Annotated in this window: 49 protein-coding genes and 2 pseudogenes (1 of these 51 only partly in view); 36 read left to right on the top strand and 15 right to left on the bottom strand. The window is 69.6% G+C overall.

Features of this window, described 5'->3' with window-relative positions:
• From AC1DXK_RS10245 to AC1DXK_RS10145, 21 genes are all read left to right on the top strand, one after another.
• Positions 1–37, top strand: the 3' end of a protein-coding gene (locus AC1DXK_RS10245; RefSeq protein ID WP_043353985.1) for a NuoB/complex I 20 kDa subunit family protein. It extends 563 nt beyond the left edge of the window; only the last 37 of its 600 coding nucleotides appear in the window; its start codon lies off the left edge, out of view; it ends in the stop codon at positions 35–37.
• A 9-nt stretch (positions 38–46) separates the two neighbouring features.
• Positions 47–694, top strand: a complete 648-nt coding sequence (locus AC1DXK_RS10240; RefSeq protein ID WP_457106318.1) for an NADH-quinone oxidoreductase subunit C — start codon at positions 47–49, stop codon at positions 692–694.
• A 16-nt stretch (positions 695–710) separates the two neighbouring features.
• Positions 711–1,901 (top strand): NADH-quinone oxidoreductase subunit D, encoded by a 1,191-nt coding sequence (locus AC1DXK_RS10235; RefSeq protein ID WP_457106317.1) that lies wholly within the window; start codon positions 711–713, stop codon positions 1,899–1,901.
• Between the two features lie 10 nt (positions 1,902–1,911).
• Positions 1,912–3,285, top strand: a complete 1,374-nt coding sequence (nuoE, locus tag AC1DXK_RS10230; protein WP_457106316.1) for an NADH-quinone oxidoreductase subunit NuoE — start codon at positions 1,912–1,914, stop codon at positions 3,283–3,285.
• A gap of 9 nt (positions 3,286–3,294) precedes the next feature.
• Complete coding sequence (nuoF, locus tag AC1DXK_RS10225) at positions 3,295–4,596, top strand: NADH-quinone oxidoreductase subunit NuoF (protein ID WP_238284701.1); 1,302 nt, start codon at positions 3,295–3,297, stop codon at positions 4,594–4,596.
• Positions 4,597–4,788: 192 nt separating this feature from the next.
• A complete protein-coding gene (gene nuoG / locus AC1DXK_RS10220; RefSeq protein WP_457106315.1) occupies positions 4,789–6,870 on the top strand; it encodes an NADH-quinone oxidoreductase subunit NuoG in 2,082 nt (693 codons plus the stop codon).
• A gap of 9 nt (positions 6,871–6,879) precedes the next feature.
• A complete protein-coding gene (gene nuoH / locus AC1DXK_RS10215; RefSeq protein ID WP_457106314.1) occupies positions 6,880–7,902 on the top strand; it encodes an NADH-quinone oxidoreductase subunit NuoH in 1,023 nt (340 codons plus the stop codon).
• A gap of 28 nt (positions 7,903–7,930) precedes the next feature.
• Positions 7,931–8,419 carry an NADH-quinone oxidoreductase subunit NuoI gene (nuoI, locus tag AC1DXK_RS10210; RefSeq protein ID WP_043354217.1) on the top strand — a complete coding sequence of 163 codons (489 nt, stop codon included), beginning with the start codon at positions 7,931–7,933 and terminating at the stop codon, positions 8,417–8,419.
• 222 nt (positions 8,420–8,641) lie between these two features.
• On the top strand, positions 8,642–9,262 hold the full coding sequence (locus tag AC1DXK_RS10205) for an NADH-quinone oxidoreductase subunit J (RefSeq protein WP_457106313.1): 621 nt from the start codon (positions 8,642–8,644) through the stop codon (positions 9,260–9,262).
• A 34-nt stretch (positions 9,263–9,296) separates the two neighbouring features.
• A complete protein-coding gene (gene nuoK, locus AC1DXK_RS10200) occupies positions 9,297–9,602 on the top strand; it encodes an NADH-quinone oxidoreductase subunit NuoK (protein WP_010686008.1) in 306 nt (101 codons plus the stop codon).
• Positions 9,603–9,684: 82 nt separating this feature from the next.
• Positions 9,685–11,793 (top strand): NADH-quinone oxidoreductase subunit L, encoded by a 2,109-nt coding sequence (gene nuoL / locus AC1DXK_RS10195; protein ID WP_477297665.1) that lies wholly within the window; start codon positions 9,685–9,687, stop codon positions 11,791–11,793.
• A gap of 1 nt (position 11,794) precedes the next feature.
• A complete protein-coding gene (locus tag AC1DXK_RS10190) occupies positions 11,795–13,315 on the top strand; it encodes an NADH-quinone oxidoreductase subunit M (protein ID WP_457106311.1) in 1,521 nt (506 codons plus the stop codon).
• Between the two features lie 10 nt (positions 13,316–13,325).
• A complete protein-coding gene (gene nuoN, locus AC1DXK_RS10185; protein ID WP_457106310.1) occupies positions 13,326–14,771 on the top strand; it encodes an NADH-quinone oxidoreductase subunit NuoN in 1,446 nt (481 codons plus the stop codon).
• Between the two features lie 7 nt (positions 14,772–14,778).
• Complete coding sequence (locus tag AC1DXK_RS10180; protein WP_457106309.1) at positions 14,779–15,582, top strand: biotin--[acetyl-CoA-carboxylase] ligase; 804 nt, start codon at positions 14,779–14,781, stop codon at positions 15,580–15,582.
• 16 nt (positions 15,583–15,598) lie between these two features.
• The gene (locus AC1DXK_RS10175) at positions 15,599–17,272 is read left to right on the top strand and encodes a ribonuclease J (RefSeq protein WP_457106308.1); all 1,674 of its coding nucleotides are present in this window, start codon (positions 15,599–15,601) and stop codon (positions 17,270–17,272) included.
• Positions 17,273–17,468: 196 nt separating this feature from the next.
• Positions 17,469–17,873: a methylmalonyl-CoA epimerase gene (mce, locus tag AC1DXK_RS10170; RefSeq protein ID WP_457106307.1), complete on the top strand. Its 405-nt coding sequence runs from the start codon at positions 17,469–17,471 to the stop codon at positions 17,871–17,873.
• A 5-nt stretch (positions 17,874–17,878) separates the two neighbouring features.
• The gene (locus AC1DXK_RS10165; protein WP_457106306.1) at positions 17,879–18,205 is read left to right on the top strand and encodes a DUF1467 family protein; all 327 of its coding nucleotides are present in this window, start codon (positions 17,879–17,881) and stop codon (positions 18,203–18,205) included.
• Between the two features lie 517 nt (positions 18,206–18,722).
• Positions 18,723–20,048 (top strand): proline--tRNA ligase, encoded by a 1,326-nt coding sequence (proS, locus tag AC1DXK_RS10160; RefSeq protein WP_457106305.1) that lies wholly within the window; start codon positions 18,723–18,725, stop codon positions 20,046–20,048.
• Between the two features lie 9 nt (positions 20,049–20,057).
• Complete coding sequence (locus tag AC1DXK_RS10155; RefSeq protein WP_457106304.1) at positions 20,058–21,356, top strand: lipoprotein-releasing ABC transporter permease subunit; 1,299 nt, start codon at positions 20,058–20,060, stop codon at positions 21,354–21,356.
• A 14-nt stretch (positions 21,357–21,370) separates the two neighbouring features.
• Positions 21,371–22,084: an ABC transporter ATP-binding protein gene (locus tag AC1DXK_RS10150; protein WP_457106303.1), complete on the top strand. Its 714-nt coding sequence runs from the start codon at positions 21,371–21,373 to the stop codon at positions 22,082–22,084.
• Between the two features lie 360 nt (positions 22,085–22,444).
• Positions 22,445–22,705, top strand: a complete 261-nt coding sequence (locus AC1DXK_RS10145) for a hypothetical protein (RefSeq protein ID WP_457106302.1) — start codon at positions 22,445–22,447, stop codon at positions 22,703–22,705.
• A gap of 194 nt (positions 22,706–22,899) precedes the next feature.
• Here the strand turns inward: AC1DXK_RS10145 and AC1DXK_RS10140 are convergent, their stop codons facing one another.
• Entirely contained in the window at positions 22,900–24,207 is a 1,308-nt protein-coding gene (locus AC1DXK_RS10140; protein ID WP_457106301.1) for a glycosyltransferase, read from the bottom strand.
• A gap of 539 nt (positions 24,208–24,746) precedes the next feature.
• Here AC1DXK_RS10140 and dnaE point away from each other — a divergent pair.
• On the top strand, positions 24,747–28,265 hold the full coding sequence (gene dnaE / locus AC1DXK_RS10135) for a DNA polymerase III subunit alpha (RefSeq protein ID WP_457106300.1): 3,519 nt from the start codon (positions 24,747–24,749) through the stop codon (positions 28,263–28,265).
• Here dnaE and AC1DXK_RS10130 read toward each other — a convergent pair.
• Complete coding sequence (locus AC1DXK_RS10130) at positions 28,262–28,885, bottom strand: hypothetical protein (protein ID WP_457106299.1); 624 nt, start codon at positions 28,883–28,885, stop codon at positions 28,262–28,264. The genes dnaE and AC1DXK_RS10130 overlap by 4 nt on opposite strands.
• Before the next feature lie 175 nt (positions 28,886–29,060).
• On the opposite strand from AC1DXK_RS10130, the gene AC1DXK_RS10125 reads away from it, so the two are divergent.
• A complete protein-coding gene (locus AC1DXK_RS10125) occupies positions 29,061–29,204 on the top strand; it encodes a hypothetical protein (protein WP_164706385.1) in 144 nt (47 codons plus the stop codon).
• A gap of 3 nt (positions 29,205–29,207) precedes the next feature.
• On the opposite strand, the gene AC1DXK_RS10120 is transcribed toward AC1DXK_RS10125, so the two are convergent.
• Positions 29,208–29,903, bottom strand: coding sequence for a gamma-glutamylcyclotransferase (locus AC1DXK_RS10120; RefSeq protein WP_457106298.1), 696 nt, complete (start codon positions 29,901–29,903; stop codon positions 29,208–29,210).
• Between the two features lie 20 nt (positions 29,904–29,923).
• Positions 29,924–30,325: a hypothetical protein gene (locus AC1DXK_RS10115; protein ID WP_457106297.1), complete on the bottom strand. Its 402-nt coding sequence runs from the start codon at positions 30,323–30,325 to the stop codon at positions 29,924–29,926.
• 144 nt (positions 30,326–30,469) lie between these two features.
• Between AC1DXK_RS10115 and recO the strand changes: the two genes are divergently transcribed.
• Positions 30,470–31,189, top strand: a complete 720-nt coding sequence (recO, locus tag AC1DXK_RS10110) for a DNA repair protein RecO (protein WP_457106296.1) — start codon at positions 30,470–30,472, stop codon at positions 31,187–31,189.
• 188 nt (positions 31,190–31,377) lie between these two features.
• Complete coding sequence (parC, locus tag AC1DXK_RS10105) at positions 31,378–33,624, top strand: DNA topoisomerase IV subunit A (protein WP_457106295.1); 2,247 nt, start codon at positions 31,378–31,380, stop codon at positions 33,622–33,624.
• Between the two features lie 132 nt (positions 33,625–33,756).
• On the opposite strand, the gene AC1DXK_RS10100 is transcribed toward parC, so the two are convergent.
• From AC1DXK_RS10100 to gltX, 3 genes are all read right to left on the bottom strand, one after another.
• Positions 33,757–34,680, bottom strand: coding sequence for a DNA-3-methyladenine glycosylase family protein (locus AC1DXK_RS10100; protein ID WP_457106294.1), 924 nt, complete (start codon positions 34,678–34,680; stop codon positions 33,757–33,759).
• Positions 34,681–34,718: 38 nt separating this feature from the next.
• On the bottom strand, positions 34,719–36,008 hold the full coding sequence (gene gltA, locus AC1DXK_RS10095; protein ID WP_457106293.1) for a citrate synthase: 1,290 nt from the start codon (positions 36,006–36,008) through the stop codon (positions 34,719–34,721).
• Between the two features lie 230 nt (positions 36,009–36,238).
• Positions 36,239–37,666, bottom strand: coding sequence for a glutamate--tRNA ligase (gene gltX, locus AC1DXK_RS10090; RefSeq protein WP_457106292.1), 1,428 nt, complete (start codon positions 37,664–37,666; stop codon positions 36,239–36,241).
• A gap of 189 nt (positions 37,667–37,855) precedes the next feature.
• Here gltX and AC1DXK_RS10085 point away from each other — a divergent pair, with 189 nt between their 5' ends.
• Positions 37,856–40,138 (top strand): ComEC/Rec2 family competence protein, encoded by a 2,283-nt coding sequence (locus AC1DXK_RS10085; RefSeq protein ID WP_457106291.1) that lies wholly within the window; start codon positions 37,856–37,858, stop codon positions 40,136–40,138.
• Here AC1DXK_RS10085 and lexA read toward each other — a convergent pair.
• On the bottom strand, positions 40,132–40,857 hold the full coding sequence (gene lexA, locus AC1DXK_RS10080) for a transcriptional repressor LexA (RefSeq protein WP_457106290.1): 726 nt from the start codon (positions 40,855–40,857) through the stop codon (positions 40,132–40,134). The genes AC1DXK_RS10085 and lexA overlap by 7 nt on opposite strands.
• A gap of 275 nt (positions 40,858–41,132) precedes the next feature.
• Here lexA and AC1DXK_RS10075 point away from each other — a divergent pair, with 275 nt between their 5' ends.
• Positions 41,133–41,582: a hypothetical protein gene (locus AC1DXK_RS10075; RefSeq protein ID WP_457106289.1), complete on the top strand. Its 450-nt coding sequence runs from the start codon at positions 41,133–41,135 to the stop codon at positions 41,580–41,582.
• Between the two features lie 131 nt (positions 41,583–41,713).
• Here the strand turns inward: AC1DXK_RS10075 and AC1DXK_RS10070 are convergent.
• Positions 41,714–42,020: pseudogene (locus tag AC1DXK_RS10070) on the bottom strand (IS3 family transposase); the annotation flags it as partial.
• Between the two features lie 466 nt (positions 42,021–42,486).
• Between AC1DXK_RS10070 and AC1DXK_RS10065 the strand changes: the two are divergent.
• Both AC1DXK_RS10065 and AC1DXK_RS10060 read left to right on the top strand, forming a co-directional pair.
• The gene (locus tag AC1DXK_RS10065) at positions 42,487–42,972 is read left to right on the top strand and encodes an SRPBCC family protein (RefSeq protein WP_457106288.1); all 486 of its coding nucleotides are present in this window, start codon (positions 42,487–42,489) and stop codon (positions 42,970–42,972) included.
• 201 nt (positions 42,973–43,173) lie between these two features.
• Entirely contained in the window at positions 43,174–43,518 is a 345-nt protein-coding gene (locus AC1DXK_RS10060) for a hypothetical protein (RefSeq protein ID WP_457106287.1), read from the top strand.
• A gap of 147 nt (positions 43,519–43,665) precedes the next feature.
• Here AC1DXK_RS10060 and fdhE read toward each other — a convergent pair whose 3' ends face one another.
• From fdhE to AC1DXK_RS10035, 5 genes are all read right to left on the bottom strand, one after another.
• Positions 43,666–44,661: a formate dehydrogenase accessory protein FdhE gene (gene fdhE, locus AC1DXK_RS10055; RefSeq protein ID WP_477297658.1), complete on the bottom strand. Its 996-nt coding sequence runs from the start codon at positions 44,659–44,661 to the stop codon at positions 43,666–43,668.
• Positions 44,662–44,665: 4 nt separating this feature from the next.
• Positions 44,666–45,388: a formate dehydrogenase subunit gamma gene (locus AC1DXK_RS10050; RefSeq protein WP_457106285.1), complete on the bottom strand. Its 723-nt coding sequence runs from the start codon at positions 45,386–45,388 to the stop codon at positions 44,666–44,668.
• Between the two features lie 309 nt (positions 45,389–45,697).
• Entirely contained in the window at positions 45,698–46,633 is a 936-nt protein-coding gene (gene fdxH / locus AC1DXK_RS10045) for a formate dehydrogenase subunit beta (RefSeq protein ID WP_457106284.1), read from the bottom strand.
• A 14-nt stretch (positions 46,634–46,647) separates the two neighbouring features.
• On the bottom strand, positions 46,648–49,728 hold the full coding sequence (fdnG, locus tag AC1DXK_RS10040; RefSeq protein WP_477297656.1) for a formate dehydrogenase-N subunit alpha: 3,081 nt from the start codon (positions 49,726–49,728) through the stop codon (positions 46,648–46,650).
• A 156-nt stretch (positions 49,729–49,884) separates the two neighbouring features.
• Positions 49,885–50,235 carry a hypothetical protein gene (locus tag AC1DXK_RS10035; RefSeq protein ID WP_457106282.1) on the bottom strand — a complete coding sequence of 117 codons (351 nt, stop codon included), beginning with the start codon at positions 50,233–50,235 and terminating at the stop codon, positions 49,885–49,887.
• Positions 50,236–50,413: 178 nt separating this feature from the next.
• Here AC1DXK_RS10035 and AC1DXK_RS10030 point away from each other — a divergent pair, with 178 nt between their 5' ends.
• From AC1DXK_RS10030 to AC1DXK_RS10000, 7 genes are all read left to right on the top strand, one after another.
• The gene (locus AC1DXK_RS10030) at positions 50,414–50,599 is read left to right on the top strand and encodes a hypothetical protein (RefSeq protein ID WP_457106281.1); all 186 of its coding nucleotides are present in this window, start codon (positions 50,414–50,416) and stop codon (positions 50,597–50,599) included.
• 571 nt (positions 50,600–51,170) lie between these two features.
• Complete coding sequence (locus tag AC1DXK_RS10025) at positions 51,171–52,208, top strand: sulfate ABC transporter substrate-binding protein (RefSeq protein WP_457106280.1); 1,038 nt, start codon at positions 51,171–51,173, stop codon at positions 52,206–52,208.
• A gap of 12 nt (positions 52,209–52,220) precedes the next feature.
• The gene (gene cysT, locus AC1DXK_RS10020) at positions 52,221–53,075 is read left to right on the top strand and encodes a sulfate ABC transporter permease subunit CysT (protein ID WP_457106279.1); all 855 of its coding nucleotides are present in this window, start codon (positions 52,221–52,223) and stop codon (positions 53,073–53,075) included.
• Positions 53,068–53,949 carry a sulfate ABC transporter permease subunit CysW gene (gene cysW, locus AC1DXK_RS10015; protein WP_457106278.1) on the top strand — a complete coding sequence of 294 codons (882 nt, stop codon included), beginning with the start codon at positions 53,068–53,070 and terminating at the stop codon, positions 53,947–53,949. Before cysT ends, cysW begins: the two co-directional genes overlap by 8 nt.
• A 58-nt stretch (positions 53,950–54,007) precedes the next feature.
• Positions 54,008–54,991, top strand: coding sequence for a sulfate/molybdate ABC transporter ATP-binding protein (locus AC1DXK_RS10010; protein ID WP_457106336.1), 984 nt, complete (start codon positions 54,008–54,010; stop codon positions 54,989–54,991).
• A gap of 39 nt (positions 54,992–55,030) precedes the next feature.
• Entirely contained in the window at positions 55,031–56,080 is a 1,050-nt protein-coding gene (locus AC1DXK_RS10005) for a cysteine synthase A (protein ID WP_457106277.1), read from the top strand.
• Positions 56,081–56,201: 121 nt separating this feature from the next.
• Positions 56,202–56,357, top strand: a complete 156-nt coding sequence (locus tag AC1DXK_RS10000; RefSeq protein ID WP_091716874.1) for a DUF3309 domain-containing protein — start codon at positions 56,202–56,204, stop codon at positions 56,355–56,357.
• Between the two features lie 119 nt (positions 56,358–56,476).
• Here AC1DXK_RS10000 and AC1DXK_RS09995 read toward each other — a convergent pair.
• Positions 56,477–57,153, bottom strand: a pseudogene (locus AC1DXK_RS09995) (serine protease); the annotation flags it as partial.

The raw sequence follows: 57,153 nt of genomic DNA, 5'->3' as shown, positions 1-57,153 counted from the left end.
GAAGAAGATCCGCCGGACCGGCACGATCGAGCGCTGAGGAGCGGCCATGACGAACGGCATCTCGATCCTTCCGCACACCCAGCCGGAATACGGTGCGGGCGCATTGCCGGCGCTGGCCGAGCGGGTCGCCGGCGCCCTGGGACCGGCGGTGGTGTCGCACGCCATCGCGTACGGCGAGCTGACCCTGGTGGTGCAGGCCTCCGACATCGTCTACGCGCTCACCTACCTGCGCGACGATCCGGCCTGCGCGTTCCGCAACTTCATCGACCTATGCGGCGTCGATTACCCGCAGCGCGAAAAGCGCTTCGACGTGGTCTACCACCTGCTCTCCCTGCGCCATAACCTGCGCATCCGGGTGAAGGTGCAGACCGACGAGGTGACGCCGGTCCCCTCGGTGATCGAGGTCTTCCCGGCGGCCAACTGGTACGAGCGCGAGACCTACGACCTCTACGGGATCCTGTTCTCGGGCCATCCCGACCTGCGCCGCCTGCTCACCGATTACGGCTTCGAGGGGCACCCCCTGCGCAAGGACTTCCCGCTGACCGGCTTCGTCGAGGTCCGCTACGACCAGGACGAGGCGCGGGTGGTCTACGAGCCGGTGCAGCTGACGCAGGAATTCCGGAACTTCGACTTCTTGTCGCCGTGGGAAGGCACCGACTACGTGCTGCCCGGCGACGAGAAGACGTCGGCATGAGCCGCGGAGACCGTCCGTGACCGAACACAACATCCGCAACTTCGCGATCAACTTCGGCCCGCAGCACCCGGCGGCGCACGGCGTGCTCCGCCTCGTGCTGGAACTCGACGGCGAGGTGGTCGAGCGCGTCGACCCGCATATCGGGCTGCTGCACCGCGGCACCGAGAAGCTGATCGAGCACAAGACCTACCTGCAGGCGACGCCCTACTTCGACCGGCTCGACTACGTGTCGCCGATGAACCAGGAGCACGCCTTCTGCCTGGCGATCGAGAAGCTCGCCGGCATCGCGGTGCCGCGGCGCGCGCAGCTGATCCGCGTGCTGTTCTGCGAGATCGGCCGCCTGCTGTCTCACCTGCTCAACGTCACCACGCAGGCGATGGATGTCGGCGCCCTCACGCCCCCGCTCTGGGGCTTCGAGGAGCGCGAGAAGCTGATGATCTTCTACGAGCGGGCCTCGGGCGCGCGGCTCCACGCCAACTACTTCCGGCCGGGCGGCGTCCACCAGGACCTGCCGCCGAAGCTGATCGACGACATCGACGCGTTCTGCGACCCGTTCCTGCAGGTCGTCCAGGATCTCGACGACCTCGTGATGGCCAACCGCATCTTCAAGCAGCGCAACGTCGATATCGGCATCGTCTCGGTGGACGAGGCGATGGCATGGGGCTTCTCCGGCGTGATGGTCCGCGGCTCGGGCATCCCGTGGGATCTGCGCAAGGCGCAGCCCTACGAATGCTACGAGGAGATGGAATTCGACATCCCCGTGGGTAAGAACGGCGATACCTACGACCGGCAGGTGATCCGCATGGAGGAGATGCGGGAATCGGCCAAGATCATGAAGCAGTGCTGCGCCAAGCTGCGCGAACCCGCCGGCCAGGGGCCGATCGCCTCCGTCGACGGCAAGTTCGCGCCGCCGCCGCGCCACGAGATGAAGCGCTCGATGGAGGCGCTCATCCACCACTTCAAGCTCTACACCGAGGGCTTCCACGTGCCCGAGGGCGAGGTCTACGCCGCCGTGGAAGCGCCGAAGGGCGAGTTCGGCGTGTATCTGGTCTCGGACGGGACCAACAAGCCGTACCGCTGCAAGATCCGCGCGCCGGGCTTCGCGCATCTGCAGGCGATGGACTGGATGTGCCGCGGGCACCTTCTCGCCGACGTGTCCTGCGTGCTCGGCACGCTCGACATCGTGTTCGGCGAAGTGGATCGGTAAGACAGACGCGATGGCAAACCGCAGACTCGCCCCCGCCTCGGAGCAGCCCGAGAGCTTCGCGTTCTCGCCTGAGAACGCCGAGTGGGCGAAGACCCAGATCGCCAAGTATCCCGAGGGCCGTCAGGCTTCCGCGGTGATCCCGCTGCTGTGGAAGGCGCAGGAGCAGAACGGCGGCTGGCTGCCGCGCGCCGCCATCGAGGCGGTGGCGGCCGAACTCGGCATGCCCAACATCCGCGTGCTGGAGGTCGCCACCTTCTACACGATGTTCGCCCTGGAGCCGGTGGGTCGCTTCTGGATCCAGGTCTGCGGCACGGTGCCGTGCGATTCCTGCGGCGCGCACGGCCTGAAGGAGATGCTCCAGGCCCGGCTCGGACCGGCCGGCCACGTCTCGCCGGACGGCAACTTCTCCTGGCTCGAGGTCGAGTGCCTCGGCGCCTGCTGCAACGCCCCGATGGTGCAGATCAACCAGGATTACTACGAGGACCTGACGCCCGAGTCCTTGGGCACGCTGATGGACGACCTCGCCGCCGGCCGACCCGTGAAGATCGGATCGCAGACCGGACGCGTCTCGTCCGAGCCGCTGGGCGGCGCCGACACGCTGACGGATCCGACCCTGTTCGACGGCTCGCGGGTCGGCGCCTGGCGCAAGCGCTTCGAGGAGGCCGGCAAGGCCGAGGAGCCGGCTGCCGGTCCGGTCTCCAAGACCGGCGAGGCGGCCTCCGCCACGCAGCAGGCCGCCGAGACTCCCAAGCCGGCCCGGCCCGATGCCGGCCGTCCGGTGGAGCGGACCGTGAGCGACGCCCCGGCCCAGCGCGCGGCCAACGGCGAGGCACCGGTCAAGCCCGAGGATCAGGCCGACGCGGCCGAACGCGGCCGCTCGACCGCCAAGCACGGGGCCGCCCGCCCGGGGGACGCGGACGTGCTCGACTCGCCGGCCAAGCGCGTCGCCGAGGGCGAGCCCGCCGCCGGGGATCAGGGACATCAGGATGTCCCGGACCGTGACGCGGTCCCGCAGCAGCCCGAGGCGTCGGGCGCCAGCGAGGGGGAAGTCGCCGCCGAGGCCGAGGAGGCCCGCGTCGCCGGCGCGCTCGCGGCCCTTCCGAAGGATGCCACACCCGAGCAGAAGGCCGATGCGGTCGGCCGGCGCCCGCCGGGGCTCGACGCCGCCCGCGCCGCGACGCCGGACGACCTGACGCGGATCAAGGGCATCGGCCCGGGCAACCGCCAGCGGCTGAACGGGCTCGGCATCTACCATTTCGATCAGATCGCCGCCTGGACCCGCGACGAAATCGCCTGGGTCGGCACCTACCTCGCGTTCCCGGGTCGCATCGACCGGGAGGACTGGGTGGGGCAGGCCAAGGCCCTGTCGGCGCCGGCTCAGTGAGGACCTGACATGCTGTCGGATCAGGATCGCATCTTCACCAACCTTTACGGGCTGCAATCCCCGGGCCTGGACGCCGCCAAGAAGCGCGGCGCCTGGGACGGGACCAAGTTCCTGCTGGAGCAGGGCCGCGACTGGATCATCGAGGAGATGAAGGCCTCGGGCCTGCGCGGCCGCGGCGGCGCGGGCTTCCCGACCGGCCTCAAGTGGTCGTTCATGCCCAAGAAGTCGGACGGGCGCCCGCATTACCTCGTGGTCAACGCCGACGAGTCGGAGCCGGGCACCTGCAAGGACCGGGAGATCATGCGGCATGATCCGCATCTCCTGATCGAGGGCTGCATGCTGGCCTGCTTCGCGATGAACGCGCATGCCTGCTACGTCTACATCCGCGGCGAGTACGTGGCCGAGAAGCACGCGCTCCAGAAGGCGGTGGACGAGGCCTATGCGGCCCGCCTCGTCGGACAGTCGAACGTGCACGACTACCCGTTCGACATCTACGTCCACCACGGCGCCGGCGCGTATATCTGCGGCGAGGAGACGGCCCTCATCGAGAGCCTGGAGGGCAAGAAGGGGATGCCGCGGCTCAAGCCGCCATTCCCGGCCAATATGGGCCTCTACGGCTGTCCGACGACGGTGAACAACGTCGAGTCGATCGCGGTGGCCGGCACGATCCTGCGCCGGGGCGGCGCGTGGTTCGCGGGGCTCGGCGGCAAGAACAACACCGGCACCAAGCTCTTCTGCGTCTCCGGGCACGTCAACAAGCCGTGCAACGTCGAGGAAGAGATGGGCATCACCTTCCGCGAGCTCATCGACCGCCATTGCGGCGGCATGCGCGGCGGCTGGGACAACCTCCTGTGCTCGATCCCGGGCGGCTCCTCGGTGCCGCTGGTGCCGGCCGAGCAGATCGTCGACGCCAAGATGGACTTCGACACCCTGCGCAACCTGGGCTCCGGCCTCGGCACGGCAGCGGTGATCGTCCTCGACAGGTCCACCGACATCGTCGCGGCGATCACCCGGATCTCGTACTTCTACAAGCACGAGTCCTGCGGCCAGTGCACGCCCTGCCGCGAGGGCACCGGCTGGATGTGGCGGGTGATGCAGCGCATGACCGAGGGCCGCGCCCAGAAGCGCGAGATCGACATGCTGTTCGAGGTCACCAAGCAGATCGAGGGCCACACGATCTGCGCGCTGGGCGACGCCGCCGCGTGGCCGATCCAGGGCCTGATCCGGCACTTCCGCCCGGAGATCGAGAAGCGCATCGACCGCTACACCGCCAACCCGCACAGCGAGCCTGTGCCGATGGCCGCGGAGTAGGGGCACGATGCCGGTGTCCAGCCCACAGCCTCATCCTGAAATGCCCGCGTCAGCGGACCTCGACGGAGGCCTCCGGAGATCGCGAGGCGGGCCGGACATCTCCTTCGAGGCTCGGCCGCGCCGCGCACCTCGGGATGAGGGCGCGGGTGAGATCCGGCTTCACGCGTTTGGGCCAGTTTACGAGACGATCCGATGACAAAAATCCTCGTCGACGGCACCGAGGTCGATGTCCCCGCCGATTACACCCTGCTCCAGGCCTGCGAGGCCGCGGGGGCCGAGATCCCGCGCTTCTGCTTCCACGAGCGCCTGTCGATCGCCGGCAATTGCCGGATGTGCCTCGTCGAGCTGAAGGGCGCGCCGAAGCCGGTGGCCTCCTGCGCCTACGCGGTGAAGGATTGCCGCCCCGGCCCGAACGGCGAGCCGCCGGAGGTGCTGACGCGCTCGCAGGGCACCAAGAAGGCCCGCGAGGGGGTGATGGAGTTCCTCCTCATCAACCATCCCCTCGACTGCCCGATCTGCGACCAGGGCGGCCATTGCGACCTGCAGGACCAGGCCATGGCCTACGGGGTCGATTCGACCCGCTACACGGAGAACAAGCGCGCGGTCGAGGAGAAGCATATCGGCCCGCTGGTGCGGACCGCGATGAACCGCTGCATCCACTGCACCCGCTGCGTGCGCTTCCTCGCCGAGGTGGCGGGCGTGCCCGACCTCGGCGCGATCGGCCGCGGCGAGGACATGGAGATCACCAGCTACCTCGAGCAGTCGATGGCCTCGGAGCTCCAGGGCAACGTCGCCGACCTCTGCCCGGTGGGCGCCCTCGTGCACCGGCCGCAGAGCTACAACGTCCGGCCCTGGGAGCTGAACAAGACCGAATCGGTCGACGTGATGGACGCGGTCGGCTCGGCGATCCGCATCGACACCCGCGGCCGCGAGGTCATGCAGATCGAGCCGCGGATCAGCGAGGAGATCAACGAGGAGTGGATCTCCGACAAGACCCGCTACCACATCGACGGGTTGCGCATGCAGCGCCTCGACCGGCCCTACCTGCGCGAGAACGGCCGGCTGCGGCCCGCCTCCTGGGGTGAGGCGTTCCAGGCCATCGCCGCGAAGGTGAAGGGCACGGATCCGAAGCGCATCGGCGCGGTCGTCGGCGACCTCGCAGGCGTCGAGGAGATTTTTGCGCTTCGCGAACTGATCAAGAGCCTCGGCTCGCCCAACCTCGACTGCCGCCAGACCGATCCCGGCCTCGACCCGGCGCTGGGCCGCGCCTCCTACATCTTCAACCCGACCATCCCGGGCATCGAGGCGGCGGACGCGATCCTGATCGTGGGCGCCAATCCGCGCACCGAGGCGTCGCTGCTGAACGTCCGCATCCGCAAGCGCTGGCGCATGGCGCCGCTGGCGGTGGGCGTGATCGGCGAGCCGGTCGACCTGACCTATCCGAGCCACTACATCGGCGCCGGCCCGGACTCGCTGGCGGCCCTGGCCCGGGGCGAGCACAGCTTCCTCGAGGTGCTCAAGGAAGCGAAGGCGCCGCTCGTCCTCGTCGGCGCCAATGCCGAGCCTGGCATCCTGGCCGCGGCGGCCACGCTCGCCAAGGCGATCGGCGCAGTCTCGACCGAGTGGAACGGCTTCGGCGTGCTGCACACGGCCGCCGCCCGCGTCGGCGCCCTCGATCTCGGCTTCGTGCCAGGGGAGGGCGGCCTGACCTTCGCGCAGATGCTGGAGCCGGGCGCGCTGGACGTCCTGTTCAACCTCGGGGCCGACGAGCGCGACGTGCCGCCGGGCGCCTTCATGGTCTACCAGGGCACCCACGGCGACCGCGGGGCCTCCCGCGCCGACGTGATCCTGCCGGGCGCCGCCTACAGCGAGAAGTCGGCGACCTGGGTGAACACGGAGGGCCGTGTCCAGATGGGCAACCGCGCCGCCTTCCCGCCGGGCGACGCCCGCGAGGATTGGGCGGTCCTGCGCGCCCTGTCGGACGTGCTGGGCCACCGCCTGCCGTTCGATTCGCTGACCGCGCTCCGCCGGGCACTCTATGCCGCGCACCCGCATCTGGCCGCGGTCGGGGCCGTGGAACCCGGCAACGTCGCGGAGGCGTTGGAGCGGCTCGCCAGCCTCGGCGGCACGGCGAGCGGACCGGCCTTCGCCTCCCCGGTGACCGACTTCTACCTCACCAACCCGATCACCCGCGCCTCGCGCATCCTCGCCGAGTGCTCGCGCATCGCCCGGGAGCGCGCCGCCGAGGCGCAGCCCCTGGCGGCGGCCGAGTAGGAGCCATCGATGACCCCGCTCGAGATCCTCGGGACCGTGCTCCTGATCGTGCTGAAGAGCTTCGTGCTTCTGTCCGCACTGCTCGTCTTCATCGCCTACGCGCTGCTCGCCGACCGGAAGATCTGGGCGGCGGTGCAGCTCCGCCGCGGCCCGAACGTGGTCGGGCCGTTCGGCCTGTTCCAGTCCTTCGCCGACCTGCTCAAGTTCGTGCTGAAGGAGCCCGTCATCCCCGCGGGCGCCAACAAGGCGATCTACCTGCTGGCGCCGCTGGTCTTCGCGATGCTGGCCCTGTCGAGCTGGGCGGTGATCCCGCTGGCGGACGGCTGGGCGATCGCCGACATCAACGTCGGCATCACCTACATCTTCGCGATCTCGTCGCTCGGCGTCTACGGCGTCATCATGGGCGGCTGGGCGTCGAACTCGAAATACGCGTTCCTGGGCGCACTCCGCTCGGCGGCGCAGATGATCTCCTACGAGGTCTCCCTCGGCTTCGTGATCATCTGCGTGCTGCTCTGCGCGGGCTCGCTCAACCTCTCGCGCATCGTGATGGCGCAGGACACCAGCCTCGGCCTGTTCGGCTGGTACTGGCTGTGGCTGTTCCCGATGTTCGTGGTGTTCTTCATCTCGGCGCTCGCCGAGACGAACCGGCCGCCCTTCGACCTGCCGGAGGCCGAGTCGGAGCTCGTGGCCGGCTACATGGTCGAGTATTCCTCGACCCCGTACCTGCTGTTCATGCTCGGCGAGTACGTCGCCATCATGAGCATGTGCGCCCTGGGGACGATTCTGTTCCTGGGCGGCTGGCTGTCGCCGATCCCGTTCGCGCCGTTCACCTGGGTGCCGGGCGTGATCTGGTTCACCCTGAAGGCGAGCTTCCTGTTCTTCCTGTTCGCGATGGTGAAATCCATCGTCCCCCGCTACCGCTACGATCAGCTCATGCGCCTCGGCTGGAAGGTCTTCCTGCCGATCTCGCTGGTCTCGGTCGTGGTCGTCGCCTTCGTGCTCAAGCTGACCGGCCTCGCGCCGGGCGCCTGAGCCCACCCTTCGCATCGGAGATCCGGGCATGAAGCTCGATCAGGTCGCCAAGAGCCTCCTCCTGAAGGAGTTCGTGTCGGGGATGGTCCTCGGCATGCGCTACTTCTTCAAGCCGAAGGCCACGATCAACTACCCGTTCGAGATGGGCCATCGCGGCCCGCGCTTCCGGGGCGAGCACGCGCTGCGCCGCTATCCCAACGGCGAGGAGCGCTGCATCGCCTGCAAACTCTGCGAGGCGATCTGCCCGGCGCAGGCGATCACCATCGAGGCCGGTCCCCGCCGCAACGACGGCACCCGCCGCACGACGCGCTACGACATCGACATGGTGAAGTGCATCTATTGCGGCATGTGCCAGGAGGCCTGCCCGGTGGATGCCATCGTGGAGGGTCCGAACTTCGAATTCTCGGTGGAGACCCGGGAGGAGCTGCTCTACGACAAGCAGAAGCTCCTGCTGAACGGCGATCGCTGGGAGCGCGAGATCGCCCGCAACATCGCGATGGATGCACCGTATCGGTGACGCGTCATCCCGAGGGGCGGTTTCCGGCCTTCGGACGAAGATGATGCCGAATCAAGGATCTCGTGCCCCGCGCCGGTTCCGGTTTCCGGCGCGATGCTCTAGAGCCATGCCGAGGGCGCTGTTGTGCCCCCGCCGACCGGGTTCTATAGACGGGCCGCCCGCTGCGGACCGTTTCAACGCACGGCAGAAGGGGCCGCTTCGGCGGCCGATCCCGACCAGCGCATGACCGCAGCAGCCGCCTTCTTCTACCTGTTCGCGAGCGTCACCGTCGCGTCGGGCTTCATGGTGATCGCCTCGCGCAATCCCGTCGCCTCGGTGCTGTTCCTGATCCTCGCCTTCGTGAACGCCGCTGGGCTGTTCGTCCTGATGGGCGCCGAGTTCCTCGCGATGATCCTGGTGGTCGTCTACGTGGGCGCTGTGGCGGTGCTGTTCCTGTTCGTGGTGATGATGCTCGACGTCGATTTCGCCGAGCTGCGCCAGGGCTTCCAGCAATACCTGCCGATCGGCGGCCTGATCGGGGCGATCTTCCTGGTCGAGCTGCTGCTGGTGGTGGGCTCCTGGAGCATCGATCCGGGCCTCGTCCAGGCGCCCCTCGGCAACGTCGCGGCGGCCGAGAACCTCACCAACGCGCAGGCCCTGGGCCGGGTGCTCTACACGGACTACGCCTACTTCTTTCAGCTCGCCGGCCTGATCCTGCTGGTCGCCATGATCGGCGCGATCGTGCTCACGCTGCGCGACCGGCCCGGCGTCAAGCGCCAGAACATCGCGGTCCAGAACGCCCGCACCCAGGCCATGGCGGTGGAGACCCGCAAGGTTCCGTCGCGCCAGGGTGTCGAGGTCTGATGCGCGGTCTGATGAACGCCGGGAGATTCGAACGATGATCGGCCTGAGCCACTACCTCACCGTCGCGGCGATCCTGTTCACGCTCGGCGTGCTCGGCATCTTCATCAACCGCAAGAACATCATCGTCATTCTGATGTCGGTCGAGCTGATCCTGCTCTCGGTCAACATCAACCTCGTCGCCTTCTCGACGCAGCTGAACGACATCACCGGACAGGTCTTCGCCCTGTTCGTGCTGACCGTCGCGGCGGCCGAATCGGCCATCGGGCTGGCCATTCTCGTGGTGTTCTTCCGCAACCGCGGCTCCATCGCGGTTGAGGACGTCAGCATGATGAAGGGCTGAGGTCTTCTTCTTCGCGCGCCCCGACTGACATCCGGACGCCGCCGCCAAGCGGCCGGCCCGGAGGACGGACTGCAAGAGAGCGATGTATCACGCGATCGTCTTCTTCCCGCTGATCGGCTTCCTGATCGCCGGCCTGTTCGGCCGGTACATCGGGGCGCGGGCCTGCGAGTACATCACCACGGCGTGCCTCGCCTTCACGGCGCTCATCGCCTGGGGCGTGTTCCTCGACGGCGGCCATGCCGAGCGGGTGCAGGTGGCGTCCTGGTTCTCGGCCGGCGACCTGCAGGTCGACTGGGCCTTCAAGGTCGATACCCTGACCCGGGTGATGCTGGTGGTGGTGACCACGGTCTCGACCCTCGTGCACCTCTACTCCGTGGGCTACATGGAGGAGGATCCGCACCGGCCGCGGTTCTTCGCCTACCTGTCGCTGTTCACCTTCGCCATGCTGATGCTGGTGACGGCCGACAACCTCGTGCAGATGTTCTTCGGCTGGGAGGGCGTGGGCCTCGCCTCCTACCTGCTGATCGGCTTCTGGTACGAGAAGCCCTCGGCCAACGCCGCCGCCATGAAGGCGTTCATCGTCAACCGCGTCGGCGATTTCGGCTTCTCCCTCGGCATCTTCCTGGTCTTCGTGCTGACCGGCTCGGTGGCGTTCGACGCGATCTTCGGCAAGGTCGACGCGATCAAGACGCTGTCCTTCCACTTCCTCGGCTACGACTGGAACGCCCTGACGCTGGCCTGCCTGCTGCTGTTCATGGGCGCCATGGGCAAGTCGGCGCAGTTCCTGCTGCACACATGGCTGCCGGACGCCATGGAAGGCCCGACCCCGGTCTCGGCGCTGATCCACGCCGCCACCATGGTCACCGCGGGCGTGTTCATGGTCGCTCGGCTGTCGCCGCTCTTCGAGGAAGCGCCGAACGCGCTGATCGTCGTGACGGTGATCGGCGGCATCACGGCGTTCTTCGCGGCCACGGTCGGCCTCGTCCAGAACGACATCAAGCGGGTGATCGCCTACTCGACCTGCTCGCAGCTCGGCTACATGTTCGTGGCGCTGGGCGTCGGCGCCTACTCGGCCGGCGTGTTCCACCTGTTCACCCACGCCTTCTTCAAGGCTCTGCTGTTCCTGGGCGCCGGCTCGGTCATCCACGCGATGCACCACGAGCAGGACATGCGGAACATGGGCGGCCTGCGCCGCTACATCCCCTACACCAGCGCCATGATGGCGATCGGATCCCTCGCGCTGATCGGCTTCCCCTACACGGCTGGCTACTACTCCAAGGACGCGATCATCGAGGCCGCCTACGCCTCGACCCGGCCCGGGCATACCCTCGCCTTCCTGTGCGTGGTGGTGGCGGCCTTCTTCACCTCGTTCTATTCCTGGCGCCTGTTCTTCATGACCTTCGAGGGTCCGGCCCGCTGGGGCGCGCATGCGGCGCACGGCCATCACGACGCCCCCGCGGTGGCGCACTCGGCCATGGCGTACGAGGCCGACGGTGCCCCCGGTCACACCGAGGGCGTCGCCCACGACGATCACGGGCACGACATCGAACCGGCCCACAAGAGCGACCTCGTCGCCGACGACCATCACGGGCACGGCCACCACGGCGACCGCACCCCCCACGAGAGCCCGCTGGTGATGACGATCCCCCTGGCGATCCTCGCCTTCGGGGCGCTGTTCGCCGGGATCATCTTCCACGACCGATTCATCGGTGAGGGGATGGACGCCTTCTGGGGCCACGCCCTGGCACACGGGCCGAACAACCACATCATGCACGAGATCCACGAGGTCCCGGCGCTCGTCTCCTACGCGCCGCTGATCATGCTGATCCTCGGCTTCGTGCTGGCCTTCTGGATGTACATCCGCCGGCCGGAACTACCGGGCCAGCTCGCCGCGCAGCAGCCGTCGCTGTACCGGTTCCTGCTCAACAAGTGGTACTTCGACGAGATCTACGACCGGATCTTCGTCCGCCCGGCCAAGGATTTCGGCCTGTTCCTCTGGAAGCAGGGCGACGGCCGGATCATCGACGGGCTCGGCCCCAACGGCATCGCGGCCCGCGTCGTGGACGTGACCCGCGGGGTGGTTCGCCTCCAGACCGGCTACCTCTACCACTACGCCTTCGTGATGCTCATCGGCGTCGCCGGCCTGATCAGCTGGTACCTGATGTCCGGCCTGCCCAAGGGTGCTCACTGACATGCTCGGCCTCGGCATCCTCTCCGGCCTGCTGATCGTGCCGCTCTGCGGCGCGGCCTTCATCCTGACGCTGAACGGCGACGAGGAATCGGTCGCGCGCAACAGCCGCTGGGCCGCGCTCGCCACCACGATCGTCACCTTTCTCCTCTCGCTGGTGGCCTGGAGCCGCTACGACGCCGCCTCGTCGAGCTTCCAGCTGGTGGAGAGCCACGCGTGGCTCACCGAGACGATCCGGTTCAAGCTCGGCGTCGACGGCTTCTCGATGCCGCTGATCCTGCTGACCACCTTCCTGATGCCGTTCTGCATCGGCGCCTCGTGGCACTCGATCCACTTCCGGGTGAAGGAGTACTTCGTCGCCTTCCTCGTCCTCGAGACGACGATGATCGGCGTGTTCGCCTCCCTCGATCTGCTGCTGTTCTACCTGTTCTTCGAGGCCGGCCTGATCCCGATGTTCCTGATCATCGGGATCTGGGGCGGCGCGCGCCGGATCTACGCGAGCTTCAAGTTCTTCCTCTACACGCTGCTCGGCTCGGTTCTGATGCTGCTCGCCGTGATGGCGATGTACTGGCAGGCCGGCACCACCGACATCCCGACCCTGCTGCAGTACCGCTTCCCGGTGCAGATGCAGACCTGGCTGTGGCTCGCCTTCTTCGCCTCCTTCGCGGTGAAGATGCCGATGTGGCCGGTCCATACCTGGCTGCCCGACGCCCACGTCGAGGCGCCCACCGCCGGCTCGGTGATCCTGGCCGGCATCCTCCTGAAGATGGGCGGCTACGGCTTCATCCGGATCTCGCTGCCGATGCTGCCGGTGGCGAGCCACGACTTCGCGCCCCTCGTCTTCGCCCTGTCGGTGATCGCGATCATCTTCACATCGCTCACCGCGATGATGCAGACCGACATCAAGAAGCTGATCGCCTACTCGTCGGTGGCCCATATGGGCTTCGTGACGCTGGGCCTGTTCACCCTGAACGAGCAGGGCATCCAGGGCGCGCTGTTCCTGATGATCTCCCACGGCATCGTCTCGGGGGCACTCTTCCTCTGCGTCGGCGTGGTCTACGACCGGATGCACACCCGCGAGATCGCCGCCTATGGCGGCCTCGTGAAGCGGATGCCACTCTACGCGGTGGCCATGCTGGTGTTCACCATGGCCAATGTCGGCCTGCCCGGCACCTCCGGCTTCGTGGGCGAGTTCCTGGCGATGCTCGGCGCCTTCAAGGCGAACCCGAACGTCGCGTTCTTCTCGACCTTCGGCATCATCCTGTCGGCGGCCTACGCCCTGTGGCTCTACGCCCGGGTGGTCTACGGCAAGCTGGAGAAGCCGAACCTCCAGGGCATCCTGGATCTGGATCTCCGGGAAAAGATCATCCTGGCGCCCCTGGTTGCTCTGACGATCTACTACGGCGTCCATCCGGCCCCCGTGCTCGACGTGTTCGCGCCCTCGACCGACGCGCTGATGACCAGCATGAAGGCCGCCCTGTCCAACACCCAGACCGCGGCCGCCGCGCTGCCGGTCCCGCGCTGAGACGGAAGACATGCCCACCGTCCACTCCGTCCTGCCCTCGCTGGCCCCGCTTCTCCCCGAGCTGATCCTCAGCATCGGGGTGCTGGTCCTGATCCTCTACGGTGCGTGGCGCGGCGAGCGCTCCGCCGAGACCGTGAGCATCGGCGCCCTGATCCTGCTCCTCGTCGCCCTCTCGGCGGTGATCTCCCAGCCTGTGCATGGCCGGGTGACGACCCTGTCGGGCGCCTTCGTGTCGGATTCCTTCTCCAAGGTGATGAAGTCGCTGGTGCTGCTCGGCTCCTCGGCGACGATCCTGCTGGCGCACGACTTCTTCAAGCGCGAGCGCATCGATCGGTTCGAGTTCCCCGTGCTGATCGTGCTCTGCACCATCGGCATGATGGTGATGGTCTCGGCCAACGACCTGATCGCGCTCTATCTGGGCCTGGAGCTTCAGTCGCTCGCCGCCTACGTGATCGCGGCGTTCCACCGGGACGACGCCAAGTCCACAGAGGCGGGCCTGAAGTACTTCGTCCTCGGGGCGCTCTCGTCGGGCATGCTGCTCTACGGCGCCTCGCTGATCTATGGCTTCACCGGGACCGTCTCGTTCCCCGGCATCGTCTCGGCGCTCAACGAGAATGCCGGCATGGGCGTCGTCCTCGGCATCGTGTTCGTGGCCGCGGGCGTCTGCTTCAAGATGTCGGCGGTGCCGTTCCATATGTGGACGCCGGACGTCTACGAGGGCTCGCCGACGCCGGTGACCGCCTTCTTCGCCTCCGCGCCCAAGATGGCCGCCGTCTCGATGACGGTCCGCGTCTTCATCGGAGCGCTCCCGGATGTGACCGCGGTCTGGCAGCAGATCTTCGTCTTCGTCTCGGTGGTGTCGATGGCCCTCGGCTCCTTCGCGGCCATCGGCCAGACCTCGATCAAGCGCCTGATGGCCTATTCGTCGATCGCCAATATCGGCTACGCGCTGATCGGGCTCGCCTGCGGCTCCGAGGAGGGGATCAGCGGGCTCGTCACCTACATGATCATCTACCTCGCGATGACGCTCGGGACCTTCGCGATCATCCTGTCGCTCCGGCGCCGGGACGTGATGTTCGAGTCGATCGAGGACCTGTCGGGCCTGTCGCGAACCCATCCGTGGCTCGCCTTCTGCCTCGCCGCGATGATGTTCTCGCTGGCCGGAATCCCGCCGCTCGCCGGGTTCTTCGCGAAGTTCTACGTGTTCGCCGCCGCCATCAAGGCGGGCCTCGTGACGCTGGCGGTGATCGGCGTGGTGACCAGCGTGGTCGGCGCCTATTACTACCTGCGGCTGGTCAAGATCATGTATTTCGACGAGCCGAAGGAGCCCTACGAGGCGATGGCCCCGGGCCTGCGCGTGGTGCTCGCCCTGTCGAGCGTCGTGGTAGTGCTGTTCTTCCTGCTGCCCGGACCGCTGGTCGGCGCCGCCGGCCGGGCCGCACGGTCGCTGTTCTAGGGCGGCCTTGCCCTACCGACTTGGGTTGGAGGCGCGCGGCCAGGGCCACCGCCTGCACGTCCACGACACCCTCGGATCCACCAACACGGAGGCCATGGCGCGGGCGCGCGCGGGCGAGACCGGCCCGCTCTGGGTGGTGACCCACCGGCAGGAGGCGGGGCGCGGGCGGCGCGGCAACACCTGGGCCTCGCTGCCGGGCAACCTTGCGGCGAGCGTGTTGTGGCCCATCGCCGGGGTGGCGCCCGACCACCTCGCCGAACTGGGCTTCGTGGCCGGCCTCGCGCTGATGGACGCGCTGGAGGCGGCTTGCGGCACCCTGCCGGATACCGGATCCGGCCGTGACGCCCGATCTTGGCAGCTCAAGTGGCCGAACGACGTCCTGCTCGGCGGCGCCAAACTCGCCGGCCTGCTTTTGGAGGCCGAGACGCTGCCGGGCGGCCGGCGCGCCGCGGTGATCGGCTTCGGCGTCAACGTAGCGGCGTCGCCCGAGGGGCTCGGCGCGGCGAGCTTGACGGGGGCGGGTTACGTCGGGGACGCCGAAGCGCTACTGGAACATCTCTCGGACCGCATGGTTGCGCGGACGCGCGGCTGGGACCGGGGACGGAATTTCGCTGCCCTGCGCGCCGATTGGCTCGCGCGGGCCGCCGGTCTCGGATCGGAGATCGCGGTGCGCAGCGGCGGGCACATCCTGCGGGGCGTGTTCGAGACGATCGACGAGGGGGGGCGGCTCGTGATCCTCGCCCCCGATGGGAATCGGCATACCGTGACGGCGGGCGAGGTGCATTTCGGAACGGCCGCGACGGCGGCCTGAGTTTGGACGACGACAGATGGCAATGGGACAGGAGGAGCTGGTCTTCCTGCCGCTCGGCGGCGTGGGCGAGATCGGAATGAATGCGGCGCTCTACGGGTTCGGCCCCGAGAAGGGCCGGAAGTGGATCATGGTCGATTGCGGCATGGGCTTCGCAAGCGAAGAGAAGATGCCGGGGGTGGACCTGATGTTCCCCGACCTCTCCTTCATCGAGGAGCGGCGCAAGGACCTGCTGGGGATCTTCATCACCCACGCGCACGAGGACCATATCGGGGCAATCTCGGAGTTGTGGCCCCGGCTCAAGGTGCCGGTCTACGCGACCCGCTTCGCCAAGAACCTCCTGGAGACGCGGCGCCTCTCGGAGCCCGGCGCCCCGAAGGTCGACCTGCGGGAGGTGAAGCCCGGCCGGCGCGTGACCGTCGGACCGTTCGAGCTCGAATACGTGCCCGTCTCGCACTCGATCCCGGAATCGAATGCGATCGCGATCCGCACCGCGGCAGGGCTCGTGCTGCACACCGGCGACTGGAAGATCGACCCGACCCCGGTGGCCGGCTCGGTCACCTCGCCGGAGGCATTCACGGCGCTCGGCGACGAGGGCATCCTCGCCATCGTGTGCGACTCGACCAACGTCGTGCGCGAGGGATTCTCGCCCAGCGAGAAGACCGTGGCGGAGACCCTCAAGACCCTGATCTCGGACGCCCCCCACCGCGTCGCGGTGACCACCTTCGCGTCGAACGTCGCGCGCATCCGCGCGGTGGCCGAGGCGGCGGCGGCCTGTGGCCGCGAGGTCATCGCGGTCGGCCGGGCCATGGACCGGGTCATCGATGTCGCCCGCGAATGCGGCTACCTCGACGGCCTGCCGGACTTCCGCCGGGCGGATTCCTGGAAGAGCCTGCCGCGGGAGCGGGTCGTGGCCCTGCTGACCGGCTCGCAGGGCGAGCCGCGGGCGGCGCTGGCCCGGGTCTCCCGCAAGGACCATCCGGACATCAGCCTCGCCCCGGGCGATCAGGTGATCTTCTCATCGCGCGCCATCCCCGGCAACGAGCGCGATGTCGGGTCGATCATCAACGACCTGATCGAGCAGGGCGTCGAGGTGATCACCGACCGGACCGAACTCGTCCACGTCTCCGGCCATCCGCGCCGGGACGAGATGGTCGAGATGTACAAGTGGACCCGCCCCGGCACCGCGATCCCGGTCCACGGCGAGGCCCTGCACCTCGACGAGCATGCCCGCTTCGCCCGGGCGCAGGGGGTGCAGAACGTGGTGAAGGCCCGGAACGGCAGCCTGATCCGCCTGAGCCCCGGCACGCCGGCGGTGGTCGATCACGTGAAGGCCGGCCGGCTGTTCAAGGACGGCGACGTCCTGATCGACGAGAAGGACCGGGCGATCCCCGAGCGGCGCAAGCTCATGCAGGCGGGCCTCGTCTCCGTGGCGATCGCGATCGACGAGGACGGCGTGGTGCTGGGCGAGCCGGCCGTCGACATCATCGGCCTGCCGAACCGCGGCCGGACCGGCGAGCCGCTGATCGAGACCGTGGTGGACGCGGTCTCGCGCACCCTGTCGGGGATGTCGCGGGGCAAGCTCAAGGACTCGGAGAGCGTCGAGAAGACGGTCGACCGGGCCGTGCGCACCGCGGTCAACGAGGTCTGGGGCAAGAAGCCCGCCTGCCACGTGCAGGTGGTGGAGGCGTGATCTTGGCGGCCGATACGGGGGCGCGGTAACCTGCGGGGCCTCGCGGCGGCCGGATTGCCTGGTCGGCGGCCGGATGCGGTTCAGATCCCCTCTCCCGCACGGGAGAGGGAACGGTCGCTCGAGGCGCTCCGCCGGCGTCTCGCCGACAACCAATGAAGCTCCCGGACAGGGAGCCAGCACGCTGGGGAGGAGCATCATGATCGGCCGTCTCAATCACGTGGCCATCGCCGTGCAGGATCTCGACGCCGCCTGCGCGGTATACCGCGACACGCTCGGCGCCACGATCACGGCGCCGCTGCCGCAGCCGGAGCACGGCGTGACGGTGGTCTTCGTCGAGTTGCCGAACAGCAAGATCGAGCTGATGTCCCCCCTGGGCGAGGGCTCACCGATCGAGGCCTTCGTGGCGCGCAACCCGGGCGGCGGCATCCACCACGTCTGCTACGAGGTCGACGACATCCTGGCCGCCCGCGACAGGCTCAAGGCCGAGGGCGCCCGGGTACTCGGCTCCGGCGAGCCGCGGATCGGCGCCCACGGCAAGCCCGTTCTGTTCCTGCACCCGAAAGACTTCCTGGGCACCCTGGTCGAGCTGGAGCAGGTGTGAGCGGGATGATGCACAGCTTGGCCCGCTCGACGCCGGTGACGCTGGCGGCGATCACCGTGCTGATCGCCGCCTTCGTGGCTGCGGCGGTGGGCCTGTTCAAGCTGACGGTGGGCGGCGCGATCGCCCTCTACTTCGTGGTCTGGTGGACGCTGCTCTTCGCGGTCCTGCCCCTGCGCAACCAGCCGGAGACGCGGCCCAGCCACGTCGTGCCGGGCCAGGATCCCGGCGCACCGGCGGCGCCGCGCCTGCGCGAGAAGGCCATCTGGACGACGCTGGTGGCGGGGGCCGCGTTCCTGATCGCCCTGGCGGTGTTCCCGCTCACCGGGCTGTAGCGCGGCGCGAAGCCGTTCACCGCAGTCAGCCCCAAGGTGGCATCACGTCCGGCCTCCGGCTCGGACCGGCGTCGAGGGCGCTCGCGCGTCCGATCGCGAGCCGGTACCAGGAAGCGCGACAATAAAAAAAGCAAGGCGCGAGGCCTTGCTTTTCAAGCTGCAGTGGCTCGACCTTGAGATGTCCCTCGCATTACCTGCGGGGCGGTCGCTTTTCCTCCCGAGACTCGGACCTTGCGCCGCCTCTTCCGGGCGTCGCAAACATCGCCGGACGCTTATAGGAACAACAATTCGTGTTGTCACCGGGCCTGCGAGAAAAATCTGCGCTTTCTTGCCGGCAAATGGGCAGACCGCTTCCGTCCTAGGCAACCATCCCGCCGGAGCCGGCCCGCCGCCTCCGGTTCGCCGCGATTACGCCGCGCCGTGGTCGTGCAGTGCTTGTAATTTACGTCACCGGCGTGTTGTGTGCCGGCGCACCGCGGCTCGTCCCGGCCGGATTCACTCCCAAGACTCTGACGATATGCGTCTCTCCCGCTACTTCATGCCGACCTTGCGCGAGACGCCCAAGGAAGCCGAGATCGTCTCGCATCGGCTGATGCTGCGCGCCGGGCTCGTGCGCCAGGAGGCCGCCGGCATCTACGCCTGGCTGCCGCTCGGCCTGCGGGTTCTGGAGCGCGTCTGCGCGGTGATCCGCCGGGAGCAGGACCGCGCGGGTGCGATCGAGATCCTGATGCCGACGGTGCAGTCGGCCGAGCTGTGGCGGGAATCCGGCCGCTACGAGGCCTACGGCAAGGAGATGCTGCGCCTGAAGGACCGGCACGACCGCGAGATGCTCTACGGCCCCACCGCCGAGGAGATGGTCACCGAGATCTTCCGGGCGAGCGTGCGCTCCTACAAGGATCTGCCGAAGAATCTCTATCAGATCTCGTGGAAGTTCCGCGACGAGGTGCGGCCGCGCTTCGGCACGATGCGCTCCCGCGAGTTCCTGATGAAGGACGCCTATTCGTTCGACTTCGACCAGGCCGGCGCCCGCCACGCCTACAACCGCATGTTCGTGGCGTACCTGCGCACCTTCGCGGGCCTCGGCCTGAAGGCGATCCCGATGCGCGCCGATACCGGCCCGATCGGCGGCGACCTGTCCCACGAGTTCATCATCCTGGCCAAGACCGGCGAGAGCGAGGTCTTCTGCGACAAGGCCTATCTCGACTTCGCGATCCCGCCCGAGACCGTGGATTTCGACGACGTCGCCGCCCTGCAGGGCATCGTCGACGGCTGGACATCGCACTACGCCGCCACCGAGGAGATGCACGAGCCGGAGGCCTTCGCGGAGGTCGGCGAGGAGAGCCGGCTGGCCGCCCGCGGCATCGAGGTCGGGCACATCTTCTATTTCGGCACCAAGTATTCCGAGCCGATGGGCGCCAAGGTCGCCGGGCCGGACGGGATCGAGCGGCCGGTCCATATGGGTTCCTACGGCATCGGCCCGAGCCGGCTGGTGGCGGCGATCATCGAGGCGAGCCACGACGAGGCCGGCATCATCTGGCCGGATTCGGTCGCGCCCTTCGACGTCGCGCTGATCAACCTCAAGGTCGGCGATGCCGGAACCGACGCGGCCTGCGCGCAGATCCAGTCGGATCTCGAGACCGCCGGCCTCTCGGTGCTCTACGACGACCGCGACGAGCGCCCGGGCGCCAAGTTCGCCACCGCCGACCTGATCGGCCTGCCCTGGCAAATTATCGTCGGACCGAAGGGTCTCGCGGAGGGCAAGGTCGAGCTGAAGCGGCGCGCGGGGGGCGAGCGCGAGAGCCTCGCGACCGTCGACCTGCTGGCGCGCATCCGGCGCGTCTGAGACACACCGATGGCGGCATCAGCGGCGCTGGACCGGGTGAAGGGCTTCGCGGCGTCGCTCCGCGAGGGCACTGCGCCCTTCGCGCCGTTCGAGTGGATCCTCGCCGGCCGCTACCTGCGCGCCCGCCGCCGGGGCGGCGGCGTCTCGGTGGTGGCGTTCTTCTCGGTGCTGGGCATCGCGCTGGGCGTCGCCACGCTGATCATCGTCCTGTCGGTGATGAACGGCTTCCGGGCCGAGCTGCTGTCGAAGATCGTGGGCATCAACGGCCATCTCTTCGCCACGCCGATCGACCGGCCGTTCAACGACTGGACCGACCTATCGGATCGCCTGTCGAAGGTGGCGGGTGTGCGGGCGGCGGTGCCGCTGGTGGAAGGCCAAGCCTTCGCCTCGTCGCAATACGGCGGCTCGGGCGTCATCATCCGCGGCGTGCGGGCGGCCGATCTGGACGCCCTGGCAGCAGTATCGGCGTCGATCCGCGGCGGGACGCTGGAGGGCTTCGACGACGGCACGGGCGTCCTGATCGGGCGGCGGCTCGCCGACACGCTGGGCCTGCAGGCCGGCGACACGATCACCCTGGTGACGCCCAAGGGCTCGTCCACGCCGTTCGGGACCGCGCCGCGCACCAAGAGCTACACGGTCAAGGCGGTGTTCGAGGTCGGCATGACCGAGTTCGACCAGACCTTCGTGTTCATGCCGCTCCCCGAGGCGCAGGCGTTCTTCAACAAGGACGGCGACGTCAGCATGATCGAGATCTACGTCGACGATCCCGACCATGTCGGCGAGATGCGCGAGCCCCTGGAGATGGCGGCCGAGCGGCCGATCCTGCTCACGGACTGGCGGCAGCGCAACCGGACCTTCTTCGGGGCGCTGGAGGTGGAGCGGAACGTCATGTTCCTGATCCTCAGCCTGATCGTCGTGGTGGCGACGCTCAACATCGTCTCCGGCCTGATCCTGCTTGTGCGCGACAAGTCGAGCGACATCGCGATCCTGCGGACCATGGGTGCGACGCCCGGCACGATCATGCGGGTGTTCCTGATCAACGGCGCGCTGATCGGGATCGTCGGCACGCTCGGCGGGCTGGCGCTCGGCATCCTGATCACCCTCAACATCAAGCCGATCCAGCACGTGCTGTTTCCCGGCGCCTGGGACCCGACGGTGCGCTTCCTCGCCGAGATCCCGGCCCAGATGAACCCCAAGGAGATCACCGCCGTGGTGATCACCTCGCTGCTCCTGTCGCTCGCCGCGACACTCTATCCTTCCTGGCGCGCCGCCCGGCTCGATCCGGTGCAGGCCCTCCGCTACGGCTGACGGTCCGCCCACCGATGAGCGATTCGAGCCAGACGACCGGCGACCAGCCGGTCCCGGCCCTGTTCTTTTCCCGCGTCGAGCGGCGCTACGCCCAGGCCGAGGGCGCCCTGGAGATCCTGCGCGGGGCCGACCTCGCGATCTGGCCGGGCGAACTGGTGGCGCTGGTGGCGCCCTCGGGTGCCGGCAAGTCGACCCTGCTGCACCTCGCCGGCCTCCTGGAGCGGCCGGACGGGGGCGAGATCTATATCGGCGGCCATCCCACGGCGGCGATGGCGGATGCCGAGCGCACCCGCCTGCGCCGCGAGGAGATGGGCTTCGTCTACCAGTTCCACCACCTCCTGCCGGAGTTCTCCGCCCTGGAGAACGTGGTGATGCCGCAGCTCATCCGCGGCCTGAAACGCGCGGAGGCGAAGGCCCGCGCCACGGAACTCCTGAGTTTCCTCGGCCTGAAGGATCGCCTGCTCCATCGCCCGGCCGAGCTGTCGGGGGGCGAGCAGCAGCGTGTCGCCATCGCCCGGGCGGTGGCCAACGGCCCGCGGCTGCTGCTGGCCGACGAGCCGACCGGCAATCTCGATCCCGGAACCGCGGGCCATGTCTTCTCGGTGCTGATGTCCCTGGTCCGTGCCTCGGGCCTCGCCGCCCTTGTCGCGACCCACAATCTCGAACTGGCCGCCCGCATGGATCGCCGGGTGACGATCCGCGACGGGCTGATCACGCAGCTCGACTGAGCACGGGCGCGACGTCCCCGCGGGCGGGCGCGCCGGTCTCAAGCGGCGGCGGTGTCCGCAAGCGGATCCCGGTGAGGCCCGACACCGATCCCGGGGCTCGGGATCGGCTTCGCCGCTCATGAACCCCAAGGAACCGCAGCGTCGCCTGCCGGCGGCCGCGCCGCCGCCGGGCGTGTCTCCGCGGGGGCTGCGCGACGCGCCCGCGCGACCGATCGGCCCGAAGAGGTGGCGCATTTTAATCCCGCGCGCCGCGTGCGTCGAGGCACGTCATGGAAGACACCGGCTCCCTATCTTCAGATCACGCAAGACGAAACAGGGCCGATTGATCGGACTGTACTGCGGAGGAGTTTGATAACCACCATGAAGACCCGTATCGCCGCCGTCGTCACCGCGCTTGTCCTTGGCGTGGCTCCGATCTCGTCCGCCATGGCGGCCAACGGCGCCCGCTGGGCCGGCTTCGCCAACTCCGAAATCGAGACCACCGGCTCACTGGGCCTCGGGGTCCACGACAATCCCGCCTATGTGGGCTGCCCGCTGAGTTCGGCCGCGGAGGGCAACGCTGACCAGCAGACCCGGCCGGTCAAGCAGTACGGCCAGACCGCCGGCGGTTACCGCTGCTGATCAGACCGGAGGCCGGATGAAGCTCAAGGCTCTCTCCTACGTCATGATCGGCGCCTTCGTGACCGGCCTGCTCATGACGCTCTACGGCTCGGCCACGACCCTGCTGAGCCATTGACCTGCGTGCGCCGCTCCCATCAAGGGGCGGCGCCGCTCGCGCGCGGACAGCCCTGTCCGGGTCCGCCCGGCTGGAGCGATCAGGGGCCGCCCCGAGATCCCGCTCCGGACTCACCCTCCGCGGCCGCGGGGCGCGGTCCGGATCGGATGGCGGGACTCGTCAGCGCCTCGACGTAGTCGCAGGCGTCGAGGATGGCGTCGGAACTCCCCGCGATCCGCGCCTTCGCGGCCGCCGTTGCGCGTGCCACCGCGGGATCGGTGAGCAGACGGCCGAGCACCCGGGCCGCCCGAGCCGGGCGGAAGGCGCGGCGGCTCAAGGTGGCACCCAGGTCGCGGTCCTTCAGCCGCCGCCCCTCATCGAAATGGTCGAAGGCTACCGGAACGACGAGTTGCGGAACGCCCGCGGCCAGTGCCTGCGCCACCGTCCCGACGCCGCCGTGATGGACCAGGGCCGCGCTGCGCGGCAGGAGGGCGCTCAGCGGCGCGTAGGGCAGGTGGATGATCTCGGCGGGCAGCGGCTTCGGGATCTGGCCGCCCTGCGGGGCGAGCAGAACGCCGCGGCGGCCCATGCGCCGGCACAGCCGCACCGCGGTGTCGAAGAAGCCGGCGCCCTGGCGCATGGCCGAGCCGTAGGTGAACACGACCGGCGGCGCGCCTGCCTGGAGGAATGCCTCCAGCTCCGGCGGCATGGCCGCCACGTCGCCGAACCGGTCGACCAGCGGGAAGCCGAGCTGCACCGCCTGGTTCGGCCAATCGGCCTGCGGCGCGGCGTACCAGTCTGGGAACATCAGGAGCATACCGGTCGGGCTGTTCCACCAGTGCCGCAGCCGGTAGACTGGGTCGAGGCCCAGTCGCGCGCGCAGGGCGTTGAGCGGCGGCAGCGTGAACGGACCGACCGCGACCTGATCGACGCCGAGATTCACGTAGGCCCGCAGGGAAGCCGGGAGGAATCGCGGCAGCGGCAGGCCCGGCAGGCGGGGCGGATCGTACCGGCTCTCGATCAGGAACGGCATCACGTGCAGCGTCGCGGTCGGGAGATCGTAGAGATCCTGCGCGAGCCGTGCCCCCCATCCGAGCGGCGAGGCGACCACACGGAGGTCGACGCCCCGTCCCCGGGTCGCCCCGAGCCACAGGCAGGCCGCCTCGGCGACCTGGAGGGCGTAGTCGAACATCGGCCGGAAGCCCTGTTGCGGGTGCCACAGATCCGGCTGGCGGATCACCGCCTCGTAATCCGCCACCGTGCCGAGGGGCTGGAAGGCGAGGCCGGCCCGGCGGGCCATCGCCTCGAACGGAGCCGGAGCCGCCAGCGAGACGCCGTGACCACGCTTCAACAACTCGTGACCCAGCGCGATGAACGGCAGCACGTCGCCGTGTGTGCCGACGGCCACGAGGGCGACGTCGAACCGTTCGACCGTCCGGTGCGCGGGAATGGCTTGCTCCTTCGAACCCCCCGATCAGATGACGAGTTCGTCTCGGCGCGAGGGCATGCCAGCACGCCCGATCCGCATCAAGACACTTTTTACCGTAACCGATAGACGCGCAGGAATTATTGCGCGCCGCCTCTATCATTAGAACAAAACATGAACATACTGGGACCGGAACGCGGGAGGTACGACGATGCTGAAGCGGATGGTCCTGACCGGAATGGTCGAGTTCATGGCATTCGGACTTTTGTTCGCGGCGGTCGGCGCCTGGGCGATAGCCTTGGCACCGGTTCGTTAGCCGGATTTTTCCAACGCGCCCCCGGTTCCTCCGAGAGGCCGGTTATACACAGGCGATCGGCCCTGCAGGGGAGATCATCCACAGGCTTGGCCCGAACTGGTGCTTCCGGGGCACGACCGGTGGATATCGTCTATCGGCGGCCCGGCACACGTCGACTTGGAGCCGGCGAGCGGGGATGCTGCCCGACCCCTGAACAAGGTCGGCCATGCCACGCCAGCTCAAGGAGGTCGGATTCGTCCACCTCCACGTCCACTCGTCCTATTCCCTGCTCGAAGGGGCGCTGAAGGTCGGCTCCCTGATCAAGGCGGCGGTGGCCGACCGGCAGCCGGCCCTGGCGCTCACCGACACCAACAACCTGTTCGGGGCGCTGGAATTCTCCGAGAAGGCGGCTGGCGAAGGCGTTCAGCCGATTGCCGGGGTGCAGCTTTCGGTGGCGTTCGAGGCCGCCGATCCGCACCAGCGGCAGGCGCCGACGAGCCACGGCATCGTGCTCCTCGCCCAGGACGAGGCCGGCTACGCCAACCTGCTGCGGCTGGCGAGCCGCGCCTATTTCGATACGGCCCTCGGCGAGGCGCCGCGCCTGGACGCCGCGGCCCTCGTCGGTGCCTCGGAGGGGCTGATCGCCCTCACGGGCGGCCTGTCCGGCCCCCTCGACGCGGCATTCCGGGCCGGGCGGCCCGAGTTGGCCCTCGGCCGCCTCAGGAGCCTCAAGGAGGCCTTCGGCGAGGACCGGCTCTATGTCGAGCTGCAGCGCCACGGCCTGCCCGAGGAGGGGCGGATCGAGACGGCGCTCCTCGACCTCGCCGGCCGCCACGGTCTCGGGATCGTGGCGACCAACGAGCCCTACTTCGCCAAGCCCGACGATTACGACGCCCATGACGCGCTGCTCGCCATCGCGGAGGGCCGCCTCGTCTCGGACGAGCGCCGCCGCCGTCTGACGCCGAGCCACGCCTTCAAGACCCGCGCCGAGATGGCCGAGCTGTTCCGCGACCTGCCGGACGCGCTCCAGGCCACGGTCGAGATCGCCATGCGCTGCGCCGTGCGGGCACGGACCCGCAAGCCGATCCTGCCGAATTTCGGCGCCGTGGCGGCGGGGGAGACGCCCCCCATGGCCGAGGCCCTGGCGGAGGCCGCCGAGACGGGCGTGCAGGCGGTCTCGGCCGACGAGCCGACCGAGCTGCGCCGGCAGGCCGAGGCGGGGCTGGAGCTGCGCCTCAAGCAGCACGGCACGGCGCCGGGCTTCTCGGAAGAGGATTACCGCAAGCGCCTCGCGTTCGAACTCGACGTCATCGTGTCGATGAAGTTCCCGGGCTACTTCCTGATCGTCTCGGACTTCATCAAGTGGGCCAAGGACCACGACATCCCGGTGGGGCCGGGCCGCGGCTCGGGCGCCGGCTCGCTGGTGGCGTGGTCGCTGCTGATCACCGACCTCGACCCGCTCCGCTTCGGCCTGTTGTTCGAGCGCTTCCTCAACCCCGAGCGCGTCTCGATGCCGGATTTCGACATCGACTTCTGCGTGGAGGGCCGCGAGCGGGTGATCCGCTACGTGCAGCAACGCTACGGCGAGGGGCAGGTCGGGCAGATCATCACCTTCGGCACGCTGCTCGCCCGCGGCGTGCTGCGCGACGTCGGCCGCGTCCTGGAGATGCCCTACGGGCAGGTCGACAAGCTGACCAAGCTCGTTCCGCAGAACCCGGCCAACCCGGTGACGCTCGCCCAGGCGATCGAGGGTGAGCCGAAGCTGCAGCAGGCCATGGAGGAGGAGCCGATCGTCGGCCGGCTCATCGACATCTCCAAGAAGCTGGAGGGCCTGCACCGCCACGCCTCGACCCACGCGGCCGGCGTGGTGATCGGCGACCGGCCCCTGGAGGAACTGGTCCCGCTCTACCGAGACCCGAAGACCGGCATGCGGGTCACCCAGTTCAACATGAAGTGGGTCGAGCAGGCCGGGCTGGTGAAGTTCGACTTCCTCGGCCTCAAGACTCTGACCATGCTGCGGTGCTGCACGGATCTCCTGAAGGCGCGCGGCATCGACATCGACCTCGCCTCGCTGCCGCTCGACGACCCGAAGACCTACGGCCCGATGGGCCGCGGCGAGACGGTCGGCGTGTTCCAGGTGGAATCGGCCGGCATGCGCAAGGCGCTCTGCGAGATGCAGGCCGACCGGCTGGAGGACATCATCGCCCTGGTGGCGCTGTACCGGCCGGGCCCGATGGCCAACATCCCGGTCTATTGCGAGCGCAAGCTCGGCCGCGACGCCGGCAACGAGGCGACCTGGTACCCGGATCCGAAGCTGGAGCCGATGCTGAAGGAGACATTCGGCATCATCGTCTACCAGGAGCAGGTGATGGAGATCGCCAAGGTCCTCGCCGGCTACTCGCTCGGCGAGGCCGACATGCTCCGGCGCGCCATGGGCAAGAAGATCCGCGCCGAGATGGACGCGCAGCGCGACCGGTTCCTCAAGGGCTGCACCGAGCGCGGCCTGACCAAGGCCAAGGCCAACGAGATCTTCGACCTGCTCGCCAAGTTCGCCGATTACGGCTTCAACAAGAGCCACGCCGCGGCCTACGCGCTGCTCACCTACCAGACCGCCTATCTGAAGGCGAACTATCCGGTCGAGTTCCTGGCCGCCGCCATGACGCTCGACATCGACAACACCGACAAGCTCGCCGAATTCCGCCAGGACGCGCAGCGCCTCAAGATCACGGTGGAGCCGCCCTCGATCAACACCTCCGGCGAGGTGTTCGAGGTGCGCGACGGCAAGATCTTCTACGCCCTCGCGGCCATCAAGGGCGTCGGCCGCGAAGCGGTGCGGGCGCTGGTGGAGGCCCGGGGCGATCGGCCGTTCAAGGACCTCGCCTGCCTCGCCCGCCGCCTCAACCCGCGGCAGATCAACAAGCGCACCCTGGAGAGCCTCGTCCAGGCCGGGGCGCTCGACTGCATCGAGCCCGACCGGGCGCGGGCCTTCGCGGCGGTCGAGCCGATGATGAAGCTCGCCGCCAGCGCGGCGGAAGCCGAATCCGCCGGCGTCACCGACATGTTCGGCGGCGTGGTGGCGGACGACGTGTCCCTGCGGATCCCCCCGCACGAGATCTGGCCGATGGCCGACACGCTGAAGCGGGAATACGCGGCGATCGGGTTCTTCATCTCCGGCCATCCCCTCGACGAGTATGGCGACCTGCTCGACAAGCTGCGGGTGCAGAGCTGGACCGATTTCTGCCGCGCGGTGCGGGCCGGGACCTCCAGCGTCGGCCGGGTGGCGGCCTCCGTGCTCGACCGGGCGGAGCGGCGCACCAAGACCGGCAACAAGATGGGCATCGTCACCCTGTCGGACCGGACCGCCCATTTCGAGGCGATCATCTTCTCCGAGGGCCTCGGCCAGTACCGCGACATCCTGGAGCCGGGCCGCCCGCTCGTGCTCCAGCTCCAGGCGAACCTGGAGGGCGAGGACGTGCGCGCCCGGATCCTCACCGCCGAGCCCCTAGACCAGGCGGTGGCCCGCCACCAGAAGGGGATCCGCATCCACCTGAGCGATCCGCGCGGCGTCGCGCCCGTGCAGCAGCGTCTGTCAATGCGCGGGGAGAGCGAGGTCTCGCTGATCCTCAAGCTCGACGGCGGCAGCCGCGAGGTGGAGATCCGACTGCCCGGCAAGTTCCAGGCGACGCCGACGCTGGCCGGCCAGCTCCGGACCGTGCCAGGGGTGGTGCAGGTGGAGGTGAGCTAGAACGGCGCCGCGAGGCAGCCGGCGAGGGCGTCCTTCAGCGCGGCGGCGTCGGCCTCCGCCACCGTGGCCGTCGCGGTCAGGGCCGGATCGCCGGAGCGTGGGCTCGCCTGCGTCCAGGTAAGCTTGGCGCCGGGCTGGCTGAGCGCCTGGGCGAGCCCGCGCAGGGGATCGTCGCCGCGGCGGGCGCCCGTCACCGTCAGGGTGAAACCCGCATCCGCCCCGGTTGCCGCGCCCTGAACCGGGATCCGCACCGAGCGCACGCTGCCCGCGCTGGAAACCAGGATGCCGGTGAGGGGGGGTTCGCTGCCGGAACCTGCGAGCCCGGCGAAGTCGAAGCGCGGCGCCAGCTCGGCGAAGCGCGGTACTGTCAGCGCCGCCGAAAGGCCGGTCCCGCCCGGATCGCAGGCGAGGTGCAGGGTCGCCGGGCGCCGATCCGGCCCCAGCTCCGCGGCGCCGGTGAGGGTCGCGCTGCCACCGGGCGCCCGGGCGCCGCCGGCGAGCAGCGGTGTCTGCCCGGTGAGGATGTCGGACAGCCGGTCGCCGCGACTCAGCGGCCCCGCCAGGAGCGCCACGGCGGCGATGCCGACGACCGCGAGGGCTACGCCGATCCGGAGCCGCATCTCATCCTCCGCCTGTGGACATCCCGGGCCGGCGGCATAGACGAACGCGGCCGGCCCGCAACCCTTCCTTCACCACGCCCGCAGAAATCCGGCTGCAAGTCCACCTGTGTGCAGCGCAGCAACTCCTTAAAAAGCGATCGATCCTATGCACCGGCGCTCAAGCTTGAGCGTCGCCATGCGCACGAAGATCCTGCTCGCCCTCACCCTCCTGGTCTACGTCACCACCGGCCGCGCCCCCGGCATCCGGGAGCCGCGCAACCCCGATGCCGAGCATGCGGGCGGTCGCGTCGCGGTGGTGATGAAGCGCGCCTGGACCTGAACCTCACGCCCCGGGCACGCAGACCCGGAGCCGGTCCGCCACCAGGGCCTGGAGATTCCAGAGATGGCGGTCGCGGATGCCGAGGCGCTCGCAGGCCTCCACGGTCCGGAACAGGTATTCCGCGCTCGGTCCCTTGTGCCCGCAGGCGGCGGCGATCTTCTCCGCGATCTCGGCGTCCGAGAGGCGGCCGGCGTAGCGGTCGCTGGCGCGGTTGGCCAGGAAGGTCAGCGCCGACACGGTCCCGGCCTCGGTGGCGACCGGCAGCCAACGGGCGACGTAGCCCCGGCCGCGCATCTCCCGTCGCCAGACCGGCATCAGCGTCTCGCGGATCTCCATGCCCGGCAGGCGGAAGGCGACGCCCCGGCAGAGGCCGCCGCGATCGAGGGCCAGGACGAAGCCCGGTCGCTCCGGCGTGCCGCGGAACCGGCGCTGGAGCAGGCAGAATCGGCGATGGAAGCCGCGGACGGTGCCGATCCGGCGCTCGATGACCGCGAACTCCGGATTCCACATCAGCGAGCCGTAGGCGAAGACCCAGAGGTCGCGGCCCTCGCGCCCGGCGACGATCGCGTCGAGCCCCGGGCGCAGTTCCGCGTCGCTCAGCACGTCGAGGGCGCTCGGATCGTCGGGCACCGGCTCGGAATGGGCACGGGCGATCAGGTCGAGGCTGAGGTCGAGGGCGCGGGTGGCATCGGCGGGCATGGCCCGTCAACGCGGATCCGTCACGGCTTGTTGCCCATCGCGTCCAGTTCGAGGAAGGGTCGGCTGCGATGGCCGGTGCAGACCTCGTCGTCGTCGATCACCTCGAACCGGTCGGCCGCGTAACGCATCACCGCCCTCGGCCGCTCGGGCTTGCCGAAGGTGCGGCCGTACATCCGGCCCGACACGCAGTAGATCACCCGGCCGGCATCCGCGATCGGCCCGGCGATCCGGCTGCCCTCGAACCGCACCGGCAGCAGCGAGACCGAGCCGAAGGCGACCTGCTTGAGCGCCAGGGCGGCGATCCGCTGGAGGAGGGCCGGGGAGGGCGCGTCCTCGGTCACGGGCTTCGGGGGCCGCGGCGCGGCCTGCGCCCCGGCGGCGATCAGGATCAGGCAGGCGGCGAGGGCGGCGCGGGGCGGCATCGGCCCTGCCTACGCCGCCGAGGTTGCCCGGGGCTGGACAATGCGCGCGGGCAGCGCCGGACCGCACGCCTTCCTATATGGGTCTGATGAGCGGAACGCGTCCGTCGCGCGCCGCGCCCCTCTCACCGCGTGACGCGACCCGCGATGCAATGGACCGACGACGCCCTGGTGCTCGGCCTGCGCCGGCACGGGGAGACCGGCGTCATCCTGGAGGCGATGACCGAGAACCACGGGCGCCATCTGGGACTCGTGCATGGCGGGCGCTCGCGCCGGATGCAGCCGGTGCTGCAGCCCGGCAACCGGGTCCGGCTGACGTGGCGGGCGCGCCTCGACGAGGGCCTCGGGTCCTACGGGGTTGAGCCCCTCGAGTCGCAGGTCTCGCGGATGATCGGGTCGAGCCTCGCCCTCTACGGCCTGGGCCACATGGCGGCCCTGCTGCGGCTCCTGCCCGAGCGCGATCCCCATCCAGGCCTCTACGCGGCGGCCGGGATCCTGGTCGCCCACCTCGACGACCCGACGATCGCGCCGCCCCTGATGGTGCGCTTCGAGCTGGCGATCCTGTCGGAACTCGGCTTCGGCCTCGACCTGACCGCCTGCGCGGCCACCGGCGACAACGACGCCCTGGCCTACGTGTCGCCGAAGAGCGGCCGGGCCGTGAGCGCCTCGGCGGGCGAGCCGTACCGGGACCGCCTGCTGGCACTTCCGAGCTTCCTGCATGCGGGCGGCCCCCCCGGCCCCGACGGCGTTGCGCAAGGGTTTACCTTGACGGGGTACTTCCTGGACCGGCACGTCTGGGCGCCCCGCGGCCTCGGGCCTCCCGAGGAGCGGGCGCGATTCGTTGCGCTCGGTCGCGAGGCCGAGTAATGTTCGCTTTCTGTTCTCAACCGTCGCTCCGGGGGGCTGCGGGCGGGCCCGGAATCCAGAATCGCCGCAGCGCCGGATGCGAGGAGCCTCGCCCGGCAGGGACGACGCGTCTGGATTCCGGGCTCCGCTCCGCGGCACCAGACTGACGGGCGCGCGGGCAGAGACGATTGAGAGTGTGAGGAGCCGTCATGGGCCAGCCCTTCGAGCCGCCGTCCGGCGACGGGATCGAGAGCGTCGAGCTGAAATCGGCGCTGGAGGAGCGCTACCTCGCCTACGCGCTCTCGACGATCATGCACCGGGCGCTGCCGGACGCCCGCGACGGGCTGAAGCCCGTGCACCGGCGCATCCTGTACGGCATGCGGCTGCTGCGCCTCGACCCGAATACCGCGCATAAGAAGTGCGCCAAGATCGTCGGCGACGTGATGGGCGACTTCCACCCCCACGGCGACCAGGCGATCTACGACGCCCTGGTGCGGCTCTCCCAGGACTTCGCCCAGCGCTACCCGCTGGTCGACGGCCAGGGCAATTTCGGCAACATCGACGGCGACGGCCCGGCCGCCTACCGCTACACCGAGGCGCGGCTCACCGAGGTCGCCCGGCTGCTCCTCGACGGGATCGACGAGGACACAGTTGATTTCCGGCCCTCCTACAACGGCGAGAAGGAGGAGCCGATCGTCCTGCCGGCGGCCTTCCCGAACCTGCTGGCCAACGGCAGCCAGGGCATCGCGGTCGGCATGGCGACCTCGATCCCGCCGCACAACGCCGCCGAACTGTGCGATGCGGCGCTCTACCTGATCAACCACCCCGAGGCGACCTCGGCGCACCTCGCCAGGTTCGTGCAGGGTCCGGACTTCCCCACCGGCGGCATCCTGGTCGACTCGGCCGAGTCCATCGCCGAGGCCTACCGGACCGGCCGCGGCGCCTTCCGGGTCCGCGCCCGCTGGCACAAGGAGGATCTGGGCCGCGGCACCTGGAACATCGTCGTCACCGAGATCCCCTACGGCATCCCGAAGGGCCGGCTGATCGAGAAGATGGCCGAGCTCCTGCAGGAGAAGAAGCTGCCGCTCCTGGCCGACGTGCGGGACGAATCGGCCGAGGACGTGCGCGTCGTGCTGGAGCCGCGCGCGCGCACGGTGGATCCGGTGATCCTGATGGAATCGCTGTTCCGGCTGACGGAACTCGAGGCCCGGATCCCGCTCAACCTCAACGTCCTGGTCGGCGGCCTCGTGCCGAAGGTGATCGGGCTCGTCGAGTGCCTGCGGGAATGGGTCGACCACCGCCGCGTGGTCCTGCAGCGCCGCTCGCGCTACCGCCTCGGCCAGATCGACCGCCGCCTGGAGATCCTGGGCGGCCTGCTCATCGTCTATCTCGACCTCGACGAGGTGATCCGCATCATCCGCGAGGAGGACGAGCCCAAGGCCGCCCTCATGGCCCGGTTCGAGCTGACCGAACTCCAGGCCAACGCGATCCTCGACACGCGCCTGCGCTCCCTGCGCAAGCTGGAGGAGATGGAGCTGAAGCGCGAGTTCGAGGGGCTCACCGCCGAGAAGGCCGAGATCGACGCCCTGCTCGCCTCCGAGCCGGCGCAGTGGAAGGCGATCCAGGCGCAGATCCGCGCCGTGAAGAAGACCTTCGGCCCCGAGACCAAGCTGGGCCGCCGCCGCACCACGCTGGCGAGCCCGCCGGATGTCGGCGGCATCGACTTCACCGCGGCCCTGGTGGAGCGCGAGCCGATCACCGTGATCGTCTCCACCAAGGGCTGGATCCGGGCGCTCAAGGGCCACGTCGCCGACCTGTCGGGGGTGGCGTTCAAGGGCGACGACACCCTGAAGATCGCGTTCCCGACCGAGACCACGCAGAAGATCCTGCTGCTCGCCACGAACGGCAAGGTCTTCACCCTCGACGCCTCGAAGCTGCCGGGCGGGCGCGGCTTCGGCGACCCGGTGCGCCTGATGGCCGACCTCGACGACGGCACCGAGATCGTGGCAGCTCTGCCCTACCGGCCGGAGACCAAACTGCTCATCGTGGGCTCGGACGGCCGCGGCTTCGTGGCGCCCGCCGACGCGCTGGTCGCCAACACCCGCAAGGGCAAGAGCGTGCTCGGCCTCGACGGAGACGCCACCGCGGCCGTGCTGGTGCCGGCCGAGGGCGACCACGTCGCGGTGGTCAATACGGAGAAGCTGCTGCTGATCTTCCCGATCTCCGAGGTGGCGGAACTCGCCCGCGGCAAGGGCGTGCGGCTCCAGCGCTGCCGCAGCGGCCGGCTCCAGGACGCGCACGTGTTCAAGCTGGCGGACGGCCTGCCCTGGCAGGACGGCTCGCCGGAGGGGCGGCTCGCCAACGCGTCGGTGCTGGAGAAGTGGCTCGGCCACCGGGCCGAGGTCGGGCTGATGATGGCGCGCAGCTTCCCGAAGTTCGAGCGGTTCGGGCGCTGAGGAGAGGGCGGTTGCTCCGTCATCACGAGCGCAGCGAAGTGACCCAGGGCAGCGCCACCTTGACGAACGTGGCGCCGCTGGATGGCTTCGCTCCGCTCGCAACGACGACGGCGCCGACGTCATGGGCGGCGGTCACCGCCCCTTAACGGCCGCCTCGTCCGCAGCCCAGAGGTGCTGCGCCGCGTAGGCGCGGAAGGGCCGCCACGCCTCGGCCCGGGCCAGAAGCTCCGCCGGACTCGGGCGACCGGTGCCGGTCTCCAGAGCCCGCAGCAGGCCGACATCGCCCACCGGCAGGGCGTCCGGCAGCTTGAGCGCCCGCAGGGCGATATACTGTGCCGTCCACGGCCCGATCCCGCGGATCGCCGTGAAGCGCAGCAGCGCGGCCTCCAGCGACTCGGCCGGAGCGAACAGGTCCGGTTCGGCCAGCGTCGCCGCCGCCAGCGCCCGGATCGCCGCGCCGCGGGCGCGCGGCATGTTGAGCGCCAGGGCGATATCGGCCTCGACCAGATCCGCCGCCGTCGGGAAGACGTGGGTCAGGACGCCCACCGGCTCCGGCAGCCGCGTCCCGAACGCCGCCACAAGCCTGCCCGCCAACCCGATCGCGGCGGAGACCGAAACCTGCTGGCCGAGGATCGCCCGGCAGCCGGTCTCGAACGGATCCCAGGCGCCCGGCAGGCGCAGCCCGGGCCGGGCCGCCACGAGGGGGGCCAGGACCGGATCCCGGGCCAGGCAGCCGGCGATGGCAGCCGGGTCGGCGTCGCAGTCGAACAGGCGGCCCAGGCGCTCCGCCACCGCGGCGGCGTGTCCGGGATCGATGCCGCGGAGGACGACGCGCAGGCAATCCGTGCCGGGCTCCGCCGTCAGGTGGCCGAACCGACCCGCGACGCGGACCGTGCGCCGGTAGGCCGAGCCGTCGGGCGCCACCGTCTCGACGCCCGGGATCGCGCGCTTGGCCAGGAAGGCGCGGATCGCCGCCCAGTCGTAGGGCGGGCGGCAGGGCAGGCGGAGATCGATGGCCTCCGCACACGCGAAGGGCGGCCTTTCGGCCGCCCCCATGGTCGTGTCCTGGGTCGCGTCCCGGGACAGGTCCCGCCTCAGCCGCGCTGATCGACCGGCACGTAATCGCGCTGGGCCGGACCCACGTAGAGCTGGCGCGGACGGCCGATCTTCTGCGAGGGATCCTCGATCATCTCGGCCCACTGGGCGATCCAGCCCACCGTGCGGGCCACCGCGAACAGCACCGTGAACATGTCGGTGGGGAAGCCCATCGCCTTGAGGGTGATGCCCGAGTAGAAATCGATGTTCGGGTAGAGCTTCTTCTCGATGAAGTACTCGTCCTTGAGGGCGATCTGCTCCAGCTCCATGGCGACGTGCAGCAGCGGATCGTCGGTCTTGCCGAGTTCCTTCAACACCTGGTGGGTGGTGTGCTGCATGATCCGGGCGCGCGGGTCGTAGTTCTTGTAGACCCGGTGGCCGAAGCCCATCAGGCGGAACGGGTCGTTCTTGTCCTTGGCCTTGGCGACGTACTTGCTGACGTTCTCGGGGGTGCCGATCTCCATCAGCATCTTGAGGGCCGCCTCGTTGGCGCCGCCATGGGCCGGCCCCCAGAGGCAGGCGATGCCGGCCGCGATGCAGGCGAAGGGGTTGGCGCCGGACGAGCCCGCGAGCCGCACCGTCGAGGTCGAGGCGTTCTGCTCATGGTCGGCGTGCAGGATGAAGATCTTGTCGAGCGCCCGGGCGAAGACCGGGTTCACCTCGTAATCCTCGCACGGCACAGCGTAGCACATGCGCAGGAAGTTCGAGGTGTAGTCGAGGTCGTTCTTCGGGTACACGAACGGCTGGCCGATCGAGTACTTGTAGGCCATCGCGGCGAGCGTCGGCATCTTGGCGATCATGCGGATCGACGCGATCAGCCGCTGGCTCTCATCGGTGATGTCGGTCGAGTCGTGGTAGAAGGCCGAGAGCGCGCCCACGGAGGCGACCATCACGGCCATCGGGTGCGCGTCGCGGCGGAAGCCGGTAAAGAACCGGTTCATCTGGTCGTGCACCATGGTGTGGCGCGTGACCCGGTAGTCGAAATCGGCCTTCTGGGCGGCGGTCGGCAGGGCGCCGAACAGCATCAGGTAGCAGGTCTCGAGGAAGTCGCCCTTCTCGGCGAGCTGCTCGATCGGGTAGCCGCGGTAGAGCAGCACGCCCTCGTCGCCGTCGATGTAGGTGATCTTCGATTCGCACGAGGCCGTCGAGGTGAAGCCCGGGTCGAAGGTGAAGGCGCCGGTCTGGGCGTAGAGCTTGCCGATATCGATCACGTCCGGCCCGATCGTGCCGGATTTAACCGGCAGCTCGACCGACTTGCCGTCCACGGTGATGGTGCTGGGTGCGCTCATGGATCGTGGACCCTTCTCTGGCGACGTGGCGGATGCCGGCCTCGGGCTGCCCGAGCCGGTCCCGGGGGCCTGAGCACCACGCATTATGCTGCGGGTGCTCACTGGCATGGGTTACCCAAACGGCACTGCAGCAGCAACGGGGTCGGTGACAACCCGACCCCGACGCCAAGCATATTCCGCCAAGCGAAATCCGGGCCGGGGCGCTGGGCTCCCGGCTGCGCCCGGCCGTCTCAGCCCTGCGGCACCTGATCGCCGAGCCGGGCCAGGGTCTCGTCCCGGCCCAGCACCGCCATCACGTCGAACAGGGGCGGGGAGGTGGTGCGGCCCGTGAGCGCGGCGCGCAGGGGTTGAGCCACCTGCCCGAGCTTGCATCCGGCCGTCTCGGCGTAAAGGCGCACGGCGCCCTCGGTCGAGGCCGCGTTCCAGTCGGTCAGCGCCTCGAGCGCCGGGCGAACACCCGCGAGGCGGGCGCGGCCCTCGTCGGAGAGAAGGGCGCCGGCCTTCTCGTCCAACGCCAGGGGGCGTTGCGCGTACAGGTAATAGGCGCTGTCGAGGAGTTCGATCAGCGTCTTGGCACGCTCCTTCAGACCCGGCATGGCCTGGGTCAGCTTGTCCTTCAGGTCTGCCGGGAGCGGCGCCGACAGGCCGCGCGCGGGGCCGACATTCGGCAGGATGGTCTCGATCGCCGCCACGAGGTCGGCATCCGCGCTGGTGCGGATGTAGAGGCCGTTGAGGTTGGCGAGCTTGGCGAAGTCGAACCGCGCCGCCGAGCGCCCGACCGAGCCGAGATCGAAGGCCGCGACCATCTCCTCGGTGGAGAAGACCTCCTGGTCGCCGTGGCTCCAACCGAGGCGGACGAGGTAGTTGCGCAGGGCCGCCGGCAGGTAGCCGAGGTCGCGATAGGCCTCGACGCCGAGGGCGCCATGGCGCTTCGAGAGCTTGGCTCCGTCGGCCCCGTGGATCAGGGGGATGTGCGCCATCGTCGGGACCTCCCAGCCGAGGGCAGAAAAGATCTGGGTCTGGCGCGCGGCGTTGGTGAGGTGGTCGTCGCCGCGGATGATCTGCGTGACGCCCATGTCGTGGTCGTCCACCACGACGGCGAGCATGTAGGTCGGCGTGCCGTCCGAGCGGAGGAGCACGAGGTCGTCGAGGTCCTTGTTGGCCCAGGTGACGCGACCCTGGACGGCGTCGTCGACCACGGTCTCGCCCGTGAGGGGCGCGCGCAGGCGGATCACCGGCTTGACCCCGGCGGGGGCCTCGGACGGGTCCCGGTCGCGCCAGCGCCCGTCGTAGCGGGGCGCGCGGCCCTCGGCGCGGGCGGTCTCGCGCATCTGCGCCAGCTCCTCGGCGGTAGCGTAGCAATGGTAGGCGCGGCCCGCAGCCAGCAGCTCCTCGGCTACGGCGCGGTGGCGCTCGGCCCGGGCGAACTGGAAGACCACGTCGCCGTCCCAGTCGAGGCCGAGCCAGGACAGGCCGTCGAGGATCGCGTCGATCGCGCCCTTGGTCGAGCGCTCCCGGTCGGTGTCCTCGATCCGCAGCAGCATCCGGCCACCGGTGTGGCGGGCGTAGAGCCAGTTGAACAACGCCGTGCGGGCTCCGCCGATATGGAGGTAACCGGTGGGCGAGGGCGCGAAGCGCGTGACGACGGCTGAGGACATCGGTCCGATAGGTTCGGGGGCGAGGCGCGAAGGGGTGGAGGCGGGGCGGCGGAGAGAGCGTCGATGGGTCTCGACACGGCGCCCGTAGCACGAAGCGCCGGCTGTAGCACGGGCCTGCGGATGGGTTAAGAATCGCCTGGGGAATCGCCCGGCCGCCGACGACAGGTCGCGCGGTGCGGGGTGGCGGCAATGCGACGGATCGGCGCGAGGCTCGCGGGTGGCGCTGTGGCGCTGGCCGGCCCGCGCGCGCCCGCCCTCCCGGCAGTCCGCCACTGGGTGGCCAAGGGCCTCGTCCGGGAGGCCGAACAGCGCCGGCTGTTCCCCTGGCTGGCCGTGGCGTTCGGGGCCGGAATCCTCATCTACTTCGTGGCGGCGGATGGCACGCCGCTCCTAGCCGCGCCCCTGATCGGCGCGGGTCTCGCCCTGGCGCCGACCCCGATCCTGGGGGCGCGGCCGGCGGCCCTGGCGCTGGCCCTCGGCGTGGCGGCCGCGTTCCTCGGCTTCGCGGCGGCGACCTGGCGGGTCGCGCAGGTCGCCGCCCCGATCCTCACCCGCACCACCATCGGCCCGCTGGTCGGGATGGTCGAGGCGCTCGACGAGCGGGAGGTCGGCGCCCGACTGATCATCCGCGTCGAGACCTTCGCGGGGCTCGCGCCGGAGTCGCGGCCGGTGCGGGTGCGGGTCTCGTTCCGCAGGACCCCCATCCCGCGCCCCGGGGACGTCGTCGCCGCCACCGCCCGGCTGCTGCCGCCGCCGGAGGCCGCCCGGCCGGGCGGCTACGACTTCGCCCGGGACGCGTATTTCCAGGGACTCGGCGCGGTGGGCTCGCTCGTCGGCGCGGTCGCGATCCGGGCGCCGACCGAGCCGCCGCCCATGAGCCTGCGCCTCGCCGCTCTGCTGGACGAGGCCCGCAACGCGCTGACCCGCCGGATCGCGCAGGCCGCAGGGGGACAAGCGGGCGCGGTGGCGGCGGCTCTTGTAACGGGCAAGCGGGGACTGATCGCGCCGGCGACCAACGACGCGCTCCGCGCCGCCGGAATCTACCACGTGGTGTCGATCTCGGGGCTCCACATGGTGCTGGCCGCCGGCGTGGTCTTCTGGCTGGTGCGGGCGGTCCTCGCCGCGGTGCCGTACTGCGCGCTGGTCTGGCCGATCAAGAAGATCGCCGCCGGCTTCGCCATGGTCGGGGTCACCGCCTACTGCGCCTTCTCGGGCTGGGACATCGCCGCCGAGCGCTCCCTGATCATGACCCTGATCATGCTGGGCGCGATCCTGGCGGACCGGCCGGCCCTGTCGATGCGCAACCTCGCGCTGGCCGCCCTGATCGCCCTCGCCCGGGAGCCCGAGGGCCTGCTCGGCCCGAGCTTCCAGATGTCGTTCGGCGCCGTGGCCGGGCTGATCGCCTGCGCCCGGCTGATCGACGGGCGGCTGTTCGTGCGCCCCGGGGCGGGGCGGCTCGGGCGGCTCGTCGGCACCGGCCTCTCGGCGGTGACCGGGACCCTGGCCACGACCCTCGTGGCCCAGATCGCGACCGCGCCCTTCGCCACCTATCATTTCCAGACGGTTCAGCCCTTCGGGCTTGTCGGGAACGCACTGACCCTGCCGCTGGTCTCCCTCGTGGTGATGCCGTCGGCGGTGATCGGGATCCTGGCCTATCCCTTCGCCCAGGACCGGCCGATCTGGTGGCTGATGGGTCAGGCGGTGGGGGGCATGCTCGTCGTCTCCGACTGGATCGCCGGGTTCGAGCGGGCGATCGTCGTCGTGCCGGCCTTCGGCACGTCGGCGCTGATCCTGCTGACCCTCGGCCTGCTGCTGGCGACGCTCCCAGCCTCGCGCCTGCGCTGGCTCGCCCTGGCGCCTGCCCTGGTCGGCCTCGTCCTCGCGGCCAGGCCGGACCGTTACGACCTCTACGTCGACCGACAGGGCGCAGGAGCCGCGGTCCGGGGGCCAGACGGACGCCTCACGGTGCTGGGCAGCCCTTCCGGCTTCGTCCTCGAGCAATGGCTGAAGGCGGACGGTGACGGACGGCGGCCCGCAACGCTGGTCGCACCGCAGGGCAGCGGCCGCTGCGACCACCTCGGCTGCACGGCGCGCCTGCCGGACGGCCGAGCGGTGGCCCTCGTCCGGGATCGGCGCGCCTTCCCGGAGGATTGCGCCCGCGCCGCAGTGGTGATCACCGGCCTCGTGGCGCCCCCGACCTGCACGCGCCCGCTGGTGATCGACCGGCGCGTCCTCACCGCCCACGGAGCGGTCGCCCTCCGGGCCGAGGGTGACGGTTTCGCCACCCGGTACACCCGTGCCGACGGCCGCGCCGTACCCTGGCGGCCGGGACCGGCACGTGAGCCGCGCCTGCGGACGCCCGTCACATCCGGGTCGGACGGATCCCACACCGCGGAGGCTCCGCCTCCGGAAACCGACGGGTCAGGCAACGGCGCCGTCTCCGGCGACGCGCCCGCCGAGCCGCTTCAGTAGCGGCGGACGAGGCTGACCAGGCGTCCCTGGATGCGCACCCGGTCGGGCCCGAGCACGCGGGTCTCGTAGGCCGGATTGGCGGCTTCCAAGGCGATCGAGGAGCCCCGGCGACGCAGGCGCTTGAGGGTCGCCTCCTCGTCGTCGATCAGGGCCACGATGATGTCGCCGGTGTTGGCAGTGTCCTGCTTGCGGATCACCACGAGGTCGCCGTCGAGGATGCCGGCCTCGACCATCGAGTCGCCGCGCACCTCAAGGGCGTAGTGCTCGCCGCCGGCCACGAAGTCCGGCGACAGGGTGATGGCGTGGCTCTGGTTCTGGATCGCGGAGACCGGCGTGCCGGCCGCGATCCGGCCCATCACGGGAATCGAGATGGCGCGGCCGGCCTCGTCGAGGATCCGCGTGCTCGCCGGTGCGGGCGGCTGCTTGGACTTGCCGCCCTCGACCACGCTCGGCGTGAACCGGCGAGGCTCTGCCGAAGCCGCGGTCGGGGGCGCCTGGGTCAGGCTCTCGGGGATGCGGATCACCTCGATGGCACGCGCCCGATTCGGCAGGCGCCGCAGGAAGCCGCGCTCCTCGAGGGCCGTGATCAGCCTGTGGATGCCCGATTTCGACTTGAGGTCGAGGGCGTCCTTCATCTCGTCGAAGGACGGCGGGACACCGCATTCCTGCATCCGGCTCTGGATGAATCGCAGGAGGTCCAGCTGCTTGCGCGTGAGCATCGACGGGGGACTCGCGGCTTGGCGGACCGCCACGTGACGGTCTCCGAAACAAATCACGAACAGGTTAAACGTTCCGCAAGTGTTCTGCAAGGGCGGGACCGCTACGCTTGGACCGGTGTCGGCCCGGCCATGCGGCCGATCCGGCGCCTCGCCGGACGGGACGGGCCGAGAAACGCATTGACGGCGCAAGCGGAGCCGTTTCAATGCTGGCCCGTGCCCCGCCGGAGAGGCGGCGGATCCGGGACGCGGGCCGGGACCAGCTTGGAATGACGCGGATGCGACGACCCGCAGCTCTGCTGCCCCTCGGCCTCGCCGCCCTCGGCCTCGCCGGCTGCACCACCGGGTTTTCCTATATCTCGCGGAACTATGTGGCGCTCACCCCTCAGGTGGTGACGATCGGCTGCAAGGAGCCCTACGAGGTCTACGATAACCGGCAGCAGCGCCGGATGCTGATCGTCTCGAACGCCCTGCGCGAATATGCCGGCTGCAACCTGAGCGAGGCGCGGATCGATCCGGAGCCGGACGCGACCCGGGTGAAGCGCTTCCGCACCGCCGCCCGGGCCTATCTCGACGAGACGGTGCGGGAAGATTGCCGGATCACCGGCGAGACCGTGTTCGATCCGCTGAAGAGCGAATTCGCCTACGCGTGCGACGCGCCGATCGAGCGGCGCGGCACGGTGGTTCCGCGCCTGCCAGGCCGCAATCCGGGTCTCGGCCCGCGCTAGCACCACTTTGGGAAATTGATATCAGGGCGGGTGTTCGAAGGCGACTTTACTATTCGGGCCGCGCGGCGTCTGCAGCCTGTTGAGGAGATCGAGGATGGCCGACGGGGCCGCTTCCGGCAAAGGGGTGGCGCTCGCGTAGGGCCTGCTCCCTTGAACTTCCGATTACCCGGGTCGCGGGGGGCCGGCCGCAGCTGGATCGGGCACGGTGGTGCGGACCCTGCGCCCGCGCACCACGACGCTGGCCAAGCCCATCGCCCGCATCAGCCGGGCGACCGTGCCGCGCGCCACCGCGATCTCCTTGCGGGCGAGCTGACGCCACGCCTTCCTGAGCCAGCAGACGCCGAAGTTCGCCGCTTGAACGCGCCGGATCTCGGCCATCAGCATCGCGTCGCGCCTAGCCCGAGCCGACAGCCGCTCCGGATCGGCCTGCCGTTCAGCGTCCTGCTCCTATGCAGCGCTGCCGAGTTCGCAGCAATCCGCAACGGAATCAAGACGAGACAGATTAAGAGAAAAAGTCCGGATAGCTCGCGTCTTTGCTGCCAAATACAAGCTTTATATTTTGTTTTTCAAAAATATAGGTACCACGCATGACCTAAAGCTGAGTATATAGACGGATCATTACGCTACCCGTGCGTCTCTCCCGCGAACGCGTCGAGACCCGTGAGAGTCCCGCCATCCGTCCCGAGCGAACATATTCGCGGTAATATTGGTCACGTTCAAAAGTCGATCTGTTTTGATCGACCAATACGGCAAGACCAGAAACACTCGGCTCACTTTGATCGTCGCCGCGTCGCTTCCACGTCGAGGCCTATTGCCGAACGAGTCGCTTCGGCCTAGCTCCCTTGCGGCCATCAGAGCCTGCGCGGCCCCGGTCGCGATTTGAGACGGACGGAGACACCCCGAGATGCCCTTCGCTTTCTGCCGATCCCTTCCCCTGGCCGCCCTGGCGCTCGCCGCGGCCACCGTGCCGGGCTACGCCCTGGAGGTGACCCGCTCGGCCGATATCGCCGCGCCCCCGGCCAAGGTCTGGCAGACCATCGGGGAGTTCTGTGGCATCGGCGACTGGCACCCGGCCATCGAGAAATGCGCGCTCTCCGACAAGGACGGCATGAAGGTCCGCACCCTCAGCCTGAAGGGTGGCGGCACCATCAAGGAGGAGCAGGTCTCCCGGGACGACAAGGTGATGAGCTACACCTACACGATCCTGGAGAGCCCGCTGCCGGTCTCCGACTACAAGTCCACCCTCTCGGTCGCCCCGGCGGGTTCGGGCTCGAAGGTGACCTGGACCGGAACCTTCAACGCCAAGGGCGCGCCGGACACGGTCGCCACCGATGCGATCCAGGGCATCTACGAGTCCGGCCTGAAGGCGCTCGCCGACAAGGCCAAGTAGCCGCCGTCACGATTTGGTGCGCGCCGCTGAGCGGATTTGGCAGCGGCGCGCGCCGACCTCCTTCTTGGGCCGTGGAATTTTGCGGCTCCGGTTCAGCCTGACCGCATCGTAGGTCGGGCTGGCGTGTCGCCGCGCCGATTGACCCACTGCCACGCTCGGCTCAAAACCCTGCCGGCGCAGCCCCCCCCGCGCCCCAACAGGATGATCGCCGTGCCCGCGTCCCGTCTGCCGATGCGCCTCAGCCTCGCCGCCCTCGCCGTCGCGGCGCTGGGCGCCTGCCAGCAGCGCAGCGCCCCCGCGGTCGCGGAGCCCTCGCCGATCGTCCCGGCTCCGATCGCGCTGCCCACGGGCAGCGGCTGCGGTCCCGAGATCGCCCGCACCAAGGCGATCGTCGACAGCGACGTGGCCACGGGCAATCTCAACAAGCCGGTGGGCGACCGCTTCAACGCCGACCTCGCCCAGGCTGCGGCGGAATGCTCGGCCGGCAAGTCGGGCGAAGCCCTCCACCTCCTGGCCGCCGCCAAGAGCCGCTTCGGTTACCGCTGAGCCGGCCGCGCCGCCCGCCGATCCTGATCCCGTGCGATCGGGGTCGGTCGAAGCTGCGCGGTGAGTCAGCCCCTGGTATCGCGCGCCATGTCAGGCCGGCGCCCGCATCCCGAGAGGGCTGGGCCGGACGAGGGTGCGGCCTTCCGGCTAGATCACGAACATCAGGTTGAGGCCCGCCCGGCGGAACCCTTCCTCGGCGATCTTCAGGTCGAGCCCATAGGAGGCGATGTCGTCGGCCACCGGATCGAGGGATGGCGCCCGGTGCTGGTGCAGGTGCTTGATGTAGCTGTGACAGGTCGTGCAGCTCTCGACCTGGACATCCTTCGAGACCTCGTCCAGCCCGTAATAGCTGATCCCCTCGCCGGACCCGCAGGCGGTGCACCGGATCCGGACGTGGTTCCAATACGTGCCGCAGAGCGAGCAGCTGAGGTACCGGGCCTTGTCGGCCGGGGTCCAGGCGACGATCACGCTCGCCACCGGCGCGCCGCCGCAGCACGGGCAGACCCCGTCGGCGACCGGCTTCAGGCTGCCGGTGTCGAGGCGCGCGGCCAGCTCGGCGAGGCGGATCTGCAGGGCCGCCGACACGAACACGCACTCGGCGATCCGGTCGACCGGCAGCGCTCCCTCGAAGACCTGCAGGGCGAGGTCGAGGCGGTCCTCCCGGGAGGCCCCGCGCAGAGTCTCGCGGGCCGCGGCCGACGCCTCGGGCGCCGTGGCGAGGTCGAGTTCGCCGAGGAGGGCCAGCAGGAAATCGTCGAAGCCCCGATCGACCTCCAGGCTATGCCGAGACAGGAGCGGCATGCCGTGCTCGCTCCGGAGCGCCAGATCGGCAGCCTCGGGTGCCGCCACGGGCGGACCCTTCGCCTGAACCACGGCCTGGGCGCGGGCGACCTCGGCGACGAAGCGCAGATAGGCCTCGAGCGGATGCCCGGGCGCGGCCTCCGACAGGCGCGCGGCCCGGTCGGCGAACAGCGTCGTCGGATCGGGCAGGCGCACGAACGGCACCGAGCCCGAGATGCCGATCTTGTCGGGATCGGGCTTCAGCTCGCTGAAATCGCGGCGGCGGGGCTTCGGCTCCGTCGCCTGCGCGGTCTTCGCGTCCGCGGCGGGCGACGCGGGCGTACGCTTGAAAAAACGGGCCACGCGTTCAGGATCCGCGCTTGTCCACCGAGCCGTGGCGGGCCTTGCCACCGACGATCTGCCGGAACCACTTGCGGTGATGCCGATAGGCCCAGCCGCCGGTGACCGTGCCGCGCACCATCGCCCGGCCGGTGCCGCGCACCCAGATGCCCGCGTAGACGTGGACCACGATGATCGCGATGGCGATCACGGCGGCCAGCGAATGGGCCAGGAGCGCCCAGCGCTGGGTCTCGATGGAGGTGAGGCCGCCGAAATAGGTGTTCCAGATCACGAGGCCAGTGACGAACATCACGCCGATCAGCGCGGTCTGGCCCCAGAACACACCCTTCTGGCCGGCATTGTACTTGCCGAGTTCCGGCAGCCGGTCCTCGCGGTTGGTGACCACGTCGCCGATGTGCTTGGTCCACTCGACGTCGTCCCTGTTGGGAATGTTGAGCTTCCAGAAGCGCACGAACAGGAAGAAGAAGCTGACCGCCAGCGCCACGCCGAACCAGGGATGGATCGCCCGGGTCGCCTGCCCGCCGCCGAACAGGCCGGTGAGGGAGAACAGGTAGGGCGTGAACATCGCCAGCCCCGATAGGGTCAGCAGGGTGAACAGGATCGCGGTGATCCAGTGGTTGACGCGCTGCACGCCGGTGTAGCGCGGGACGTACAGCACCTCCGGCGCCTCGGATTTGGCGTGGTGGAGGGGGCGGGGATCGCCGTCTCGGATGTCGCTGTGGATCGTCATCGGCCTTCTCGCGCCTGACGGGCCGGCTCCGCGGGCGGCGGAGGCGGCTTTGTGAGTCAAGATAGGGCCTGTCGGCCCCGCCGTCTTCGGTCGTCCGATCCCTGCAACGTCAGAAGGGACCGCGGGTCCCCTCTCCCGTGCGGGAAAGGGCAGGGTGAGGGGTGTGGGCTTACGGAGGAGGCTCGCCCCAGGCGCGCTTCGATGGCGTGCTCGGCTCTGAACCGTCTCGTCCCTTACCCCGACTCTCTCCCGCTCGGGAGAGGGGGCGCGTTGCGTCTCCCGGGCCGCGCCGGCCGCCCGGGACCCGTCTCAGTGCGGCCGGACCTCGCCGCCGCCGGTCTCGCGGCGCCTGGCCTCGTCGTACTCGACCGCCTCTTCCTCTTCCTCGGGCACGACCTCGTTGGGGCCGGCCGTCACGTAGTGGAAGAAGCCCGCCACGGCCGCAAAGCCCATGGCGGCGAGACCGAACACCTTGGCGCCGCCCTTCCAGAAGGCGACGAGCGGCGAGATCTTCGGGTCGTTCGGCAGGCCCGCATAGAGGCTCGGCTGGTCGGCGTGGTGGAGCACATACATGACGTGCGTGCCGCCGACGCCGGCTGGGTCATAGAGACCGGCATGCTCGAAACCGCGCGACTTCAGGTCCTCGACGCGGGTCTGCGCCTGTTCGATCATCGCCTGCTTGGTGCCGAACATGATCGATCCGGTCGGGCAGGCCTTGGCGCAGGCCGGAGCCTGACCCACCGCCACCCGGTCCGAACACAGGGTGCACTTGTACGCCTTGTGGTCGGTCTGGCTGATGCGCGGGATGTTGAACGGGCAGCCCTTCACGCAGTAGCCGCAGCCGATACAGTTCTCCTCGATGAAGTCGACGATGCCGTTGGAGTACTGCACGATCGCCCCGGGCGACGGGCAGGCCTTCAGGCAGCCCGGCTCGGAGCAGTGCATGCAGCCGTCCTTGCGGATCAGCCATTCGAGGTTGTTGGTCTCCGGGTTCTCGTACTCGGTGAACCGCATCAGGGTCCACGACTTCGGCGTGAGGTCGTGGGGGTTCTGGTAGACGCCGGTGTTCACACCGATGTCGTCGCGCAGGTCGTTCCACTCCTCGCAGGCCGATTGGCAGGCCTTGCAGCCGATGCACTTCGACACGTCGATGAGCTTGGCGACCTCCACCTGGCGGCGGATCTCCGGCGGCGTCTCCGTCGAGGCGGAGCGCTGGCGGATGTCGAGGGAGCTGTAGTCGGCCATGATTCAGCTCCCCCTTACGAGACCGCGTCCGACGGCGGCGTGGTCGGCTCGATGTTCACGAGCCAGGCCTTGAACTCCGGCGTCTCGGTGTTCGCGTCGCCCACGACCGGCGTGAGCGAGTTCGGGTGCCACCCTTTCCTGGTGAGGCCCATGAAGCCCCAGTGCTGCGGGATGCCGACGACGTGGACGGGCTTGCCGTCGCAGATCAGCGGCTTGATGCGCTTCGTCACCACGGCCTTGGCTTTCAGGGAGCCGCGCTTCGACCAGACGCGGACCCATGAGCCCTTGGCGATGCCCTTCTCCTTGGCGAGCTCCTCCGAGATCTCCACGAAGGCCTCCGGCTGGAGGATCGCGTTGATCCGGGCGTGCTTGGTCCACCCGTGGAAGTGCTCGGTCAGGCGGTAGCTCGTCGCCGCGTAGGGGAAGTCCTTCGCGTCGCCGAGATCGGCGAGGTCGTCCTTGAAGATCCGGGCGGCAGGCGCGCCCTTGATCTTCGGGAAGGCGACGTTCTGCACCGGGGACTCGAAGGGCTCGTAGTGCGTCGGGAAGGGCCCGTCGCGCATGAGACCGCGGGTCCACAGGCGGGCGACGCCCTCCTGGTTGAGGATGAACGGGCCGACACCCTTATCGGGGGCGACGGTGACCCCGTAGTCCGGCACGTCGAAGCCGATCCACTGCTTGCCGTTCCACTCGATGAGCTTCTTCTTCTCCGACCACGGACGGCCCTCGGGGTCGCACGAGGCGCGGTTGTAGAGGACGCGCCGATTGGCCGGCCACGCGAAGGCCCAGTTCGGCGCGATGCCGCGGTCGCCAGGATCGGTGTTGTCCCGGCGGGCCATGGTGTTGCCCTTCTCGGTGTAGCAGCCCGAGTAGATCCAGCACCCGCAGGCGGTCGTCCCGTCGTCCTTGAGCTGGGCGAAGCCGTCGACCTGCTTGCCCGCGGGGATGATCGTCCCGTTGAGGTCCGGGGTCGGCGCCACCGTGTAGCCGTTGAGCTCGCGGGCGAGTTCGGTCGGCGTGGGGGACTCGGCGATCGCGTAGTCCCACTTCAGATTGACGATCGGGTCCGGGAAGGCCCCGCCGTCCTTCTTGTACGCCGCCTTCATGCGGAGGAAGATCTCCGACATGATCTCGATGTCCGAGCGGCACTCGCCCGGCGGCTCCTGCGCCTGCCAGTGCCACTGCAGCCAGCGGCTGGAGTTCGACAGCGAGCCTTCTTCCTCCACGAACAGGGTGGTCGGAAGCTCGAACACCTCGGTCTGGATTTGGGTCGGATCGACGTCGTTGTACTCGCCGTGGTTCTCCCAGAACCGGGCCGTCTCGGTCTTGAGCGGATCCATCACCACGATGAACTTCATCTTGGAGAAGGCTTCCGTCATCTTGGCGCGGTTCGGGAACGACAGCAGGGGGTTGAAGCCCTGGATGACGTAGCCGGTCATCTTGCCCTGCTTGGCGAGCTCGAACCCGCGCAGCACGTCGTAGGTCGGCACGTCGAGCTTGGGCAGGTAATCGTACGCCCAGTCGTTCTCCTTGGTGGCGTAATCGCCCCACATCGCCTTCTGGAACGAGACGAAGAACTTGTTGTAGTTCTGCCAGTAGCTCGTCTGTCCGGGACGCAGCGGCTTGAATTGCCGCTTGGCGATGTAGCTCGCGTAGTCGGGCTCCTTCTCCACCGGGATGTTCAGGTACCCCGGGATGAGGTTCGACATCAGCCCGATATCGGTCAGCCCCTGAATGTTGGAGTGACCGCGCAGCGCCTGCATCCCGCCGCCGAGCATGCCGATGTTGCCCAGCAGCGTCTGCACGATGCACATCGAGCGGATGTTCTGCGAGCCCTTGGAATGGTGCGTCCAGCCCAGGGCATAGAGCGACGCCATCGTCCGGTCCGGCGCGGCCGTCGTCGCCATCAGCTCGCAGACCTTCAGGAAGGTCTCCTTGGGCGAGCCGCAGATCGTCTCGACCATCTCGGGCGTGTAGAGGGCGACGTGCTTCTTCAGGAGCTGCATCACGCAGCGCGGGTGCTGCAGCGTCTCGTCGACTACGGCGTAGCCGTCGGGGCCGATCTCGTAGTCCCAGGTGGTCTTGTCGTAGTCGCGCTTGTCCGCGTCGTAGCCCGCGAACAGCCCCTCGCTGAAGTCGTAGCCCTCGCGGACCACGTACCCGGCGTTGGTGTAGGCGGCGACGTAGCGGTGCTGCAGCTTGTCGTTGTCGAGCAGGTACTTGGCCACGCCCGACAGGAACGCGATGTCGGTCCCCTGCCGGATCGGGCAGTAGAGATCGGCCACCGACGCCGTGCGGGTGAAGCGCGGGTCGACGACGATGAGCTTGGCGTTGTTATGGGCCTTCGCCTCGACGACCCACTTGAAGCCGCACGGATGCGCCTCGGCGGCATTGCCGCCCATCACGGTGATCACGTCCGCGTGCTTGATGTCCATCCAGAGGTTGGTCATCGCACCGCGTCCGAAGGAGGGCGCCAAACTGGCGACCGACGGACCGTGTCAAACCCTGGCCTGATTGTCGAAGACCAGAGCCCCCATGCTTCGAACGGTCTTGTAGGTGAGCCAGGCCGTCTCGTTGGTGGTGGCCGAGGCGCCCAGGAAGCCCATCGTGGTCCAGCGGTTGACCGCGAGGTCGCCGTTCTTGGCCACGAAGTTCTTGTCCCGGTCCTCCTTCATGAGCTTCGCGATCCGGTCGAGGGCGAAGTCCCAGGAGACGCGCTTGAACTCCGAGGAGCCGGGAGCGCGGTGCAGCGGGTACTTGGTGCGGGTCTCGGCGTGCACGAAGTCGAGGAGCGCAGACCCTTTGGGGCAGAGCGTGCCGCGGTTGATCGGGTGATCGGGGTCGCCCTCGATGTGCATCACCGAGGAGCGCGCGTTCTTCGAACGGTCCCCGAGGCTGTAGAGGATGACGCCGCACGACACCGAGCAGTACGGGCAGGTGTTGCGGGTCTCGCGCATCTGCGCGAGCTTGAAGGGCCGCACTGCGGCGGCCATAGCCGGTTCGAGTCCGCCGAACCCGAGGGCACCGAGCGAGCCGCCCGCGAGGCCGGCGCCGGCCCCCTTGAGCAGGCCACGCCTTGAGACCTGGACAGTCATCTCCGCCTCACAGAAAAGCAATCTGGTATAATTCCAGGGTGTCCCAAAAAAGCGCGTGGGAGGCAAGTGCGGTTGCGTGACACAGCGAGTCGTCCTGTCTCGGGCGAAGCAGCACGTTGATCTGGGTCAATATCATCCTCGCCAGAAACGATTTTTTTACTTGCTGGGCGCGGCGGGATTCATGCCCGAGGGGCCGGCCGTGCGGTGCTCCAGGGGCGCCTGCGGGTCGGTGGCGGAGGAACCGCCGGGGCTGGCTGTCGGGACCGGGCGGTTCGCGTTCTCCTGGATCGACTGGCCGCCTGGGTTCGGAGCATCCTTGGCGGCCGACTGCTCCCGGGGAACGGGCGCCTGGCTCCAGCCGTCCTGGGCGCTACGGGACTTGTCGCCCATCGCGTCGACGCCCTTGATCTCCCCCGGCTGCGTCTGGGCGAGGACGGGCGAGGCCGCCGCGGCCGCCGCGACGAGAGCGAGGACCGGCAGCGGAAGGAACGACGTCGAGCGGGACAAGGTACGGCTCCGGGCAGCGTGAGGGGTCAGCCGGGCAACGTCCCCTCGGCGGGCCAGTTCCGGGCCGCGACACCGGTCCCGCACCCGCCGCACGGCCGCCCGCAAGGCCTGCACAGTGACATCTCATTAACCAAGCTTTGCCATTCTCCTCGGGATGGGACGCGGAGGCTTTCGGAGCATGTCGAAACCGAATCCAGAGCGTCCGGACGAGCCGGAGCGGACCGCCGCCACCGCGCCTCTCCCCCCCGGGGTGCGCCGCCATATCGGCCAGAACCTGCGGACCTTCTATTCCGACGCCCTCGCGGCCCCGGCCAACCAGCGACTCGAAGCCCTGATCGCCCAGCTCGCCAAGCCGAAGCGTTGAGCGGCAGCGTCGACCGGGTTTTCCGCACCGCGCGGCTCTGCGTGCGCGCAGGACCCCGCCCTTGTTCGGCTCGGCCTGACGGTCGGGCGCAGCAGGTTCGGTATCCTGCGTTGCTGCCGGCGGAGCCGTGCGATCCGACTTCGCCGCTCCCGATGACGGGAGACGCGGCGGCCTCCGGCTGAGGCCAGGCACGGACCGACTGTCGGCCCTGCAGCCCCGCGATCGGACCCCGCCCAGATCTCCGCCTCAGGCCTTCGCCCCGATCTCCGTCGGCCCTCGCAAAGCTCGATCGATGTGCGTCGCCGCACCTAAGATCGTTCGTTCTGCGAAACCGCGCGACTCATTGAATTTCTTCTTTGTCGAACCGGTTCCGGAGAAGATCCATGCCTTCTCGTGGGCTACCCCCCTGACATCGCTTGCCTTCTGAAGGAATCCGTCGCTCCTGCTCATCGCATCGCGCCGCGCGCCGCTGCCCGTCGGGCTTGACTTCGTTCGGTAAAACGAACGATTTTCGGGACCATGCGGCGCCCTCTTGCGCGCTGCAACCGCGAAGGGCTGGGGATCGGACGTGATGACGAACGCTGCGGGTCGGGTCCGGATGGTTCGGGCGATCGGGCTGTCTGTGCTGGCCGGAGCCGGTCTCTGGGCCTGCGTGATGCCGGCGACCGCAGAGACCGCGCTGCTCAACGTCTCGTACGATCCCACCCGCGAACTCTACCGGGAGATCAACGCCGCCTTCGCGGAGGACTGGAAGGCCAAGACCGGCGAGGCCATCACGGTGCGGGCCTCGCATGGCGGCTCGGGGTCCCAGGCGCGCACGGTCATCGACGGGGTGGACGCCGACGTGGTCACCCTCGGCATCCCGTCGGACATCGACGCCATCGCCAAGCTCACGCACAAGATCCCGGACGACTGGCGCAGCAAGCTGCCGAACACGGCGACTCCCTACACCTCGACGGTGGTGTTCCTGGTCCGCAAGGGCAATCCGAAGGGGATCAAGGACTGGGCCGACCTCGTGAAGCCCGACGTGAAGGTGATCACCCCGAACCCGAAGACCTCTGCCGGCGGGCGCTGGAACTTCCTCGCCGCCTGGGGCTACGCCTACGGCCAGGACAAGGATTCCGCGAAGGCCGACGCCTTCGTCGGGCAAGTCTACAAGAACGTGCCGATCCTCGACACCGGCGCCCGCGGCTCGACGGTGACCTTCGCCCAGCGCGGCCTCGGCGACGTGCTGCCGACCTGGGAGAACGAGGCCTATCTGGTGCTCCAGGAATTCGGTGCCGACAAGTTCGACATCGTCTCGCCGCCGAGTTCGATCTACGCCGAGCCGCCGGTGGCCCTCGTGACGGTCAACGCCGCGCGGAAGGGCACCACGAAGGCCGCGCAGGCCTATCTCGACTTCCTCTACACCGACCGCGCCCAGGCGATCTTCGCCAAGCACCATTACCGGCCGATCCGCCGGGAGGCGGCTGCGCCGGCCGATCTCGCCCAGCTGGCCGACATCACGCTGTTCAAGATCGAGGACCTGCAGGGTTCCTGGGACGAGATCCAGAAGCGGAACTTCGATGCCGGCGGCCTGTTCGACCGTCTGAGCCGCGCTGGCCGCTGAGGCTCGAGAACCATGGTCGCATCGCCCCGTCCGAGACGGACATTCCGACGGCCGAGCGTGATCCCGGGCTTCGGGATCAGCTTCGGCTACACCCTGGCCTGCCTCGGCCTGATCGTCCTGCTGCCGCTGGCCGGGCTCGTCGTGAAGGCCTCGGGTCTCGGCCTCTCGGGGATCTGGGAGGTCGCCACCGATCCGCGGGTGGCGAGCGCCTTGCGGATCAGCTTCGGCGTCTCGGCCCTCGCGGCGCTCGTCGCCTCCGTGTTCGGCTTCCTGGTGGCCTGGGTGCTGACCCGCTACCGTTTCCCGGGCCGCAAGCTCGTCGATGCGGCGGTCGATCTGCCCTTCGCGCTGCCGACCGCCGTCGCCGGCATCGCGCTGGCGTCGCTCTACGCCCCGAACGGGCTGCTGGGCGCCCCGCTCGCCCGCCTCGGCATCCAGGTGGCCTACACCCCGCTCGGCATCTTCATCGCCATGGTGTTCATCGGCCTGCCCTTCGCGGTGCGGACCGTGCAGCCGCTGATCGCCGAGATCGACAAGGAGATCGAGGAGGCCTCCGCCACCCTCGGGGCGACGCGGCTCGCCACGCTCACCAGGGTGGTGCTGCCGCCGCTGATCCCGGCGGTGCTCACCGGCTTCGCGCTGGCCTTCGCCCGGGGGGTCGGCGAGTACGGCTCGATCATCTTCATCGCCGGCAACCTGCCCTACGTGTCGGAGATCGCGCCGCTGCTGATCGTCATCAAGCTCTCCGAGTTCGATTACGGCGGCGCGGCGGCCATCGCCACGATCATGCTGGGGATCTCGTTCCTGACGCTGCTGGCCATCAACCTGATCCAGGCGTGGTCACGGAGGCGGTTCGGCTATGTCTGAGATCTTCTCCCCGGCCTTCGTGCCGGCTGCCAAGCCGGCCCCGGTCGCCTCGGAGCGGGCCGCCACCCGCGCGGTGCTGATCGGGATCGCCGTGGCGTTCCTGGCCCTGTTCCTGGTCCTGCCGCTGTTCGCGGTGTTCACCCAGGCCTTCTCGCACGGGCTGGCAGCCTTCCTGGACGCGTTCCGGGAGCCCGATGCCTGGAGCGCGATCCGCCTGACGCTGACGGTGGCGGCGATCGCGGTGCCGTTCAACGTGGTGTTCGGGCTCGCGGCCTCCTGGGCGATCGCCAAGTTCGAGTTCCCCGGCAAGTCGCTGCTGATCACCCTGATCGACCTGCCGTTCTCGGTCTCGCCCGTAGTCTCGGGGATGATCTACGTGCTGCTGTTCGGGTCCCAGGGCCTGTTCGGCTCGTGGCTCATCGACCACGGCATCCAGATCCTGTTCGCGCTGCCGGGGATCGTGCTCGCCACGGTGTTCGTGACCTTCCCGTTCGTCGCCCGCGAGCTGATCCCGCTGATGCAGGAGCAGGGCACGGCCGAGGAGGAGGCGGCGCTGACGCTCGGCGCCTCGGGCCTGCATGCGTTCCGCACGGTGACGCTGCCCAACATCCGCTGGGGCCTGCTCTACAGCGTGCTCCTCTGCAACGCCCGGGCGATGGGCGAGTTCGGCGCGGTGTCGGTGGTGTCGGGCCACATCCGCGGCCTGACCAACACCATCCCACTCCACGTGGAGATCCTCTACAATGAGTACAACTTCGTCGCCGCATTCGCCGTCGCTTCGCTCCTCGCCGTCCTTGCCCTCATCACCCTCGTCCTCAAATCCGTCCTCGAGTGGCGCTTCGCGGGGGATCTCGCGGGTGGGCGGTCTCACTGAACGGCCCTCTACGGCGATCCGGGTCGAAGCCGTCTCGAAGACCTTCGACACGGCGGCGGTGCTGCACGACCTCTCCCTCGACGTCCGGGCAGGCGAGCTGATCGGGCTCCTGGGGCCGTCGGGCTCGGGCAAGACGACGCTGCTGCGGATCATCGCCGGGCTCGACGCGCCGGACCGGGGCCGGATCCTGTTCGGGGACGACGACGCCACCGGGCTCGCCGTCCAGGAGCGGGCCGTGGGCTTCGTGTTCCAGCACTACGCCCTGTTCAAGCACATGAGCGTGGCCGACAACATCGCCTACGGACTGAACGCGCGCAGCCGGGCGGACCGCCCCGCCAAGGCCGAGATCAAGCGCCGGGTCGGCGACCTCCTCGACCTGATCCGGCTCTCGGGCTTCGGCGACCGCTACCCGTCGCAGCTCTCCGGCGGCCAGCGCCAGCGGGTGGCGCTCGCCCGGGCGCTGGCGGTGGAGCCCCGCGTGCTGCTGCTCGACGAGCCCTTCGGCGCCCTCGACGCCCAGGTCCGCAAGGATCTGCGCCGCTGGCTGCGCGAGATCCACGACCGCACCGGCCAGACCACGATCTTCGTGACCCACGACCAGGACGAGGCCCTGGAGCTGTCCGACCGCGTCGCGGTGCTCGACCGCGGCCGGCTGGAGCAGGTCGGCACGCCCGACGAGGTGCAGGAGAACCCGGCCTCCGCCACCGTGATGAAGTTTTTGGGCGATTCCGTCGAGGTCGAGGCGATCGCCGAGGGCGGCCGGGTGCTGGTGCGCGGCCGGGAGACGCCGGTGGCGGCGCCGGCCGGTGTGATCGGCCCCGTCAAGCTCTACGTCCGGCCCTGGCAGCTGCAGCTCGCCGAGCCCGAGGCCGCGCACCTGTCCGGCACCGTGCGCAGCTCGTACCGCACGCAGGGGCGCCAGCGGATCGAGGTGGTCGATCCGGAGGGGCGCGTGCTGGCGGTGGAGGATTTCGACGGCATCCGTTACCCGGCTGGGCACCCGGTCGGGCTGCGGATCAACGGCGGGCACGTGTTCGGATGAGGCTCGCCAGCGGCGGCGCAGCATCCTAGGCTCGCGACCATGACTGGACCGCGTCTCGAACCCGCCCCCGATGTCCTCGCCGCCATCGGCCACACGCCCCTGATCCGCCTGCGCCGCGCCTCCGAGGAGACCGGCTGCGCGATCTACGGCAAGGCCGAGTTCCTCAATCCCGGCCTCTCGGTGAAGGACCGCGCCGCCCTCTCCATCGTGCGCGACGCAGAGGCGAAGGGCCTGATCCGTCCGGGCGGCACCATCGTGGAAGGCACGGCCGGCAACACCGGCATCGGCCTCGCCCTCGTGGCCTCGGTGCGCGGCTACCGGACGCTGATCGTCATTCCGGTCACCCAGTCCGAGGAGAAGAAGCAGACCCTGCGGCTCGCGGGCGCCCGGCTGGTGGAGGTCCCGGCCGTGCCCTTCGCCAACCCGAACAACTACGTCCACGTGGCCCGGCGGCTCGCCGAGAAACTCGCCGCGACGGAGCCGGCGGGCGCATTCTTCGCCGACCAGTTCGACAACGTCGCCAACCGGCAGGCGCATGTGGACGGCACCGGCCCGGAGATCTGGGACCAGACCGGCGGCCGGGTCGACGGCTTCGTCTGCGCGGCCGGGACCGGCGGAACCCTCGCCGGCACCGCCGAAGCCCTGCGCGCCCGCAACCCGCAGGTGCGGATCGCCCTGTCCGACCCGGAGGGCTCGGCCCTCTACGCCCACTACACGACCGGGACGTTGAAGGCCGAGGGCTCCTCGATCACCGAGGGGATCGGCCAGGGGCGCATCACCCGCAACCTCGCGGGCTTCACGCCCGACAGCGCCTTCCGCGTCCCCGACCGGGAGGCCCTCGACATCGTGTTCGCGCTGATGCGGGAAGAGGGGCTGTCGTTGGGTGGCTCGTCCGGCATCAACGTCGCCGGGGCGATCCGGCTGGCCCGGGAGCTGGGACCCGGCCACACCGTCGTGACGATCCTCTGCGACGGGGCGGCGCGCTACGCCTCGAAGCTGTTCAACCCGGCCTTCCTCGCCGAACGCGACCTGCCGGTTCCGGCCTGGCTCGACGCGCCGCAGGATCCGCTGCCGGACTGGCACGCCTAGGGCGCGGGACCCCATCCCGAACTTTCCTCATAAAAGCGTGGCTTTGCGTTGAACGGAACGGATTGTCGCAGCGTTTGAACGGTCACGCTCGCATAAGCGCGACGGTCCGGAGAAGTCGACCATGTCCCTCGTCACCATCATACTCATCATCCTGATCATCCTGGCCTTCGGTGGCGGCGGCTTCCTCGGCGGCGGCGCGTATCGTGGCCCCGGCTTCGGCCTCGGCGGCATCCTGCTCATCGTGCTGATCGTGCTGCTGGTGACCGGCCGGCTGTAAGCCGGATCCCGCGAAAGCGGACGAAGCGGCGCGCAGACAGGCCGGCGCTTCGTCCGCCCGCGCCCTGGCGGGGCTGCGAGGTGCCGCCGAACCGCGGGGGCGCCCTTCGCGGGACCGGCTCAGCGGCAGGTGATTCCCACCACCGCGGCGGCGACCGCGCCGGGGCCACCCTCCCGACTCGGCGTCGCTTCGGGCAAGCCCTGAGCGGCCAGGAACGCCGAAACCGCCCGCGCCGGCACCAGCGGCAGGCGCGCGGGCGGCACCACCCCGGCGACCCGGCGCGGCGCCGCGGGATAGCGGGCGACGAGCCCGACGAGGGCGCCCGCCCGGTCCAGCACCGGCGCGCCACCGGAGCCCGGCTGGAGGGCCGAGAGCAGATCGTCCCCGCGCGCCTCGCCGGGGGCGGCCTGGATCCCGTCCGGCCCCGGCGCGAGGGCGATCAGGCCGTCCCCGGCACCGACCGGCTCGGTCCGCGTAGCCGGCCGGAGCGGGGCAGGGGCTCCAGGCCCGTCGAGGAGCGCGAGGCCCGCCGGATCGGTCGCGAGAACCCGCGCCGGCGCCGACCCGACGCGGAGGTTCGCACACCCCTCGATCACGGCCGCGGCGGTCAGCACCCGGCCCGGCGCCACCGTGAGGCCGGCGCCCACTGCGGATGCGGCCGTGAGGGCGGCCGGCCCGGGTTGGGCGGGGGCACGCGGTAATGGGACTTGCGGTACGGAGGCTTGCGGTACAGGGACTTGCGGGCCGGCGGCGCGGAGCGGCGGCGCGGCGGCCGGGCCGGACGGCCCTGGCGCGG

Source organism: Methylobacterium sp. P3_A11 (genome assembly GCF_056403155.1).
The sequence above is the reverse complement of the archived record's forward strand: the minus strand, read 5'-3'. Positions and strand labels throughout refer to the sequence as shown.

Excerpts from the sequence above, each read along its gene's own strand:
- AC1DXK_RS10240 (WP_457106318.1), top strand. The coding sequence starts at position 47 with ATGACGAACGGCATCTCGATCCTTCCGCACACCCAGCCGGAATACGGT.
- nuoE (WP_457106316.1), top strand. The coding sequence starts at position 1,912 with ATGGCAAACCGCAGACTCGCCCCCGCCTCGGAGCAGCCCGAGAGCTTC.
- nuoF (WP_238284701.1), top strand. The coding sequence starts at position 3,295 with ATGCTGTCGGATCAGGATCGCATCTTCACCAACCTTTACGGGCTGCAA.
- nuoG (WP_457106315.1), top strand. The coding sequence starts at position 4,789 with ATGACAAAAATCCTCGTCGACGGCACCGAGGTCGATGTCCCCGCCGAT.
- nuoH (WP_457106314.1), top strand. The coding sequence starts at position 6,880 with ATGACCCCGCTCGAGATCCTCGGGACCGTGCTCCTGATCGTGCTGAAG.
- nuoI (WP_043354217.1), top strand. The coding sequence starts at position 7,931 with ATGAAGCTCGATCAGGTCGCCAAGAGCCTCCTCCTGAAGGAGTTCGTG.
- AC1DXK_RS10205 (WP_457106313.1), top strand. The coding sequence starts at position 8,642 with ATGACCGCAGCAGCCGCCTTCTTCTACCTGTTCGCGAGCGTCACCGTC.
- nuoK (WP_010686008.1), top strand. The coding sequence starts at position 9,297 with ATGATCGGCCTGAGCCACTACCTCACCGTCGCGGCGATCCTGTTCACG.
- nuoL (WP_477297665.1), top strand. The coding sequence starts at position 9,685 with ATGTATCACGCGATCGTCTTCTTCCCGCTGATCGGCTTCCTGATCGCC.
- AC1DXK_RS10190 (WP_457106311.1), top strand. The coding sequence starts at position 11,795 with ATGCTCGGCCTCGGCATCCTCTCCGGCCTGCTGATCGTGCCGCTCTGC.
- nuoN (WP_457106310.1), top strand. The coding sequence starts at position 13,326 with ATGCCCACCGTCCACTCCGTCCTGCCCTCGCTGGCCCCGCTTCTCCCC.
- AC1DXK_RS10175 (WP_457106308.1), top strand. The coding sequence starts at position 15,599 with ATGGCAATGGGACAGGAGGAGCTGGTCTTCCTGCCGCTCGGCGGCGTG.
- mce (WP_457106307.1), top strand. The coding sequence starts at position 17,469 with ATGATCGGCCGTCTCAATCACGTGGCCATCGCCGTGCAGGATCTCGAC.
- AC1DXK_RS10165 (WP_457106306.1), top strand. The coding sequence starts at position 17,879 with ATGATGCACAGCTTGGCCCGCTCGACGCCGGTGACGCTGGCGGCGATC.
- proS (WP_457106305.1), top strand. The coding sequence starts at position 18,723 with ATGCGTCTCTCCCGCTACTTCATGCCGACCTTGCGCGAGACGCCCAAG.
- AC1DXK_RS10155 (WP_457106304.1), top strand. The coding sequence starts at position 20,058 with ATGGCGGCATCAGCGGCGCTGGACCGGGTGAAGGGCTTCGCGGCGTCG.
- AC1DXK_RS10150 (WP_457106303.1), top strand. The coding sequence starts at position 21,371 with ATGAGCGATTCGAGCCAGACGACCGGCGACCAGCCGGTCCCGGCCCTG.
- AC1DXK_RS10145 (WP_457106302.1), top strand. The coding sequence starts at position 22,445 with ATGAAGACCCGTATCGCCGCCGTCGTCACCGCGCTTGTCCTTGGCGTG.
- dnaE (WP_457106300.1), top strand. The coding sequence starts at position 24,747 with ATGCCACGCCAGCTCAAGGAGGTCGGATTCGTCCACCTCCACGTCCAC.
- AC1DXK_RS10130 (WP_457106299.1), bottom strand. The coding sequence starts at position 28,885 with ATGCGGCTCCGGATCGGCGTAGCCCTCGCGGTCGTCGGCATCGCCGCC.
- AC1DXK_RS10125 (WP_164706385.1), top strand. The coding sequence starts at position 29,061 with ATGCGCACGAAGATCCTGCTCGCCCTCACCCTCCTGGTCTACGTCACC.
- AC1DXK_RS10120 (WP_457106298.1), bottom strand. The coding sequence starts at position 29,903 with ATGCCCGCCGATGCCACCCGCGCCCTCGACCTCAGCCTCGACCTGATC.
- AC1DXK_RS10115 (WP_457106297.1), bottom strand. The coding sequence starts at position 30,325 with ATGCCGCCCCGCGCCGCCCTCGCCGCCTGCCTGATCCTGATCGCCGCC.
- recO (WP_457106296.1), top strand. The coding sequence starts at position 30,470 with ATGCAATGGACCGACGACGCCCTGGTGCTCGGCCTGCGCCGGCACGGG.
- parC (WP_457106295.1), top strand. The coding sequence starts at position 31,378 with ATGGGCCAGCCCTTCGAGCCGCCGTCCGGCGACGGGATCGAGAGCGTC.
- AC1DXK_RS10100 (WP_457106294.1), bottom strand. The coding sequence starts at position 34,680 with ATGGGGGCGGCCGAAAGGCCGCCCTTCGCGTGTGCGGAGGCCATCGAT.
- gltA (WP_457106293.1), bottom strand. The coding sequence starts at position 36,008 with ATGAGCGCACCCAGCACCATCACCGTGGACGGCAAGTCGGTCGAGCTG.
- gltX (WP_457106292.1), bottom strand. The coding sequence starts at position 37,666 with ATGTCCTCAGCCGTCGTCACGCGCTTCGCGCCCTCGCCCACCGGTTAC.
- AC1DXK_RS10085 (WP_457106291.1), top strand. The coding sequence starts at position 37,856 with ATGCGACGGATCGGCGCGAGGCTCGCGGGTGGCGCTGTGGCGCTGGCC.
- lexA (WP_457106290.1), bottom strand. The coding sequence starts at position 40,857 with ATGCTCACGCGCAAGCAGCTGGACCTCCTGCGATTCATCCAGAGCCGG.
- AC1DXK_RS10075 (WP_457106289.1), top strand. The coding sequence starts at position 41,133 with ATGCGACGACCCGCAGCTCTGCTGCCCCTCGGCCTCGCCGCCCTCGGC.
- AC1DXK_RS10065 (WP_457106288.1), top strand. The coding sequence starts at position 42,487 with ATGCCCTTCGCTTTCTGCCGATCCCTTCCCCTGGCCGCCCTGGCGCTC.
- AC1DXK_RS10060 (WP_457106287.1), top strand. The coding sequence starts at position 43,174 with ATGATCGCCGTGCCCGCGTCCCGTCTGCCGATGCGCCTCAGCCTCGCC.
- AC1DXK_RS10050 (WP_457106285.1), bottom strand. The coding sequence starts at position 45,388 with ATGACGATCCACAGCGACATCCGAGACGGCGATCCCCGCCCCCTCCAC.
- fdxH (WP_457106284.1), bottom strand. The coding sequence starts at position 46,633 with ATGGCCGACTACAGCTCCCTCGACATCCGCCAGCGCTCCGCCTCGACG.
- AC1DXK_RS10030 (WP_457106281.1), top strand. The coding sequence starts at position 50,414 with ATGTCGAAACCGAATCCAGAGCGTCCGGACGAGCCGGAGCGGACCGCC.
- AC1DXK_RS10025 (WP_457106280.1), top strand. The coding sequence starts at position 51,171 with ATGACGAACGCTGCGGGTCGGGTCCGGATGGTTCGGGCGATCGGGCTG.
- cysT (WP_457106279.1), top strand. The coding sequence starts at position 52,221 with ATGGTCGCATCGCCCCGTCCGAGACGGACATTCCGACGGCCGAGCGTG.
- cysW (WP_457106278.1), top strand. The coding sequence starts at position 53,068 with ATGTCTGAGATCTTCTCCCCGGCCTTCGTGCCGGCTGCCAAGCCGGCC.
- AC1DXK_RS10005 (WP_457106277.1), top strand. The coding sequence starts at position 55,031 with ATGACTGGACCGCGTCTCGAACCCGCCCCCGATGTCCTCGCCGCCATC.
- AC1DXK_RS10000 (WP_091716874.1), top strand. The coding sequence starts at position 56,202 with ATGTCCCTCGTCACCATCATACTCATCATCCTGATCATCCTGGCCTTC.